Origin of the sequence: Poseidonocella sedimentorum (assembly GCF_900116005.1) — a bacterium.
Taxonomy (GTDB): Bacteria; Pseudomonadota; Alphaproteobacteria; order Rhodobacterales; family Rhodobacteraceae; genus Poseidonocella; species Poseidonocella sedimentorum.
This window is the reverse complement of record NZ_FOYI01000017.1, coordinates 1-48,784: the sequence shown is the minus strand read 5'-3', so window position 1 is coordinate 48,784 and position 48,784 is coordinate 1. Positions and strand designations below refer to the sequence as shown.

51 protein-coding genes, 1 tRNA gene and 1 riboswitch are annotated in these 48,784 nt (G+C 66.6%); of the genes, 34 read left to right on the top strand and 18 right to left on the bottom strand.

What is annotated here, in order from left to right:
• Window positions 1–119: 119 nt before the first annotated feature.
• Window positions 120–425, bottom strand: a complete 306-nt coding sequence (locus BM353_RS15830) for a transposase (RefSeq protein ID WP_092082611.1) — start codon at window positions 423–425, stop codon at window positions 120–122.
• Between the two features lie 325 nt (window positions 426–750).
• Between BM353_RS15830 and BM353_RS15825 the strand changes: the two genes are divergently transcribed.
• From BM353_RS15825 to BM353_RS15765, 13 genes are all read left to right on the top strand, one after another.
• Window positions 751–1,608 carry a bile acid:sodium symporter family protein gene (locus BM353_RS15825; protein WP_092082609.1) on the top strand — a complete coding sequence of 286 codons (858 nt, stop codon included), beginning with the start codon at window positions 751–753 and terminating at the stop codon, window positions 1,606–1,608.
• A 1-nt stretch (window position 1,609) separates the two neighbouring features.
• Window positions 1,610–3,265, top strand: coding sequence for an FAD-binding dehydrogenase (locus BM353_RS15820; RefSeq protein WP_092082607.1), 1,656 nt, complete (start codon window positions 1,610–1,612; stop codon window positions 3,263–3,265).
• Window positions 3,266–3,439: 174 nt separating this feature from the next.
• A riboswitch (TPP riboswitch) is annotated at window positions 3,440–3,542 on the top strand.
• Window positions 3,543–3,598: 56 nt separating this feature from the next.
• Window positions 3,599–4,378, top strand: a complete 780-nt coding sequence (thiD, locus tag BM353_RS15815; protein WP_092082605.1) for a bifunctional hydroxymethylpyrimidine kinase/phosphomethylpyrimidine kinase — start codon at window positions 3,599–3,601, stop codon at window positions 4,376–4,378.
• Window positions 4,375–5,367: an FAD-dependent oxidoreductase gene (locus BM353_RS15810; protein ID WP_092082603.1), complete on the top strand. Its 993-nt coding sequence runs from the start codon at window positions 4,375–4,377 to the stop codon at window positions 5,365–5,367. Before thiD ends, BM353_RS15810 begins: the two co-directional genes overlap by 4 nt.
• A complete protein-coding gene (gene thiS / locus BM353_RS15805) occupies window positions 5,345–5,542 on the top strand; it encodes a sulfur carrier protein ThiS (RefSeq protein ID WP_092082601.1) in 198 nt (65 codons plus the stop codon). The genes BM353_RS15810 and thiS overlap by 23 nt, the downstream gene beginning before the upstream one ends.
• Before the next feature lies 1 nt (window position 5,543).
• Window positions 5,544–6,314 carry a thiazole synthase gene (locus tag BM353_RS15800; RefSeq protein WP_092082599.1) on the top strand — a complete coding sequence of 257 codons (771 nt, stop codon included), beginning with the start codon at window positions 5,544–5,546 and terminating at the stop codon, window positions 6,312–6,314.
• Window positions 6,311–6,907: a thiamine phosphate synthase gene (locus tag BM353_RS15795; RefSeq protein ID WP_092082597.1), complete on the top strand. Its 597-nt coding sequence runs from the start codon at window positions 6,311–6,313 to the stop codon at window positions 6,905–6,907. The genes BM353_RS15800 and BM353_RS15795 overlap by 4 nt, the downstream gene beginning before the upstream one ends.
• A complete protein-coding gene (locus tag BM353_RS15790) occupies window positions 6,904–7,860 on the top strand; it encodes a HesA/MoeB/ThiF family protein (protein WP_092082595.1) in 957 nt (318 codons plus the stop codon). The genes BM353_RS15795 and BM353_RS15790 overlap by 4 nt, the downstream gene beginning before the upstream one ends.
• Window positions 7,861–7,870: 10 nt before the next feature.
• Window positions 7,871–8,809 (top strand): ABC transporter substrate-binding protein, encoded by a 939-nt coding sequence (locus BM353_RS15785; RefSeq protein ID WP_092082593.1) that lies wholly within the window; start codon window positions 7,871–7,873, stop codon window positions 8,807–8,809.
• Window positions 8,806–9,474, top strand: coding sequence for a TenA family protein (locus BM353_RS15780; protein ID WP_092082591.1), 669 nt, complete (start codon window positions 8,806–8,808; stop codon window positions 9,472–9,474). The genes BM353_RS15785 and BM353_RS15780 overlap by 4 nt, the downstream gene beginning before the upstream one ends.
• The gene (locus BM353_RS15775) at window positions 9,471–10,172 is read left to right on the top strand and encodes an ABC transporter ATP-binding protein (RefSeq protein ID WP_092082589.1); all 702 of its coding nucleotides are present in this window, start codon (window positions 9,471–9,473) and stop codon (window positions 10,170–10,172) included. Before BM353_RS15780 ends, BM353_RS15775 begins: the two co-directional genes overlap by 4 nt.
• A complete protein-coding gene (locus tag BM353_RS15770) occupies window positions 10,169–10,822 on the top strand; it encodes a TenA family protein (protein ID WP_092082587.1) in 654 nt (217 codons plus the stop codon). The genes BM353_RS15775 and BM353_RS15770 overlap by 4 nt, the downstream gene beginning before the upstream one ends.
• Entirely contained in the window at window positions 10,819–11,553 is a 735-nt protein-coding gene (locus BM353_RS15765) for an ABC transporter permease (protein WP_092082585.1), read from the top strand. Before BM353_RS15770 ends, BM353_RS15765 begins: the two co-directional genes overlap by 4 nt.
• 17 nt (window positions 11,554–11,570) lie before the next feature.
• Here BM353_RS15765 and BM353_RS15760 read toward each other — a convergent pair whose 3' ends face one another.
• Window positions 11,571–12,266, bottom strand: a complete 696-nt coding sequence (locus BM353_RS15760; RefSeq protein ID WP_092082583.1) for a GntR family transcriptional regulator — start codon at window positions 12,264–12,266, stop codon at window positions 11,571–11,573.
• A 100-nt stretch (window positions 12,267–12,366) separates the two neighbouring features.
• On the opposite strand from BM353_RS15760, the gene uxaC reads away from it, so the two are divergent.
• Genes uxaC through BM353_RS15735 form a run of 5 tightly spaced genes read left to right on the top strand, consistent with a single transcriptional unit; the run spans window position 12,367 to window position 18,291 of the window.
• Window positions 12,367–13,773, top strand: a complete 1,407-nt coding sequence (gene uxaC, locus BM353_RS15755) for a glucuronate isomerase (RefSeq protein WP_092082581.1) — start codon at window positions 12,367–12,369, stop codon at window positions 13,771–13,773.
• Window positions 13,774–13,786: 13 nt separating this feature from the next.
• Window positions 13,787–14,611: a 5-dehydro-4-deoxy-D-glucuronate isomerase gene (gene kduI, locus BM353_RS15750; protein ID WP_092082579.1), complete on the top strand. Its 825-nt coding sequence runs from the start codon at window positions 13,787–13,789 to the stop codon at window positions 14,609–14,611.
• The gene (gene kduD, locus BM353_RS15745; protein WP_092082577.1) at window positions 14,608–15,345 is read left to right on the top strand and encodes a 2-dehydro-3-deoxy-D-gluconate 5-dehydrogenase KduD; all 738 of its coding nucleotides are present in this window, start codon (window positions 14,608–14,610) and stop codon (window positions 15,343–15,345) included. Before kduI ends, kduD begins: the two co-directional genes overlap by 4 nt.
• On the top strand, window positions 15,323–16,774 hold the full coding sequence (locus BM353_RS15740; RefSeq protein ID WP_092082575.1) for a mannitol dehydrogenase family protein: 1,452 nt from the start codon (window positions 15,323–15,325) through the stop codon (window positions 16,772–16,774). The genes kduD and BM353_RS15740 overlap by 23 nt, the downstream gene beginning before the upstream one ends.
• Complete coding sequence (locus BM353_RS15735) at window positions 16,771–18,291, top strand: UxaA family hydrolase (protein WP_092082573.1); 1,521 nt, start codon at window positions 16,771–16,773, stop codon at window positions 18,289–18,291. The genes BM353_RS15740 and BM353_RS15735 overlap by 4 nt, the downstream gene beginning before the upstream one ends.
• Window positions 18,292–18,300: 9 nt before the next feature.
• On the opposite strand, the gene BM353_RS15730 is transcribed toward BM353_RS15735, so the two are convergent.
• Window positions 18,301–19,161, bottom strand: coding sequence for a helix-turn-helix domain-containing protein (locus BM353_RS15730; RefSeq protein WP_092082571.1), 861 nt, complete (start codon window positions 19,159–19,161; stop codon window positions 18,301–18,303).
• A gap of 156 nt (window positions 19,162–19,317) precedes the next feature.
• Between BM353_RS15730 and BM353_RS15725 the strand changes: the two genes are divergently transcribed.
• The 8 genes from BM353_RS15725 (at window position 19,318) to BM353_RS15690 (ending at window position 28,922) form a co-directional block, all read left to right on the top strand.
• Window positions 19,318–20,712 carry a family 4 glycosyl hydrolase gene (locus tag BM353_RS15725; RefSeq protein ID WP_092082569.1) on the top strand — a complete coding sequence of 465 codons (1,395 nt, stop codon included), beginning with the start codon at window positions 19,318–19,320 and terminating at the stop codon, window positions 20,710–20,712.
• On the top strand, window positions 20,713–21,597 hold the full coding sequence (locus BM353_RS15720) for a carbohydrate ABC transporter permease (protein ID WP_092082568.1): 885 nt from the start codon (window positions 20,713–20,715) through the stop codon (window positions 21,595–21,597).
• Window positions 21,598–21,601: 4 nt separating this feature from the next.
• Window positions 21,602–22,537: a carbohydrate ABC transporter permease gene (locus tag BM353_RS15715; RefSeq protein WP_092082567.1), complete on the top strand. Its 936-nt coding sequence runs from the start codon at window positions 21,602–21,604 to the stop codon at window positions 22,535–22,537.
• The gene (locus BM353_RS15710; protein ID WP_092082565.1) at window positions 22,537–23,652 is read left to right on the top strand and encodes an ABC transporter ATP-binding protein; all 1,116 of its coding nucleotides are present in this window, start codon (window positions 22,537–22,539) and stop codon (window positions 23,650–23,652) included. The genes BM353_RS15715 and BM353_RS15710 overlap by 1 nt, the downstream gene beginning before the upstream one ends.
• A 33-nt stretch (window positions 23,653–23,685) precedes the next feature.
• The gene (locus BM353_RS15705; protein WP_092082563.1) at window positions 23,686–24,948 is read left to right on the top strand and encodes an ABC transporter substrate-binding protein; all 1,263 of its coding nucleotides are present in this window, start codon (window positions 23,686–23,688) and stop codon (window positions 24,946–24,948) included.
• A 73-nt stretch (window positions 24,949–25,021) separates the two neighbouring features.
• Complete coding sequence (pglA, locus tag BM353_RS15700; protein ID WP_092082561.1) at window positions 25,022–26,533, top strand: polygalacturonase PglA; 1,512 nt, start codon at window positions 25,022–25,024, stop codon at window positions 26,531–26,533.
• On the top strand, window positions 26,527–27,624 hold the full coding sequence (locus tag BM353_RS15695; protein WP_092082559.1) for a glycoside hydrolase family 88/105 protein: 1,098 nt from the start codon (window positions 26,527–26,529) through the stop codon (window positions 27,622–27,624). Before pglA ends, BM353_RS15695 begins: the two co-directional genes overlap by 7 nt.
• Complete coding sequence (locus BM353_RS15690) at window positions 27,621–28,922, top strand: pectinesterase family protein (RefSeq protein ID WP_092082557.1); 1,302 nt, start codon at window positions 27,621–27,623, stop codon at window positions 28,920–28,922. The genes BM353_RS15695 and BM353_RS15690 overlap by 4 nt, the downstream gene beginning before the upstream one ends.
• 8 nt (window positions 28,923–28,930) lie before the next feature.
• On the opposite strand, the gene BM353_RS15685 is transcribed toward BM353_RS15690, so the two are convergent.
• Genes BM353_RS15685 through iscR form a run of 9 tightly spaced genes read right to left on the bottom strand, consistent with a single transcriptional unit; the run spans window position 28,931 to window position 36,808 of the window.
• Window positions 28,931–30,148, bottom strand: a complete 1,218-nt coding sequence (locus tag BM353_RS15685) for a cysteine desulfurase (protein WP_092082555.1) — start codon at window positions 30,146–30,148, stop codon at window positions 28,931–28,933.
• A gap of 10 nt (window positions 30,149–30,158) precedes the next feature.
• The gene (locus BM353_RS15680) at window positions 30,159–30,773 is read right to left on the bottom strand and encodes a YIP1 family protein (RefSeq protein WP_092082553.1); all 615 of its coding nucleotides are present in this window, start codon (window positions 30,771–30,773) and stop codon (window positions 30,159–30,161) included.
• A 10-nt stretch (window positions 30,774–30,783) separates the two neighbouring features.
• Window positions 30,784–31,287, bottom strand: coding sequence for a YIP1 family protein (locus BM353_RS15675; RefSeq protein WP_092082551.1), 504 nt, complete (start codon window positions 31,285–31,287; stop codon window positions 30,784–30,786).
• Window positions 31,288–31,297: 10 nt separating this feature from the next.
• Window positions 31,298–32,584, bottom strand: a complete 1,287-nt coding sequence (locus BM353_RS15670) for a SufB/SufD family protein (RefSeq protein WP_092082549.1) — start codon at window positions 32,582–32,584, stop codon at window positions 31,298–31,300.
• Complete coding sequence (sufC, locus tag BM353_RS15665) at window positions 32,584–33,339, bottom strand: Fe-S cluster assembly ATPase SufC (protein ID WP_092082547.1); 756 nt, start codon at window positions 33,337–33,339, stop codon at window positions 32,584–32,586. Before sufC ends, BM353_RS15670 begins: the two co-directional genes overlap by 1 nt.
• Before the next feature lie 36 nt (window positions 33,340–33,375).
• Window positions 33,376–33,687 carry a heavy metal-binding domain-containing protein gene (locus BM353_RS15660; protein WP_092082615.1) on the bottom strand — a complete coding sequence of 104 codons (312 nt, stop codon included), beginning with the start codon at window positions 33,685–33,687 and terminating at the stop codon, window positions 33,376–33,378.
• Between the two features lie 53 nt (window positions 33,688–33,740).
• Window positions 33,741–35,264, bottom strand: coding sequence for a Fe-S cluster assembly protein SufB (gene sufB / locus BM353_RS15655; protein ID WP_092082545.1), 1,524 nt, complete (start codon window positions 35,262–35,264; stop codon window positions 33,741–33,743).
• A gap of 18 nt (window positions 35,265–35,282) precedes the next feature.
• Window positions 35,283–36,347: a cysteine desulfurase family protein gene (locus BM353_RS15650; RefSeq protein WP_092082543.1), complete on the bottom strand. Its 1,065-nt coding sequence runs from the start codon at window positions 36,345–36,347 to the stop codon at window positions 35,283–35,285.
• Between the two features lie 5 nt (window positions 36,348–36,352).
• Window positions 36,353–36,808: a Fe-S cluster assembly transcriptional regulator IscR gene (gene iscR, locus BM353_RS15645; RefSeq protein ID WP_092082541.1), complete on the bottom strand. Its 456-nt coding sequence runs from the start codon at window positions 36,806–36,808 to the stop codon at window positions 36,353–36,355.
• Window positions 36,809–36,977: 169 nt separating this feature from the next.
• Between iscR and BM353_RS15640 the strand changes: the two genes are divergently transcribed.
• Entirely contained in the window at window positions 36,978–37,631 is a 654-nt protein-coding gene (locus BM353_RS15640) for an alpha/beta hydrolase (protein ID WP_092082539.1), read from the top strand.
• Window positions 37,632–37,805: 174 nt separating this feature from the next.
• On the opposite strand, the gene BM353_RS17135 is transcribed toward BM353_RS15640, so the two are convergent.
• Window positions 37,806–38,717, bottom strand: a complete 912-nt coding sequence (locus BM353_RS17135; RefSeq protein WP_092082537.1) for a collagen-binding domain-containing protein — start codon at window positions 38,715–38,717, stop codon at window positions 37,806–37,808.
• A gap of 313 nt (window positions 38,718–39,030) precedes the next feature.
• Here BM353_RS17135 and BM353_RS15630 point away from each other — a divergent pair, with 313 nt between their 5' ends.
• Both BM353_RS15630 and BM353_RS15625 read left to right on the top strand, forming a co-directional pair.
• A complete protein-coding gene (locus tag BM353_RS15630) occupies window positions 39,031–40,245 on the top strand; it encodes an NADP-dependent isocitrate dehydrogenase (RefSeq protein ID WP_092082535.1) in 1,215 nt (404 codons plus the stop codon).
• Window positions 40,246–40,310: 65 nt separating this feature from the next.
• Window positions 40,311–40,931 (top strand): YitT family protein, encoded by a 621-nt coding sequence (locus BM353_RS15625; RefSeq protein ID WP_092082533.1) that lies wholly within the window; start codon window positions 40,311–40,313, stop codon window positions 40,929–40,931.
• A gap of 2 nt (window positions 40,932–40,933) precedes the next feature.
• Here BM353_RS15625 and BM353_RS15620 read toward each other — a convergent pair whose 3' ends face one another.
• The 4 genes from BM353_RS15620 to BM353_RS15605 all read right to left on the bottom strand — a co-directional run bounded on the left by BM353_RS15620 (window position 40,934) and on the right by BM353_RS15605 (window position 43,769).
• Window positions 40,934–41,521, bottom strand: a complete 588-nt coding sequence (locus BM353_RS15620) for an HNH endonuclease (RefSeq protein WP_092082531.1) — start codon at window positions 41,519–41,521, stop codon at window positions 40,934–40,936.
• A gap of 234 nt (window positions 41,522–41,755) precedes the next feature.
• Window positions 41,756–42,421 (bottom strand): alpha/beta hydrolase, encoded by a 666-nt coding sequence (locus BM353_RS15615; protein ID WP_092082529.1) that lies wholly within the window; start codon window positions 42,419–42,421, stop codon window positions 41,756–41,758.
• Window positions 42,418–43,059, bottom strand: a complete 642-nt coding sequence (locus BM353_RS15610; protein ID WP_092082527.1) for a DNA-3-methyladenine glycosylase family protein — start codon at window positions 43,057–43,059, stop codon at window positions 42,418–42,420. Before BM353_RS15610 ends, BM353_RS15615 begins: the two co-directional genes overlap by 4 nt.
• Window positions 43,032–43,769 (bottom strand): precorrin-6A/cobalt-precorrin-6A reductase, encoded by a 738-nt coding sequence (locus BM353_RS15605; RefSeq protein WP_092082525.1) that lies wholly within the window; start codon window positions 43,767–43,769, stop codon window positions 43,032–43,034. Before BM353_RS15605 ends, BM353_RS15610 begins: the two co-directional genes overlap by 28 nt.
• 102 nt (window positions 43,770–43,871) lie before the next feature.
• Between BM353_RS15605 and BM353_RS15600 the strand changes: the two genes are divergently transcribed.
• Complete coding sequence (locus BM353_RS15600) at window positions 43,872–45,086, top strand: MFS transporter (RefSeq protein WP_092082523.1); 1,215 nt, start codon at window positions 43,872–43,874, stop codon at window positions 45,084–45,086.
• Between the two features lie 14 nt (window positions 45,087–45,100).
• Here BM353_RS15600 and BM353_RS15595 read toward each other — a convergent pair whose 3' ends face one another.
• Window positions 45,101–46,384: an ATP-binding protein gene (locus tag BM353_RS15595; RefSeq protein ID WP_342742214.1), complete on the bottom strand. Its 1,284-nt coding sequence runs from the start codon at window positions 46,382–46,384 to the stop codon at window positions 45,101–45,103.
• Window positions 46,385–46,455: 71 nt separating this feature from the next.
• On the opposite strand from BM353_RS15595, the gene BM353_RS15590 reads away from it, so the two are divergent.
• The 4 genes from BM353_RS15590 to BM353_RS15575 form a co-directional block, all read left to right on the top strand.
• Entirely contained in the window at window positions 46,456–47,379 is a 924-nt protein-coding gene (locus BM353_RS15590) for an MBL fold metallo-hydrolase (protein ID WP_092082613.1), read from the top strand.
• A gap of 64 nt (window positions 47,380–47,443) precedes the next feature.
• A tRNA-Asn gene (locus BM353_RS15585) sits at window positions 47,444–47,518 on the top strand.
• A 267-nt stretch (window positions 47,519–47,785) separates the two neighbouring features.
• Window positions 47,786–48,484 (top strand): hypothetical protein, encoded by a 699-nt coding sequence (locus BM353_RS15580; RefSeq protein ID WP_092082519.1) that lies wholly within the window; start codon window positions 47,786–47,788, stop codon window positions 48,482–48,484.
• Between the two features lie 91 nt (window positions 48,485–48,575).
• Window positions 48,576–48,784: transposase (locus BM353_RS15575; RefSeq protein ID WP_177220576.1), on the top strand; the 209-nt coding region annotated here is incomplete at its 3' end.

The following is a 48,784-nucleotide window of genomic DNA, read 5'->3' as shown; positions in this document are numbered from 1 at the left end:
CCGCATCAGGGCGAGGTTCATCTCGGTCTCGCCCTGCGGCGCGTAGTAGAACGACGACCGCGAGATCGACAGCAGGCGGCATTGCACCCCTATCGACAGCGTGGGGTGGTGGCGTTCGATCATCCCGCGCCTCGCTTGCCGGTCCAGGGCTTGAGCTTTCGTGACAAAAAATCGTTGGCGACGGCCAGCTCTCCGATCTTGGCGTGCAGCGATCGCACTGTCTCCTCGTCGAGCTCGGCCTTCTTCTTGCTGCCACGCTCGAAGATGTCCCAAGCCCCCTCAAGCAACGCCTTCTTCCATTGGTGGATCATCGTCGGATGCACGCCAAATTCTGCGGCCAGTTCCGACACAGTGCGCTCGCCCTTCACGGCGTCCAGCGCCACGCGAGCCTTGAAGCCCGCATCATGGTTCCTGCGTTTCGACATGTTCTGATCTCCTCGTGCTTGGAGACCAGCAGACGTCAGATTGTAGCTTCCGTCACTGCCCGATTTTCGGGGGGTGGCTCAATCATCGCTGCAAGCGGCCCCCACAAGCTCGCAGGCGGCGTCAGAGCGCCAAGAGTGAATTTCCCCGAACGCGCGGTTGTCCTCGAAAGGTGATCAGCGATCACTGGTCCGAATTGAAGAGGAATGCCATCCTGAAATGGCAAGACGGCCGCAAGAATTTATCGAGATCTCGGGCAATGTCGCGCCTTGACTTGATGGCTGACCTCCAATGGGATGCGCCACGCGGCAGGGAGGGAGAGCGGCGTTGGATATTCTGGTAAATATAGTGCTGCCCCTGTCACTTGCGGTGATCATGCTGAGCCTTGGCATCGGGCTGACGCCGGCCGATTTTCGGCGGGTTGCCGAGCGGGGATGGGTCTTCGCCATCGGCGCGATCTGCCAGCTGTTCTTGCTGCCGGTTGTGGCCTACGTCATCGTCCTTGCGTTCGGGTTGAGCGGCGCGATCGCCGCGGGGATCATGTTGCTGGCGTTCTGCCCGGGCGGCGTGACATCCAATGTCGTCACCCGGCTGGCGCGCGGCGATGTTGCTCTGTCCGTGTCGCTGACCGCGTTGATCTCTCTTCTTTCGATTGTCACCGTGCCATTTCTGGTCGGCTGGTCGGTCGTTCATTTCATGGGCGAAGATGCGCCCGCTGTCTCGGTCGTGTCGCTGGCCATCGCGATGTTCCTGTTGACGGCATTGCCGGTATCGGTCGGGATGGCGATCCGGCACATCGCGCCGGGGTTTGCCAACAGGATCGAGCCGCGATTGGTCGCGCTCGCGAGCCTTCTGTTCGTTCTCATCATCCTGGCCGCCATCGTCTCGAACTGGGATCTGCTGCTCTCCAACATCGCGTCGCTGGGTCCGGCCTTGGCGCTGCTCAATATCGTGACCATGCTCGCAGGGCTTCTCATCGGCGCCGCGACTGGCATGTCCTGGCCGGAACAGAAGACCATCTCGATCGAGGTCGGCATCCAGAACGGCACGCTGGGCATCACACTGGCGCCGCTGATCGCGGGTGTGGCCGGGGGCATCCCGACGATCGGCCTGCCCTCTGCCCTGTACGGCGTCATCATGTATGTGACCGCCATTCCTTTCGTTCTCTGGCTCCGGAGTCGCTGACATGCAATCTGACGTGATCATCGTGGGGGCGGGTCTTGCCGGCCTCGTGGCGGCGGCGGAACTGGGGGATCGGGGCAAATCGGTTCTGATTGTCGACCAGGAAGGGCCCCAGAGCCTGGGCGGTCAGGCGTTCTGGTCGCTGGGCGGTCTGTTCATGGTCGACACCCCCGAACAGCGCCGGATGGGGATCAAGGACAGCCACGCGCTCGCCCTGAATGACTGGATGGGATCGGCGCAGTTCGATCGCCCCGAAGATGCCTATCCGCGCAAATGGGCCGAAGCCTATCTCGATTTCGCCGCCGGCGAGATGCGGCCCTGGCTTCATGCCATGGGGCTGCGCTGGTTTCCGGTCGTCGGCTGGGCCGAACGCGGCGGGGGCTTTGCCGACGGGCACGGCAATTCGGTGCCGAGGTTTCACATCACCTGGGGGACCGGGCCGGGCGTGCTGGAGCACTTCATCCGCCGTTGCCGCGCCCATGCCGAGGCGGGTCTGCTCACCTTCAAGCACCGCCACCGCGTCGACCGGATCGAGATGCAAAACGGCGCCGCGGTGGGCATTTCGGGTAAGGGTCTTGCCGAGGATTCCGCGCTCCGGGGCGCGCCGACAACCCGAGAGGTCACCGGTGATTTCCGCTACGGCGCGTCGTCTATCATCGTGGCGTCGGGCGGGATCGGTGGCAATTTCGAGCTGATCGAACGCGTCTGGCCGACCGACCGCCTTGGCCCGATGCCGCGCAACATGCTGTCCGGGGTGCCCGCGCATGTTGACGGACGGATGCTCGGCATCGCCGAGACGGCCGGCGGCCATATCATCAACAAGGACCGGCTCTGGTTCTACACCGAAGGGGTCCAGAACTGGGATCCGATCTGGCCGCGCCATGGGATCCGTATCCTGCCCGGCCCGTCCTCGATGTGGTTCGATGCGACGGGGCAGCGTTTTGCGCCGCCCGCCCTGCCCGGCTTCGACACCAACGGCACGTTCAAGGCCATTCTGGACAGCGGCCATGACTACAGTTGGTTCGTGTTGACGCAAAAGACGATCAAGAAGGAATTCGCGCTGTCGGGGTCGGAACAGAACCCGGACTTTACCTCCGGCAAATGGAGCGAGGTCATCAGGCAGCGGATCCTCTCCGGCACGCGCGCCACCGATCCGGTGGAGGCGTTCAAGACCCACGGGGCGGATTTCATCGTGGCCGATACGCTTGACGATCTGGTCCTGCGGATGAATGCCCTGACGGGCGCGCCTCTGATCGACGGCGTGTCCCTGCGCCGCCAGATCGCCGCGCGCGACGCGCAGATCGACAACCCGTTCAGCAAGGATGTTCAGGTGTCGGCGATTCACGCCGCGCGCCAGTATCGCGGTGACAAACTGGTCCGCACGGCGAAACCGCACAAGATCCTCGATCCCGCGAACGGCCCACTGATTGCGGTGCGGCTGCACCTGATCACGCGCAAGACGCTTGGCGGTCTGCAAACCAATCTCGATAGCCAGATGGTGGGCGCTGATGGCGCCTGTGTCCCCGGGCTCTTTGCCGCGGGCGAGGTTGCGGGCTTTGGCGGCGGCGGCTTTCACGGCTACAACGCACTTGAAGGCTCGTTTCTGGGCGGGTGCATCTTCTCGGGCCGCGCGGCAGGGCGCAGCGACGCAATCGGGTAGCTCCGCCCCGGTCTCAACCACGCAGCGCCAAAGCCCTTCGCCACCGCTCGGCGCTCTGGGGCGCAGGGCGGAAACGGCGCTCTTGCGGCGCCCCGCTCCACAGCCGATGCGCACGCGCCGGGGGTGGCCCGCATAACCGTTTGACGTCGCGACTTCGCCGATCTAACGTCTGCTCGATATCTGTTGGGGTGCCCTTTACGGGCTGAGATGCGCAGCGCGCGAACCCATTGAACCTGAACCGGTTAGGACCGGCGGAGGGAACAGGTCGCGGGCCCCGCTCCGCTCTGATCGCCCCCCATCCATGTCCTGACCCCGAACGCCAGGAGCGGTGGCATGGTTGCGAAAGCGCTGACGATTGCGGGCTCGGATTCCGGGGGCGGGGCGGGCATTCAGGCCGATCTGAAGGCGTTTTCGGCGATGGGGGTCTATGGCGCCTCGGTCATCACCGCCGTGACCGCGCAGAACACCCGATCGGTCACCGCGATCCATGCCATCCCGGAGGAGGTCGTGGCGGCGCAGATCGCCGCGGTCCTCGATGACATCGACATCACCGCGATCAAGATCGGGATGCTGGGCACGCCCGCGTTGATCGTGGCGGTGGCGGAGGCGCTGGCGCGGTATGAAGGCCCGGTGGTGCTCGATCCGGTGATGGTGGCGAAATCCGGGGATCGGTTGCTGGCGGATGCGGCGATTGACTCGTTGAAAACCCATCTCATCGGGCGCGCCACGCTGCTGACGCCCAATCTGCCGGAGGCCGAAAAACTCGTCGGGCCGGGCGCTCCACAGGAGCAGGCGCAGAGGCTCCTGGCTCTCGGGGCGGGCGCCGTGCTGATGAAGGGCGGACATGCGGCGGGCACGATCTGTGAGGATCTTCTGGTCACGGCGGCGGGCACGCAGACCTTTGCCGCCGACCGCATTGACACCCAGAACACTCATGGGACCGGCTGCTCCTACGCGTCCGCCATCGCGGCAGGGTTGGCACAGGGGCTGGCGCTGGAGGCAGCGGTCGAGCGCGCGCACCGCTGGCTCAATACCGCGATTTCGCGCGCCGATGAGCTGGGGGTCGGCCGCGGCCACGGGCCGGTCCACCATTTCCACCAGCTTTGGCGATGAGCGCGCGGTTCGACATACTCGGCGGCGGTGTCTGCGGGTTGGCGATGGCGGCCGAGCTTGCGTCGCGGGGCGCCGAAGTCACGGTGACCGACCCGGCCGGCCCGCCGGGCGATCACGCCTGTTCGTGGTGGGCGGGCGGGATGCTGGCCCCCGACTGCGAGGGCGTGAGCGCGGAGCCGGAGGTCGTGCGGCAGGGCCGGCGCGCCGCCGATTGGTGGGAGGCGCAAGGGGCGCGTGTCGCCCGGGAGGGGACGATTGTCGTCGCCCTGCGCCGCGATCAGGGCGAGCTTGCGACCTTCGCGCGGCGCGCGCCCGGCGCCGTTTCGCTGGACCGCGACGGGCTCGCCGCGCTGGAGCCGCAGATCGCGGACCAGTTTTCCGCCGCCCTCTTCCTGCCCGATGAGGCCCATCTCGCCCCCCGCGAGACCCTCACCGCGCTGCGCGCCCGGCTGGCCCGCGCCGGCGTCACGTTTCAAGGCGCGCTTGGTGGCGCGCGCGAGGGGCAGGTCATCGATTGCCGCGGTCTCGCCGCCCGTGATCGGCTCCCGGACCTGCGCGGCGTGAAGGGCGAGATGCTCGTGGTGCGCAGCCCCGACGTCACGCTCTCGCGCCCGGTCCGGCTGCTGCACCCGCGCTTTCCGCTCTACATCGTGCCACGGGGAGACGGGATCTTCATGCTCGGCGCGACCCAGCTGGAGAGCGGCGAGCGCCACCGCGCCACCCTGCGCTCGGTCATGGAGCTGATGAACGCGGCCTACGCCCTGCACCCGGCGTTTGGCGAGGCCGAGTTGCTGGAGATCGGCGTCGATGCGCGCCCCGCCTTTCCCGACAACCAGCCGCGTCTCCGCCGGATCGGCGATCGGATTTATGCAAATGGCCTGTTTCGGCACGGATTTCTGCTCGCCCCCGCGCTGGCGCGGATGAGTGCGGATCTGCTGCTGGAGGGCAAAACACCGGAGGTTTGGTATGAAGATCATCGTGAACGGTGAGGCGGTGGAGAGCGCGGCGCCGGATCTCGCCGCGCTCCTGACCGAGCTCGGCAAGGGCGAGGCGAAGGTGGCCACCTCCATCAACGAGGCCTTCGTGCCCCGGGGCGCGCGCGGGCAACAGGCCCTGCGGGATGGCGACCGCGTCGAGATCGTCGCCCCCAGGCAGGGAGGCTGAGATGCCCGTCTTCTACGGCAAGGACATCCCCTCGCGCCTGATGCTCGGCACCGCGCAATACCCCTCGCCCGCGATCCTCGCGGAGGCCTTCCGCCAGTCTGGCGCCGGCATCGCCACGGTCTCGCTGCGCCGCGAGGCGGGCGGCGAGCGGGCGGGACAGGCGTTCTGGTCCCTGATCGAGGAGCTCGGTGTCGCGGTCCTGCCCAACACCGCCGGCTGCCATTCGGCCCGCGAGGCGGTCACCACCGCCCGGATGGCGCGCGAGCTCTTCGAGACCAACTGGATCAAGCTGGAGGTCATCGGCCACGCCGACACGCTCCAGCCCGACCCATTCGGCCTGCTGGAGGCTGCGGCGCAGCTTTGCGCGGAGGGGTTCGAGGTCTTTCCCTATTGCACCGAGGATCTGGTGCTTTGCGAGCGGCTGGTGGAGGCGGGCTGCAAGGTCCTGATGCCCTGGGGCGCGCCGATCGGCACCGGGCTGGGGCTCAACAACATCTACGGGCTGCGCAGCCTGCGCGCGCATTTTCCCGATATCCCCCTCGTGGTGGATGCCGGGCTCGGCCTGCCCTCGCAGGCGGCGCGGGCGATGGAGCTCGGCTATGACGCGGTGCTGCTCAACACGGCCGTGGCCAGGGCGGGCGATCCGGTGGCGATGGCGCGCGGATTTGCCCGCGCGGTCGAGGCCGGCGCGCTCGCGGCTAAGGCCGATCCGATGGACCCGCGCGACATGGCCGCCCCCTCCACCCCGGTTCTGGGAAAGGCCTTCCTGTGACCCTGCCCCGCTTCTACCCGATCTTCGACGATGTCTCCTGGTTGCGGCGGATGCTGCCGCTCGGGGTCAGGCTGGTGCAATTGCGGATCAAGGACGCGCCGCCGGACGCGCTGCGTGCGCAGATCACCGAGGCGCGCGATCTCTGCCGCGCTCACGGCGCGGTTTTGGTGGTCAACGACCACTGGCAGCTGGCGGTCGAGCTGGGGTGCGACTGGGTGCATCTGGGTCAGGAGGATCTTGACGATGCGGACCTCGCCGCCCTCCGCCGCGCCGGCCTCAAGCTCGGCGTCTCGACCCATGACGGTGCGGAGCTGGAGCGCGCGCTGGCGCTGGCGCCCGACTATGTCGCGCTCGGGCCGATCTACCCCACGATCCTCAAGAAGATGAAGTGGCACCAGCAGGGCGTCGGGAAACTGACCGAGTGGAAATCCCGGGTGGGAGAGATCCCCCTCGTGGCGATTGGCGGGATGAGCGTGGCGCGCGCGGGCGGCGCCTTTGCCGCGGGGGCGGACATCGTCTCGGCCGTGACGGACATCACGCTTCACAGCGATCCCGAAGCGCGCACGCGCGCCTGGCTGGCGGCCTGCGGATGAGCCGCTATGCCCGCCAGTTGCCGCTCCTCGGGGCCGCCAGCCAGGCGCGGCTCGCCGCGTCCTCGGTGCTGGTGATCGGCGCGGGCGGGCTTGCCGCGCCGCTGCTGCAATATCTCGTCGGGGCGGGCGTGGGCCGGATCCGGCTGGTCGATGCGGATGTGGTGAGCCTGTCGAACCTGCATCGGCAGACGCTCTTTCGCGAGGCCGACATCGGCCGGCCCAAGGTCGAGATCGCCGCCGACACCCTCGCGGCGCTCAACCCCGAGACGACGATCGAGCCAATCCGCCAGCGCTTCGATCCCGCCAGCGCCCGGGCGCTCTGCGACGGGATGAGCCTTGTCATTGACTGCGCCGACAGTTTCGCGGCGAGCTACATCGCCTCCGACCTGTGCCTGACCACTGGCCAGCCGCTGATCAGCGCGAGCGTCGTGGGGACGGAGGGCTACACCGGGGGCTTCTGCGGCGGCGCGCCGGGGCTGCGCGCGGTGTTCCCGGAACTGCCGGACCGGCTCGGCTCCTGCGACAGCGACGGCGTGCTCGGCCCCAGCGTCGGCGTCATCGGCAGCCTGCAGGCGCAGATGGCGCTGGAGATCTTGACCGGCGACCGGGCGCCCCTCGGCAGGCTCATCACTTATGACGCGCGCGCGCTGCGCTTCGGGGGCTTCCGCTTCGACGCGGCCCCCGACCCCGCCCCGGAGCCCGGCTTCATCGCCGCCGCCGACATCGCCCCGGGTGACTTCCTCGTCGATCTGCGCGCCGCCGGGGAAGACGGCCCCGCCCTGCCGCAGGCGGCGCGCCACGCGGTCAGCGATTTCGGCCCCGAGGGGCCGATGCCACAGCCCAACCAACGCGCCGTTCTGGCCTGCCGCTCCGGGCTTCGGGCGTGGCAGGCCGCCGAGCGGCTTTCACACCACTGGGTTGGGGAGATCAAGCTCCTCGCCCTCGGAGACTAAGGAGACCGACATGCTACGGCTGCTGACATTCACGCTGGCCCTCATCGGGGCGAGCCCGAGCTTCGCCCAGGACAGGATGACCCTGCTGCTCGACTGGTTCATCAACCCCGATCACGGGCCGATCATCGTGGCCCAGGAGTTGGGCTATTTCGCCGATCAGGGCCTTGAGATTGAGATCATCCCGCCCGCCGATCCCTCCGCCCCGCCCAAGCTTGTGGCAGCCGGTCAAGGCGATATCGCCGTGAGCTATCAGCCCAGCCAGCATCTGCACGTGGCCGAGGGGCTGCCGCTGATCCGCGTCGGCACATTGGTGGCGACGCCGCTCAACTGCCTGCTGGTGCTGAAGGACGGCCCCATCGCGGAGATCGCCCAATTGAGGGGCGGCAAGATCGGCTTTTCCGTCGCCGGCGTGGAGGAGGCCGTGCTCTCGGCGATGCTGGGCAAACACGGCGTCGGGCTCGATGAGGTCGATCTGGTCAACGTCAACTTCTCGCTCAGCCCCTCGCTCATGTCCGGTCAGGTCGATGCGGTGATCGGCGCCTACCGGAATTTCGAGCTCAACCAGATGGAGATCGAAGGCATCGACGGGCGTTGTTTCTACGTCGAGGAAGAGGGCGTGCCGACCTATGACGAGCTGATCTACGTCGCCAATCCCGAGCGGATGGATGCCGATCGGATCCGCCGGTTCCTGCGGGCGACGGAGCTGGCGACGCAATATATCGTCAACAACCCCGAGGCCGCCTGGGCGCTCTTCAAGGGCTACGCGCCGGAGCTGGACGATGCGCTCAACGCAAAGGCCTGGGAGGACACCCTGCCCCGCTTTGCCCTGCGCCCCGAGGCGCTGGACGAGGGCCGCTACGCGCGGTTCGAGGCCTTCCTTGCGCGCAGTGGTCTGGTCGAAGGCACGCGCCCGGTCTCGGCGCTGGCCGTGGACCTTGGCGCGCAATGAGCTATGGGCGCATCTTTCCGGCCTGGCGCGACGCGGCGCCGGACTGGCCCGCCTACACCCGGCACGATTTCGTGCAGGGGCTCGGCAACGGTCGCCTGCCGCGCGCGGCGTTCCTGCACTATCTCAAACAGGATTACGTCTTCCTGATCCACTTCTCCCGCGCCTGGGCGCTTGCGGTGACCAAGGCCGAAACGGTCGCGGAAATGCGGCTCGCGGCGGGGACGGTGAACGGGCTGATCAATGACGAGATCGCGCTGCACATCCAGACCTGCGCCGAGGCGGGGATCGATGAGGCGACGCTGTTCGCGACCCGGGAGCGGCGCGAAAACCTCGCCTATACGCGCTACGTGCTCGATGCCGGCCATTCGGGCGATCTGCTCGATCTTCTGGCGGCGCTCGCGCCTTGTGTGATGGGCTACGGGGAGATCGGCGCGGATCTGGCCGCGCGCCGGAGCTCTGATCTCTATGCCGGCTGGATCGACACCTACGCGGGCGCGGACTATCAGGCCCTCTGCCACGATGTCGGCGCGCTGATCGACGGCGCGGTGGCGCGGCGGCTGGGCGATGATCCCATGTCCAGCCCGCGCTGGGGCGCGCTGCAGGCCCGGTTCGACATGGCCACGGCGCTTGAGGTCGGCTTCTGGGACATGGGGCTCGCTCCGTGACAGTGCCGCTGCGCCTCAGTGGTTCGGCGCGGATCGGGGACACGCCGATTTTCTCGGGCCTTGAGCTGACCGCGCCGCCGGGGCGCTGGACCTGCCTTCTGGGCGCGAGCGGGGTTGGCAAATCCACCGTGCTGCGCCTCTTTGCGGGGCTGGCGGAGGGGGTCGCCTTCGACGGCGAGCTCAGCGATCCCGGCGGCGTTGCGCTCATGGCGCAGCAGGATCTGTTGCTGCCCTGGCTCAGCGTTCTGGACAACGTGCTCCTCGGCGCGCGGCTGCGCGGTGCGCGCGCGGACCGGGCGCGGGCGCGTGACAGGCTGGCGCAGGTCGGGCTCGCCGATCACGCCGCCAAGCGGCCCGCGGCGCTTTCGGGCGGGCAGCGCCAGCGTGTGGCGCTTGCCCGCACGCTGATGGAGGACCGCGCCGTCGTGCTCCTCGACGAGCCCTTCTCGGCGCTCGACGCGCTGACCCGCGCGCGGATGCAGGAGCTCACGGCCGAGCTTTTGCGCGGGCGCACTGTCCTGCTCGTGACCCACGATCCGGCGGAGGCCGCGCGGCTCGGCGAGCGCATCGTGATCATGACCACCGCAGGCGCGCGCGACGTCGCCGTGCCGCGCGGCGAGATCCCCCGCCCCCCGGATGCGGCGGATGTGCTGGCCGCGCAGGCCGCCCTTCTCAATGAGCTACGGAGACCCCAATGACCGCCACGCAAACCCTCAAGGCGCGCGCTGCCGATGACTGGCACGCGGCCACGACCCACGATTTCACCACCGCCCTCGCATCCGGCGCGCTTGAGCCGGAGAAGATGGCCGGCTACCTGCAACAGGATTACCTCTTCGTCGAAGGCTTCGTGCGCCTGCTTGCCGCCGCCGTCGCCGAGGCCCCGACGCTTGGCGATGCGGTGCCAGGGGCGCGGTTTCTGGGGCTGATCTGCGGGCCGGAAAACACCTATTTCCTGCGCGCCCTCGCCGCGCTCGATGTTCCGCAAGCGGGCTCTGCCGCGCCCGAAACCCGCGCCTTTCAGGAGTTGATGGACGCGTCTCGCCGCTCCGGGCGGTATGAGCTGATGCTCGCCGTTCTGGTCGTTGCCGAATGGACCTATCTCGATTGGGCGACGCCGTTTGCTCCCCGCGCCGAGGCGCTGCCGTTCTGGTTTGGCGAGTGGATCACCCTGCATTCCGGCGAGGGGTTTGCCGGCGTGGTGGCCCATCTGCGCGGGCAGCTCGACGCGGCCTGGGAGACCCTCGACGCGCCCGCGCGGGATGAGGTCGCGGAGGTCTTCACCCGCGCCGTGGCGCTCGAACGCGCGTTCTTCGATGCGGCCTGGGCCGGTTTTCCGGTCACGCGATGACGGGCTGGCGCGCGGGTCTCGCGGCGGCGCTTCTGGCACTCGCGCTCTGGCAGGCGGTGATCTGGGCGACTGGCGCGCCCCGCTTCATCCTGCCCCCGCCGCTCCTCGTGGCCCAGACGATCTGGACCAGCCGCGCGCTTCTGGCCGAACATGCGGCGATCACCATGGCCGAAGTGCTGATCGGCCTCTCGCTTGGCGCGGCGCTCGGGTTTGTCTCGGCCATCGCCCTTGCCGCCTCGCCGCTCGCGCGCGCGCTGGTGCGCCCGATGCTGGTCTTCAGTCAGGCCGTCCCGGTCTTCGCGCTGGCGCCGATCCTGACGCTCTGGCTCGGCTTCGGGCTCTGGTCCAAGGTCGCGATGGCGCTGCTCATCATCTATTTCCCGGTCACATCCTCGTTTTTCGACGCGCTCATGCGCACCGACCGCGACTGGATCGGGATGGCCCGCGTCATGGGCGCGCGCCCCGGGCGGATCATGCTTCACATCCGGATTCCGGCGGCGCTGCCGGGCTTTGCCTCGGGCCTGCGGCTCGCGGCGGTCTATGCGCCGATCGGGGCGATCATCGGCGAATGGGTCGGGGCGTCCAAGGGGCTGGGGTACCTCATGCTTCTGGCCAACGGCCGCGCCAAGACGGACCTGATGTTCGCCGCCCTCATCGTGCTCGCTGTGCTGACGGTCCTGCTGCACGCCGCGGTCAACACGCTCTGCGAAAAGGCGCTGGACCGCAGCTAGCGACGGCCACTCGCGGCTCAGGCGGGCGGCTCGAAATACTCCGGGTTGCCGTCCCGTATCCGGCCGACCACATCGAGCACACCGCCCAGATGGGCGCGCAGCCGCGCATCGGCCAGAGCGGCCTCCCCGGCCGCGATCGCATCGACGATGCCGCGGTGCTCTTCGAGCACGAACTGACGCCGTTCGAGCGAAAGCGTGAGGTAGCGGACCCGATCCATATGGGCCTTTTGATCGCGGATCAGCGCCCAGGCGTGGGGGTGGCCCGCGCGGGTGCAGATCTGGGCGTGGAAGGCCTCGTCGAGCGCGTGAAACGGGCCGGCTTCGGGGTCTGCGGCGGCCCGCTCCTGCGCGGCGATCTCCCGGCGAAACGCCGCGACATCTTCGGCCCGGCCCGCAGCGATCACCGCCCGCAGGCATTCGACCTCCAGCGCGGTCCGCACGAAAACCGCCTCGACCAGCGCGGCCTCTGAAATCCGGGTGACCAGCGTCGCCCGCTGGGGGCGGATCGCGATGAGCCCGAGCTTCGACAGGCGGAAAAACACGTCGCGCACCGGCTGGCGCGAGACGTTCAGCTGCGCGGCGATCTCGCTTTCCGACACTTTCGCCCCGGGCTCCAGCTTGAGCGAGACAATCGCGTCATACAGCGCGTCAAAGACCTGATCGGTGGTGGAGGCGGCGGCGATTTCGAGCGGTGGGATTGCGAGCTGAGCCATGAAGCATCCGGGCAAATGGTTTCGGCCAACCTAGCCCAGCTTGCGCTTTGACACAACTAGACATCTAGCATATTACCAGACTAGAAGCTCAGGATATGCCATGACCCTCACCGACCCGGACCGCCTCTTTCCCCTCGACCCCAAGACCCGAGACCGCGCCCGGGCGCTCTATGAGAGCGTGCGCGATCTGCCCATCATCAGCCCGCACGGCCATTGCGATCCGCAGTGGTTTGCCGAAAACGCGCGCTTTCCCAACCCGGCCGAGCTCTTCGTGATCCCCGATCACTACGTCTTCCGGATGCTGGTGAGCCAGGGCGTCCGGTTGGCCGATCTGGGGGTCCCGCGCGAGGACGGCGGGCCGGTGGAGACTGACCCGCGCGCGATCTGGCGGCGGTTTGCCCAGGGCTATCATCTCTTTCGCGGCACGCCCTCGCGGATGTGGCTTGACCATTCGTTCGAGCACGTCTTCGGCCTCGACACTCCGCTCACGCCGGAGACAGCCGACGCTTATTACGACCACATCGAGAGCGCACTGGCGACCGATGCCTTCCGCCCGCGCGCGCTCTTCGAGCGGTTCAACATCGAGGTGCTGGCCACCACCGAAGGCGCGCTCGATCCGCTCGACGCCCACCGCGCGATCGGTGACAGCGGCTGGTCCGGGCGGGTGATCACCACCTACCGGCCCGATGCGGTCGTGGATCCGGAGTTCGAAGGGTTTCAGGCCAACGTCGCCGAGCTCGGCGCGCTTACCGGCGAAGACACCGAAAGCTGGGCCGGTTATCTCGCGGCCCATCGCAAGCGGCGCGCGTTTTTCAAGGAGATGGGCGCCACGGCGAGCGATCACGGCCACCCGAGCGCGCGGACCGAAGACCTCCCCCCCGCCGAGGCCGAGGCGCTCTTCCTGCGCGTCCTCAAGGGCGGGGCGAGTGCCGAGGACGCGGAGGCCTTCCGCGGCCAGATGCTGACCGAAATGGCGCGCATGAGCCGCGACGACGGGCTCGTCCTTCAGATCCACCCCGGCGCCCGGCGCAACCACAGCGCCAAGGTCTTTGCCCGCCATGGGCGCGACAAGGGGTTCGATATTCCCGGGCGGACCGACTACGTCGGCGCGCTCAAGCCCCTGCTCGATGCGGTCGGGATGGACCCGGACCTGCGCATCATTCTCTTCACACTCGACGAGACCAGCTACGCGCGCGAACTCGCGCCGCTCGCAGGCGCCTATCCTGCGCTGACGCTCGGGCCGCCGTGGTGGTTCTTCGACAGCTACGAAGGCATCCGCCGATTCCGCGAAGCCACGACCGAGACCTGCGGCTTCTACAACACCGCCGGGTTCAACGACGACACGCGCGCCTTCTGTTCGATCCCCGCACGGCACGATGTCGCGCGGCGCAGCGACTGCGCCTATCTCGCCACGCTCATCGGCACCGGCCGGCTGCGCGAGACAGAGGCTTTCGAACTGGCCCGCGACCTGAGCTACACCCTCGCCAAAAACGCCTACAACCTCTGATCGGAGACGTCACATGACCAAGACCGAAACCCGCTACGCCATCGATCCCGCGACGGCCAAGACCTTCGACACCGACACGCTGCGGGAGCATTTCCACGTCGGCGATCTCTTTGGCGAGGGGGCGATTTCGCTCGTCTATTCCCATTATGACCGGCTCATCCTCGGCTCGGCCGTTCCCGCCGGCGGCGCGCTCACGCTCGATGCCGTGCCCGAGACGGGCACCCCGAGCTTCCTCGACCGGCGCGAGGCGGCTTTCCTCAACATTGGCGAAACCGGCGAGATCGAAGTCGGCGGCGAGAGCCACAGCTTGGACAAGGGCGAAGTGCTCTATGTTGGCCTCGGCGCGGGCCCGGTGACCTTCAAGGGCAACGGCCGATTCTACATCCTTTCCGCGCCCGCGCACCGCGCCTGCCCTACCAAGCTCATCCGGCTTGAAGACGCCCGTCGCGTCGAGATGGGCGCGGCCGAGAGTTCCAACGAGCGCGTGATCATCCAGTTCCTCCACCCCGAGGTCTGCGAGAGCTGCCAGCTTCTGATGGGCTACACCCAATTCGCGCCGGGCTCGATCTGGAACACCATGCCCGCCCACCTGCACGACCGGCGGATGGAGGCCTACCTCTACTTCGACCTGCCCGACGACGCCCGCGTCTTCCACTTCATGGGCCAGCCGGAGGAAACGCGCCACATCGTCATGGGCAATGAAGAGGCCGTGATCTCGCCGCCCTGGTCGATCCATTGCGGCGCGGGCACGGCGGCCTACACGTTCTGCTGGGCGATGGCGGGCGACAACGTCGATTTCACCGACATGGACATGGTGCCGATGGAGAGCCTGCGATGAGCGTCTTCGGTCTTGCGGGCAAGCGCGCGCTGGTCACCGGGGCCAATACCGGGATCGGCCAGGCGATCGCGGTGGGGCTCGCGGAGGCGGGCGCCCATGTGGTCTGCGCCGGGCGGCGGTCCTGCGGCGAAACGGTCGGGCTGATCGAGGCCGCGGGCGGGACGGGCGAAGAGCTGGTCATGGACCTCGGCGATCTTCGGGCGGCAGTGTCCGCGCTGCCCTCCGGGCTCGACATCCTCGTCAACAACGCGGGCATCATCCGCCGCGAAGACAGCGTCGATTTCGCAGAGGCCGACTGGGACGAGGTCATGGATGTGAACCTCAAAGCCGTGTTCCAGCTCTGCCAACGCTTCGCCCGCGATGTCTTCGCGAGCAAGGCCGAGGGCCGGATCGTCAACATCGCCTCGCTTCTGAGCTTTCAGGGCGGAATCCGCGTGCCGTCCTATACCGCGTCGAAACACGGGGTCGCGGGGCTGACCAAGATCCTCGCCAATGAATGGGCGACGCGCGGGATCAACGTCAACGCCGTGGCGCCGGGCTATATCGCGACGAACAACACCGAGGCCCTGCGCGCCGATACCGCGCGCAATCAGGCGATCCTGGAGCGCATTCCCGCCGGCCGCTGGGGCGATCCGGCCGATATCGCGGGCGCGGTGACGTTCCTGTGCACGCCCGCGGCGAACTACGTCACCGGCGCGGTGCTCAATGTCGATGGGGGCTGGCTTGCCCGATAGCCCGCGCCTCACACGCCCCACCCCTGCCCCGGCGCCCGGGATCGTCCACCTTGGCCCCGGCGCCTTCTTCCGGGCCTTCAACGCGGTCTACACAGACGAGGCGATTGCGGCCGCGGGCGGCGACTGGGGCATCATCGCGGTCAGCCTGCGCAGCCCCACCGCGCGCGACCAACTCGCGCCGCAAGGGGGCGCCTACACCTCGGTGACCCTCTCGGAAACGGGCATGGAGCCGCAGGTGATCGGCGCGATCCGCGAGGTGCTCGTGGCGCCGGAAGACCCCGGCGCGGTGCTCGCGGCTATGAGCGATCCCGCGATCCGCATCGTCTCGCTCACCATCACCGAAAAGGGCTACTGCCACGCACCAAGCAGCGGCGCGCTCCTGCCCGATCACCCCGACATTCAGCACGATCTCGCGGCCCCCGACGCGCCGCGCTCGGCCATCGGCTTCATCGTCTCGGCCCTGGCGCGGCGGCGCGCGGCTGGCCATGCGCCCTTCACCGTGCTGTCATGCGACAACCTGCCCGGCAACGGCGCCCTCGCGCGGGGCGTCATCAGCGACTTCGCCCGCCGGAGGGACCCCGACCTCGCCAACTGGATCGCCGAGACGGTGCGCTTCCCGGCGACGATGGTCGACCGGATCACCCCGGCCACCACGCCCGAACGCGTCGCCGCCCTCGCCGAGATCACCGGCTATCACGATCCCGCTTGCGTCTTTCACGAAGACTTCCGCCAGTGGGTCATCGAGGACGATTTCACCGCCGGTCGCCCCCGCTGGGACCTCGCCGGCGCGCAATTCGTGGCCAACGTGGACGCGCATGAGACGATGAAACTGCGCTGCCTCAACGGGACCCATTCGGCGCTGGCCTACCTCGGTTATCTCGCGGGGCATGACACCATCTCCGCGGCCGTCGCCGACCCGGTCATGGCGCGCTTTGTCCGGCATCTGTGGGAGGCCGAGATCCTGCCCACCGTGCCCCGCCCCGAGGGCGAAGACCTGCCCGCCTATTGCGCAAGCCTCATGGCGCGGTACCGCGATCCCTCGATCCGCCACCTCACATGGCAGATCGCGATGGACGGGAGCCAGAAACTCCCCCAACGGCTGCTCGGGACGATCCGCGATCGCCGCGCCGTGGGCCAGACGCCCGAGGGGCTCTGCCTCGCGGTCGCAGCCTGGATGCGCTACGTCGGCGGGCGCGACGAGACCGGCGCCGAGATCGACGTGCGTGACCCGCTGGCCGAGGCCCTCCGCGCCGCGAGCGAGGGGGCGACGTCGCCGGAGGAGACCGTCGATGCGCTGCTGGGGTTCGAGGCGATCTTCGGCACGGACCTGCCCGCCGATGCGGGGTTCCGCAGCGCGCTCACCCTGCAATACGAGCGGCTCCTGAGCCTTGGCGCCAGCGGCGCGGTTGCGGTTTTGCTCGGCCAATGACCCTGCTCACGCTGCATCCCGGCGACAGTGTCGCGATCCTGACCGCTCCGGCCAAGGCGGGCGCGCGCCCGCTGGGCAAGGGCCCCGCCTTGAAGCGCGGTCTCGGAGCGGGCCACAAGATCGCGCGGGCCGAAATCGCGGCGGGCGCGCCGATCCTCAAGTTCGGCCAGATCATCGGCTACGCGACCCGAGATATCCCCGCCGGGGCGCATGTCCATGTCGACAACTGCGCCTTTGGCGCACATGACGGCGGGGCCGAGATCGGGGCGGACCTTGCCGCTGCCCGCGCCGCGATCCCCGATGTCGCGCCGCGCCAGTTCATGGGCTACGCCCGCCCCGATGGCCGGGTCGGCACGCGCAACATGATCGCGCTGATCGCCACGGTGAACTGCTCGGCGACGGTGATCCGCAAGGCGGCCGAGGCGCTGCGCAGCTCGGGCGTGCTGGAGGCCTATCCCAACATCGACGGCGTCGTCGCCCTCGCCCACGGAACGGGCTGCGGCATGGCGGCCGAGGGCCCTGGCTGGGACAACCTGCAACGCGTGCTCTGGGGCCACGCGACGCACCCCAACGTCGGCGCGGCGGTCTTCGTCGGGCTCGGCTGCGAGGTGATGCAGATCGCCCGGATGAAGGCGCGCTTCGGCGCGGGCGACGAGGCACGGCTCCACGGGCTCACCATTCAGGACAGCGGCGGGACGGCCGCCACGATCGAGCGCATCGTCGCCCATGTGACCGAACTCCTGCCGCGCATCAACGGCGCACACCGCAGCCCCTGCCCGCTTGCGGGCCTCACCATCGGCTTGCAATGCGGCGGCTCGGATGGGCTCTCCGGCATCACCGCCAACCCCGCGCTTGGCGCCGCAAGTGACCTGCTCGTCGGCCACGGGGCGACGGTCCTTCTGTCGGAAACGCCCGAGATCTACGGCGCGGAATCCCTACTCCTGCGCCGGGCGGCAAGCCCCGAGGTGGGCGCGGCACTCATGGAGCGGATCACGTGGTGGGAGCGTTACACAGAGCTCAACGGCGGCTCGATGGACAACAACCCCTCCCCCGGCAACAAGGCCGGCGGGCTGACCACGATCCTCGAAAAATCGCTCGGCGCGGTGGCCAAGGCGGGGGCGACGCCGCTCAACGAGGTGGTGGCCTATGGCGCGCGGCCCGAGGGCGCGGGGCTCGTCTTCATGGACACGCCGGGCTACGATCCGGTCTCGGCCACGGGCCAGATCGCCGGCGGCGCGCAGATCATCGTCTTTACCACCGGTCGCGGCTCGGCCTTCGGCTCGGTCCCCGCACCGACCCTGAAACTGGCCACCAACGATCGGCTCTTCGCCCAGATGCGGGGCGATATGGATCTCAACTGCGGCGATATCGTGAGTGCGGGGGTGAGCATCCCGGACAAGGGGCGTGAGATCCTCGATCTCATCGTCGAGACCGCCTCGGGCGCGCGCTCGAAAAGCGAGGCGCTCGGGCTCGGCGACAACGAGTTCCTCCCCTGGCAGATCGGCGCGGTGATGTAAGCGCAGGCCTCAGCGGCGGACCTGCCTGTCGCGATAGGTCGAGGGGCTCGCCCCGAGATAGCGCTTGAACATCCGGCTGAAGAAATAGGGATCGGCATAGCCGAGCTCGCCCGCCACCGCCTTGACCGAAAGCCCCATCCCGAGCCGGTTGGCGGCGAATTCCATCCGCTTGAGCTCGCGGAATTTCTGCGGCGTGTGGCCGAGCCGGTCCTTGAAGGCGCGGCGGAAATAATCGGCATTGTAGGGCACGTCGCGCATCACCTCCTCGACCCCGCTGCCGAGCGGATCGGCCGAGAGGCGCGTGGCCGCCAGCATGATCTGGACCGAGAGGTGATCCTGCGCGTCGGGCGTCTCGTCCGCGCTGCGCCAGTCGATGAAGGCGGCCTCAAGGTAGTCGAGCAGGAAGACCATGAACTGGTGATGCTGCGCGAGCGTCGTGCTGCCGTGGGGCGCGGTGTCGCGGTAGTGCCGCAGGAGGGGCGCAAGCGCCGCGAAACTGGGCAGCGGCACGACCCGGCGCAGCGCCATCTGCTCGATCATGTCGCCCTTGCCGAACAGATCGAGCGTGAAATGCTGGGCGATGCCGGTGTAGGCCGCGCCTTGCTCGGTGTCGGCCGCAGCCCCGCGAAACCGGGTATAGGCCGGGATCAGCAGCGCCTCGCCCGGCCCGATCTCGACCTCCTCGGGATCTTCGCCGACCTGGTAGCAGCCGCGCCCCGAGAGGCAAATGATGAGGTCATGCGCCGGGTTGATCTTGTCCACCCGCCAGCGCCGGTCGTGCCGCATCCGGATCGTCGCCCGCGCCAGCCGCAGCGACATCGAACGCGGCGGAATATGCGCCAGAAAGTTATATTCGATTTTGTCCATCATTTTGTATGTTTACCAGCATTCAGTTGGGCGGACTAGCATATTAGTCTGAGATCAAGACAGATCGCCCGCCTCGATGCCCCTCGGCGCCGAGAGCGGGCGGCGCAACCGGGAGGAGACGTGTGTGCGGGCCCTGAGCCAGTGCACCAGTGATCATACGTGACCGAATTCGCCGCAGCCATACCCGTAAAAATCGCCGTCATCGGCGGGGGCTCTTTGAACTGGGCCCACACATTGATGGCGGATTTGGCATATGACACCCGCCTCGCCGCCGACGTCCGGCTTTATGACCTCGACGCGCCGGCGGCCACGCGCAACGCCGAAATCGGCGCGCGCCATGCCGCGACATCGCGCGGCGTGCCCGCGCGCTACAGCGCCGCCGCGAGCCTGCCGGAGGCGCTCGAGGGCGCGGACGTGGTGGTCATCTCGATCCTGCCCGGCGCGTTCGAGGACATGGCCAAGGACATCGACATCCCGGCGGAATACGGGATCGGCCAGTCGGTGGGCGACTCGGTCGGGCCCGGTGGGTTCTTCCGCGCCCTGCGCGCGATCCCGATGCTCGCCGAGATCGGCCGGGCGATCCGCGATCACGCCCCCCGCGCCCTGACCTGCAACCTCACCAACCCGATGAGCGTGCTGACCGGCGCGCTCTATGCGGCCCATCCCGAGATCCGCGCCTGGGGCGAGTGCCACGAGGTCACCAAGATCCGCAAACAGGTCGCCTGGATCGCCAACCGCGAGGCGGGCGACGACCGCTACAGCCACCGCGATGTGGCCGTCAACGTGCTCGGGATCAACCATTTCACCTTCGTCGACCGCATCACGCTCGAAGGGCGGGACATGATGCCCGCCTATCGCGCCTTCGCCGAGGCCCACGCCGAGAGCGGCTGGTCGCAGAGCGAGCCCGGCGCGGACGCCGAGCACGAGCGCTACTTCGGGACGCGCAACCTCGTGGCCTTCGACCTGCTGCGCCGGTTCGGCATTCCCGGGGCGGCGGGGGACCGGCACCTCGCCGAGTTCCTGCCAATGGCCGACTATCTCGCGGACCCGGACCGCTGGGGGTTTTCGCTCACGCCGGTTGACTACCGCATCCGCGACCGCGCCGCGAAACAGGCCCGCGCCGAGGAGATGCGCGTGGGCGATGTCGCGCCCAAGATCCGCCGCTCGGACGAGGCGCTGGTCGACCAGATCGCCGCGCTGATGGGCGGCGCGCCCTTCGTGAGCAACGTCAACCTGCCCAATCGCGGCCAGATCGCGGGGCTGCCCGAGGGCGCCATCGTGGAAAGCAACGCGGTTTTCCACGGCGGCGGGATCGAGCCGGTGCTGGCCGGGCGCCTGCCCGAGCCGCTCTCCGCGCTTGTCAGCGATCACGCGCAGCGGCAATCGGCGCTCCTGCGCGCAGTGATGACCGGCCGGGGCGAGGCGCTCTACGATCTCTTCCGCAGCGATCCCCAAGTCCGCGCGTTGCAACCCGGCCAGGCGCGGGCGATGTTCGACCGGATGCGCGCCGCGACCGAGGGGCTCATCCCCGAGGCGCTCAAGGAGGCGATGTGAATGGGCGGTGACAGCAAATATCTCGGGCTCGCCTATGTCGCGCCCTACGCGCTCGGGCTGCTGCTCTTTACCGCCTTCCCGTTCCTGTCCTCGCTCTATCTGAGCTTTACCGATTACGATCTGCTCTCCAGCCCCGAATGGGTGGGCCTCGACAACTATGAGCGGCTCTTCACCCGCGACCGAACCTTCGACAAATCCTTGCGCGTGACCCTCACCTACGTCGCGATGACCGTCCCGCTGAAGCTCGTCTTCGCGCTCTTCATCGCGGTGGTGCTGAACTACCGGCTCAAGGGGATCAACCTCTTCCGCACGGCCTATTACGTGCCCTCGATCCTCGGCGGCTCGATCGCGATCGCGGTGCTCTGGCGCTACATTTTCGCCGGCGACGGGCTGATGAACATGATCCTGATGGCGGTGGGCATCGAGCCGATCAACTGGTTCGGCGATCCCGAGAACGCGCTCTTCACCATCACGCTGCTGCGCCTGTGGCAGTTCGGCTCGGCCATGGTGATCTTCCTCGCCGCGCTGCAATCGGTGGACAAATCGCTCTACGAGGCCGCCGCGATCGACGGCGCGGGCCCATGGCAGATGTTCCGCAACATCACCCTGCCGCTCATCACCCCGGTGATCTTCTTCAACCTGATCATGCAGACGGTCCACGCCTTCCAGGAGTTCAACGGGCCCTACATCATCACCCAGGGCGGCCCGCTCAAATCGACCTATCTGCTCCCGCTCTACATCTATGACGAGGCGTTCAAGGATTTCGACATGGGCTATGCCTCGGCGATCTCCTGGGTGCTCTTTGCCATCATCATGGTGCTCACGCTGCTCGCCTTCTGGTCGTCGAAGAAGTGGGTCTACTATGCCGGCGACGAGAGGAATTGATGTCATGACAAGCCTCTCGGATCCCACCCCCCAGACCCCCGTGGTCGAGACCATGCCCGCCAAGTCCCCGGCCCGTCTCTCGCCGCAGGAGCTCAAACTCCGCCGCCGGGCGCGGCTCAACGCGTCGATCCGCTACTCGCTTCTGATCGTGGTCGGCTTCATCATGGTCTACCCGCTGCTCTGGCTCATCGGCGCGTCCTTCAAGACCAACGCCGAGATGTTCGCCTCGCCCTGGTTCTGGCCGGAAAACCCGACGATCCAGGGCTATATCGACGGCTGGACCACCTCGACGCCCTACACCTTCGCGACCTTCTTCATCAATTCGATGCAGATCGTGATCCCCAAGGTGATCGGCACCGCGATCTCGGCCACGCTCGTGGCCTATGGCTTCGCCCGGTTCCACTTCCCCGGCAAGCGCATCCTCTTCGCGATCCTCATCGCGACGCTCCTGCTGCCCGACGTGGTGACGCGCATCCCGCAATACCTGCTCTTCCGCGAGCTCGGCTGGCTCGACACCTACCTGCCGATGATCGTGCCGGCCTGGTTTGCCTGGGAGGCCTTCTTCGTCTTCATGCTGATCCAGTTCATGCGCTCGATCCCGCGCGAGATGGAAGAGGCCGCCCGGGTCGACGGGGCCAACACGTTTCAGGTCCTGATCTACATCGTCGTGCCGATGCTGCTGCCGGCGCTCGTCTCGGTCATGCTGTTTCAGTTCATGTGGACGATGAACGACTTCCTCGGGCCGCTGATCTACATCTCGACGGTCGAGAAATACCCCATTTCGCTCGCGCTCAAGCTCTCGATCGACGCCACCGAGGCCTTCAACTGGAACTCCATCCTCGCGATGACAGTGCTGGCGCTGACCCCCTCGCTGGTCGTGTTCTTCCTTGCGCAGAAGTCCTTCATCGAAGGCATATCCACCGGAGGTACGAAGGGCTGATGGCCGAATTGCAACTGAAGTCCGTCGAGAAGACCTACGGCAACGGCTACAAGGCGGTGCACGGCATCGACCTGACCGTGGAAGAAGGCGAGTTCATGGTGCTGGTGGGGCCGTCGGGCTGCGCCAAGTCGACCACGCTGCGGATGATCGCGGGGCTGGAGACGATCACCGGCGGCGAGGTGCGCATCGGCGATACGGTGGTCAATGACCTCGTGCCCGGCAAGCGCGGGATCGCGATGGTGTTCCAGAACTACGCGCTCTATCCGCACATGAAAGTGCGCCGCAATCTCTCCTTCGGGCTGCGCCTCAAGCGCCTGCGCAAGGACCGGATCGAGCGCGCGACCGAGGAGGTTTCCGGCGTGCTGGAGATCGAGGCCCTGCTCGACCGGCTGCCCAAGCAGCTCTCGGGCGGTCAGGCCCAGCGGGTGGCGCTCGGGCGCGCGCTCATCAAGCAGCCGGAGGTCTTTCTCTTCGACGAGCCGCTCTCCAACCTCGACGCCAAGCTCCGCGCCTCCATGCGCGTGCGCATCACCGACCTGCACAAGCGCCTGCGCGACGAAGGCCGCCCGGCCACGGTGGTCTATGTGACCCACGATCAGGTCGAGGCGATGACCATGGGCGACCGGATCTGCGTCATGAAGGACGGCCACATCATGCAGATCGCCGACCCCGCGACCCTCTATCAGCGGCCCGCCAATGCCTTTGTCGCGGGTTTCATCGGGATGCCCGAGATGAATCTCAACCGCGCCGTGCTCACCCGCGGCGATGGCGCGATGCTCACCCTCGGCACCCAGTCGATCGCCCTGCCCGCCGAGTGCGCCGGCCGCATCCACGCGCCCGATGGCCCGGTGACGCTTGGCATCCGGCCCCAGCATCTCGACGTGGTGGCCCCGGGCACAGTCGGCGCCTTTGACGCCACGATCACCAATCTGGAGTTCATGGGCCACGAGGTGAACCTGCACGCCGAGGCCGAAGGCGCCGGTTTCGTGGCGGTGATCGCCTCGGAGAATTTCGACACCGCACTCGCGCGCGGGGACCGGGTCGGCCTCAGCCCCCGGCCCCGCAATATCCATATTTTCGATGTCGAAAGCGGCGAGAACAAGTCGCTCGACTGACCTGCAACCTGAGTTCCAAGGGAGGATACCACAATGAAACTCACGACGCTCAGCCTCGCGTTGGCCACCACCGCACTGGTGACAAGCGCAGGCGCCGAAGATCTCCGCATGAGCTGGTGGGGGGGCGACAGCCGCCACGCCGCGACCCAGGCCGCGCTGGAGGCCTGCGGTGCCAAACACGGCCACACCATCAGCCCCGAATACACCGGCTGGTCGGGCCATTTCGAAAAGCTCACCACCCAGATCGCCGGCCGCACAGAGGCCGATCTCATGCAGGTCAACTGGCCTTGGCTGTCGTTCTACTCCGCCGATGGCGGCGGGCTGGCCGACCTCAACAAGTTCTCCGACACGATCGACCTGAGCAACTGGGAAGCCTCCCAGATCGAAGCCGGGACGATGAACGGCGCGCTCAACGGGCTGCCGGTCTCCACCACCGGGCGGCTCTTTGCCTTCAACAAGACCACATGGGACGCCGCCGGGCTCGATCTGCCCACCACCTGGGACGAGCTTCTGGCCGCCGGCCCGGTCTTCAAGGAAAAGCTCGGCGAGGATTACTACCCCTTCGAAGCCGCCGCGCTCGACGCCGCGCTGATCATGACGCTCTATGGCACGCAGCGCTCGGGCAACCCGCTGATCGATCCCAAGACCAACTCCATCGCCTGGAGCAAGGACGATTTCGTCTCGGCCATCGAATTCTATGGCCAGCTCGTGGACTCCGGCGTGATCCCCGCCTGGCAGGACGTGGCCTCCGCCGGCAACGTGCCGCTGCATGAAAACCCGAAATGGGCCGCGGGCAAGATCGCCGGGACCTATCAGTGGGATTCGACCTACTTCAAGATCTCCGACCCGCTTGGCGAAGATCAGGAACTCGTTTATGTCGACCTGCTCGGGCAGGCGGGGATGAAGACGCCGGGTATCTATCGCAAGGCGTCGATGGTCTTCTCGATCTCGGCCAATTCCGACAAGCAACAGGCCGCGGCGGAAGTGCTGAACTGCCTGCTCAACGAACCCGAAGGCGTCTCGGCGCTCGGCTCGACCCGCGGCGTACCCGCCTCGGCCACCGCGCGTGAGCAGCTTCTTTCCGCCGATGCGATCCAGCCGATTCAGATCGAAGCGCAGGCCAAGGTCATCGAGGCCGAAGGCCCGGGGATCCACCCGATGATGGAGTTCCCCTCCGTGCGCTCAGCCATGCAGGACAACCTCGAGCTCTTTGCTTACGGCGAGCTCGATGCCTCCGAAGCGGCGGACGAGATGATCATGGCGATCGAGGAAGCCCTCGAAGACATCCGCTCCTGATCGTAGCCCTGACCTGTCGCTGCGGCGGGGCCCTTGCCCCGCCCCTCGACCCTTCACCACAAAGAGACATCCCATGGCCCCGCTCCGCGTTCTTGCCACCAGCGCAAGGACACTCTCCCTCCTCGTGACCCCGCCCGGCACGCGCTACCACCTGCCCCGGCCCATCGGCTGGTCGCTGGAAGAGGTGGGCGGCGGACCGGTGGCACAGGGCACGCTCAAGACCGCGGCGCTTTTTCTCGGCGGGTTGGAGCCGGATCGCGCCTACCGGCTGCGCTGCGATCTGGGCACGCTCGATCTGCGGACGGCGCCCTGCGCCGGGATGATCGACGCGGCGGAGTTCGGCGCCGATCCCGCGCGCGCCGACAACGCCCCCGCCCTGCAGGAGGCGATCGCTGCAACGCCCCTCGGCGGGACGCTGCGCCTCGGGCCCGGCCGTTTCGAAAGCCGCCCGATCTTTCTCAAATCCGCGATGACGCTTCTTCTGGACGGGGCCGAACTTGCCGCCGTCGCGGGGCGCGAGGACTGGCCGATCCTGCCCGCGCGCGATGCGGCCGGCCGCCCGCTTGGAAGCTGGGAAGGCCTGCCCGAACCCTGTTTCGCCGCCCTCGTCACCGCGCAAGACGCCCATGACCTCACGATCACCGGCCGCGGCATCATCGACGGCGGCGGCGACCGGGGCGACTGGTGGTCCTGGCCCAAGGAGACGCGGCAGGGCGCCCGCCGCCCGCGCACGCTCCACCTCGCCTATTGCGACCGCGCCTCGATCAGCGGCGTCACCATCCGCAATTCGCCCTCCTGGACCGTCCACCCCTACCGCTGCCGCGACCTCACCGTCGCCGCCCTGCGCATCGAGAACCCGCCCGAGAGCCCCAACACCGACGGGCTCAACCCCGAAAGCTGCGAGGACGTGCGCATCGAGGGCGTGGCGATCTCGGTGGGCGACGACTGCATCGCGATCAAGGCGGGCAAACGCGCGCCGGGCCAGACCGACCACCTCGCCCCGACCCGAGGCCTCACCATCGCCAACTGCCTGATGGAGCGCGGCCACGGCGCGGTGGTGCTCGGCTCGGAAATGTCGGGCGGCATCCATGACGTGACCATCCGCGCCTGCGACTTCGACCGGACGGATCGCGGCATCCGCCTCAAGACGAGGCGCGGCCGGGGCGGCGAGATCTCGAACCTCAAGGTCGAGGACGTGGTGATGCGCGGCGTGCCCACCCCGCTGGCGGTCAACGCCTTCTATTTCTGCGATCCCGACGGCAAGGACGGCTGGGTCCAGTCCCGCGCGCCCGCGCCGGTGGATGACACCACCCCCCGCATCCGCGACATCTCGCTCCGCCGCATCGAGGCGCGCGGCGTCGAGATCGCGGCGGCGGCGCTGCTCGGCCTGCCCGAGGCGCCGGTCACGGGCATCGAGATCTCCGATTTCCGCGTGAGCTTTGCCGAAGGCGCCAAGGCCGCCGCGCCGCTGATGACCCTCGGATGCCCCGAGATGCGCCATGCTGCCGTCTGGGCCGAGTTCGCCGAAATCACCGGCGCGCTCACCCCCGCGCCCCCGCAGGAGGAGGACCTGACCCCATGCTGATGCAGTTTTTCGACGACTACGCCCGCAGCCACACCCCCTACAAGGGCGGCGCGTGGTGCTATGAGGACGGGTTGGTTTATCGCGGGCTTGAATGCCTCCACCGGGCGACCGGCGCGCCCCATTGGCTGGAGCATCTCCAGCGGCTGATTGGCCCGCAGCTGCTCGAGGGGCCCGCGCTCGCCGGCTACGATCGCAACGATTACAACATCGACAACATTTTTTCGGGCAAGGCGCTGCTCTATCTTCATGAGGTCACCGGCCAGCCCGACTACCTCGCCGCCGCCGCCCTGCTTGCCGACCAGCTCGCCACCCATCCGCGCACCCGCTCGGGAGTCTACTGGCACAAGCTGCGCTACCCCTGGCAGATCTGGCTCGACGGGCTCTACATGGGTCCGCCGTTTCAGATCGGCTACGGTCTGGCCACCGGCGACGCGCGCCTCATCGACGATGCGCTGACGCAGGTGTCCACCGCGCTGGATGCGGCTTTCGTGCCGGAAACCGGGCTCTATGCCCATGCGGTTGACGAGGCGAAGCGCCAGCCCTGGGCCGATCCGGCGACCGGCCAGACGCGCGCCCACTGGGCCCGCGCGATCGGCTGGCTCGCCATGGCGCTGGTCGATGTGGCCGAGCTCGTCGGCCCCGAACGCTTCGCCCCGCTCAAGCAGCGGACGCGCAAGCTGCTGGCCCGGATCGCGGAGCTGCGCCAGCCCGGCGGCCTCTGGCTTCAGGTCATCGACGCGCCGGATCTGGAGGGCAACTACACCGAGACCTCAGCCTCGGCGATGTTCACCTATGCGCTCGCGCGCGGGGCGGTGCTGGGGCTCTACGATGGGCCGCTGGACGGGCTGCTCGAGACGCTGGAGCAACAGGCCTTGACCGCCGACGCGAATGGCGTGCTGCGCATGACCGGGATCTGCCACGTGGCCGGGCTCGGCATGTACGAGGGGCGCTTTCGCGACGGCACGGCCGCCTATTACATCTCCGAGCAGCTGCGCGATGATGACGTCAAGGGCGTCGGCCCGTTGATGATGGCCGTGGCGGCCGAGCGCGAACGCAGCGGCCGGACGGCGCAGTCACTCGCCGGGCAATGATCGCCGCGCTCAGCGATGAGATCCGCACCCGCTACAGCCGCGCGGCGAGCCTCGGCGGCAACTGGTGGGCGCCGCAGACCGGCGGGCCGGTGGACGATCTGGTCGACCCGCAGGCCGCACCAGAGGGCGGCTCTCTGGCCACGCTCCAGGACGCGGTGAATGCCGCGATCCGCGCCGGCGGCACCGCGCCCCGCCGCATCCGCCTCGCGCCCGGGTTTCACGAAGGCCCGGTCATCATCCCGCCCGAAGCCCCGCCGCTTGTGATCGAGGGCCCGGGCGCCGCCCGCGCGACCCTTGCCGCCGGGATCGACGCGATGATGCCGGGCGAAGAGTTCCGCCGCCGGTATTGGCCGCGCTTTGCCCGCGCGCCCCTCCCCGTGGCCGAAGAGGCCGCCCGCCGCGCCGCGCGCACACGGATCGGCACCGGCCACAGCGCCGTGCTCACCGTCGCGCGCAGCGATGTCGCGCTCCGGGGCTTCACCATCCGCAACGACTACTCCTGCGACCGTCCCGACGCCGCGCCCGAGGGGGCCGAGCCGGACGCAACGGGCCGCTACGCGCAGGGTCAGCATCAGGCCGTGGCCCTCCAGTCGCGCGGGGCGGACCGGCTTGCGCTGCACGATATGACGCTGGAGAGCTTTCAGGACACGCTCTATCTCGCCGCCGCCCCGGACGGCCGCCCGGCGCGCACTGCCCTCACCGGCTGCATCATCTCAGGGGACGTGGATTTCATCTTCGGCGGCGGCACGGCGCATTTCCGGACGTGCGAGATCCGCACGCGCGGCGCGCGCGGCGCACGAAGCTGGGCCGCCGCGCCAAGCACGGCGATCCGTGAGCCCTTTGGTTTCATATTCGAGAGCTGCCGCTTCACCCATGACGGCGCGCCTTTCGGGCGCGATGGGCAGCCCGGGCCGGACGGCCGGCCCCGCGCCTTCCTCGCACGGCAATGGTTCGAAGGCGTCCGCGCAACGCCCTACGGCGCGCCGAGCCTGCCCGGATACGCAACGCGCCTGTCGGACCGGAACCGGCTCGACGGACAGGCGGGCGAGATCCGCCGCGAGACGCTCGAAGCGGTCGGCAAATGCATCCTGATTGCGCCCCGGCTCGGCGCCCATCTCAGCCCGGATGCCCTCTGGGACGCCTGGTCCGGGCCGGGCTGGTCGCCCCGCTTCCGGCCCGCGCAGCACAGCGCCGCGGAGTTCTTGAGTGCGCTCGGCCCCTGGCTCCGCGCCGAAGGGTTGGACTACGCGGATCTGGACCCGGCCGACCCCTGGCTCGCCGTTTACCTCAGCGTGTGATCCGCAGATCAGACGAAAAGTTCATGCGCCAGTTCAAGCGCCTCGACCAACACATCGACCTCGGCCTCGGTGTTGTACATCGCGAAGGAGGCGCGGCAGGTCGCGGTCACGCCCAGATGCTGCATGAGCGGCGCGGCGCAATGGTGGCCCGCGCGCACCGCGACGCCCTTCTTGTCGAGGATCGTCGAGATATCGTGGGCATGGGCCGCACCGTCGAGCGTAAAGGAGAAGATCGCGCCCTTGGTCTCCGATTGCCCCTGCACATTGAGCCAGTTGAGCCCGTCAAGCCGGCTGCGGGCATAATCCCGCAAGGACCGCTCATGCGCCGCGATGGCCTCCATCCCGATGTCCATCATGAACTCCAAGGCGGCGCCGAGCCCGATCGCCTGAACGATCCCGGGCGTGCCGGCCTCGAACCGCATCGGCCCGTCGGAATAGCTCACGGCGTCTTTCGTGACCTCCCGGATCATCTCGCCGCCCCCCATGAAGGGCCGCATCTCGGCAAGCCGTTCGGGCGCGACGTAAAGCGCGCCGGAGGCCGAGGGGCCGTAGAGCTTGTGGCCGGTGATGACATAGAAATCCGCGCCGAGATCGACCACGTCGACGGGCATGTGCACCGCCGCCTGACTGCCATCGAGCAGCACGGGCACGCCCTTGGCATGGGCGCCCGCGATGATCGCCTTGGCGTCCGTCACCGTGCCGAGCACGTTGGACATATGGGTGATCGCGACGAGCTTGGTCCTGGGGCCAATCGCATCGATGACAGCTTGCGGATCAAGATCGCCGCGCGCGTCCACATCGACCCATTTCAGCACCGCCCCCTGCCGCTCGCGCAGGAAGTGCCAGGGTACGATGTTGGAATGGTGCTCCATGACCGACAGAACGATCTCATCGCCGGGCTCGAAGCGCGGCATGGCCCAACCATAGGCGACCGTGTTGATCCCCTCTGTGGTCCCTGAATTGAGGATGATCGCGCTCTCCGGCGCGCCGAGAAACCGCGCGATGATCCCGCGCGTCGCCTCATAGCGCTCGGTGGCGAGGTTCGACAGGAAATGCAGCCCCCGGTGGACGTTGGCATATTCGTGCGAATAGGCGCGCGAGATCGCGTCGATCACCACCTGCGGTTTTTGCGCCGAGGCCCCGTTGTCGAGATAGACCAGCGGCTTGCCGTTCACCTCGCGGCTCAGGATCGGGAATTGGGCGCGCAAGGCGGTTACGTCATACATGTCAGGGACCTCAGACGGGCGCGCCGAGGAAGGGCGCGAAGAGAGATGAAATCAGGATCGACACAACAATCATGGCAAAGCCCGACACGATCACCTGCAGCAGCGCCTTGAGGACCGAGCCGAACCCTTCGGCGCGATCAAGGAACACCAGGAAGATCCAGACCAGGTACAGCAGCAACCCGAGCGCAGGCCAGCCGCCCAGCAGGGGAATGGCGAGGACGACGAGGAAGCTCAGAAGGATCGAGACCGATGCAAGGCTCTGCCACCAGATGTTGACGAGCACCACATCCTCCAGCGTCGCCCCGCCGCCAAGAAGGCGCGCGCCGATCCAGAATTGCAGAAAGCTGATGAGGCAGAGCGAGAACACCGTCTGCGCCGCAAGCGCGAGCGGGGCGAGACCGGAGAAGATCATCTCGGGCCCGCCCTCGAGATCGCTCGGAATCATGGCGCCGATGATCTGGATCAGGATCGAGGTGCAGAGGGTCGCGATGAGCGCGGCAATGACCAGCATCATCCACAGCGCATTGCGCGGCACGGAGAGCGACAGCAGCGTATCAGCGGCCTCGCGCGGAGCGATCAGCGAGCGCAGCGCGAGCCGGCCGATGGAGGACAGGGTAAGATCCATGGGCCCGTTCCTAAGCCGCGCCCCGGGCGGTCTCAACCCCCGCCGCGCTTTCGCGCAGACCGGACACCCAGAACCACAGGAAGACGACGAGCCAGACCGCGCCCACAAGGCTCAGCGCCGGGCCGGGCCCGACGAGCCCGGCGGTCAGCCCGTGCAGCAGCAAAAGCGGCGTGGCGGCGAGCCAGGCCCAGAACAGCGCGAGCCGCCCGGCATAGGCGCCGATGCGGTGCCCGATGACGCGGGCCGCCAGCGTGGAAAGCCCGGCGAGCGCATAAAACACCAGCGGCGCGATGAAGAGCCAGGCAAGGAGCGCGGCGCCGATCCGGGGCTGGAGCTCATCCTGCGCGATGTAGGCCTCGCGCGCCATCGGCGGCCAGAGCGAGACAAAGGTCAGCAGGCAACCGCCCATGAGATAGGCGAGCGCTCGATCCTCGCGCGGGCCCTGCGCAAGGAGCCGAGAGACCACCGCCCGGGGGCGGCGGTACATCCGGACGATATTCTGCGCGACGGGCATGGCCGGCCCCTCAGCCGCGCCGGCGCAGGAGCCAGTGCTCGAGCCGGTTGACGATCTCGTCGCGGAGCGCCTCGTCCTCGATTTCCTCAACCGCTTCGGCAAGGAAGGCCAGCGTCAGAAGATCGGTCGCCTCGGCCTGTGCCACCCCGCGCGAGCGCAGGTAAAAGAGCGCGGTCTCGTCGATCGCCCCCGAGGTCGAGCCGTGCGAGCAGGCCACGTCATCGGCATAGATCTCAAGCTCGGGCTTGGCGAGGAACTGGCTGTCTTCATCGAGCAGGAGCGACTGGGAAATCTGATACCCATCAGTCTTTTGCGCGCCGTCCTTCACGAGGATCTTGCCCTGGAAAACGCCCGTCGCGCCGTTGCGCAGCACTTTCTTGAAGACCTGACGGCTTTCGCAATTCACCGCGTCATGGGTGATGAAGACCGTGTCGTCATGGTGAAAATCGCCGTCGCCGACACAGACACCCGCCACATGGGCAATCGCGTCGTCGCCGATCAGCTCCAGCACGCATTCGTTGCGCGTGAGCTGTCCGTTCATGGTCGCGGTGAAAGACTTGAAGGTGGCCTCCCGGCCCAGACGCCCGAAAATATGGGTGGCGGCGCGGCGCTCATGGTCGCGCCCCATGGTGCGAACATGGTGAAACGCGCCGGTGTCGGCCACATCCACCTCGGTGACGACATTGAGACGCGCGGCAGCCGGGCCGTTTTCCAACAGCGTGAGCGACGCGCCCTCTTCCACGCGGATCACGTGGTGGAGCATCGCGTCGGAGCTGTCGTCACGGTGCAGGTAGACGATATTGACCGGGCGGATCGGCCTGCCCGTCACGCGGATCACCACGCCGTCGGTCGCGAAACCGGTGTTGAGCGCGGCGAGCGGGCGCTCCACCGGATCCTGACCGGCAGTTTCCAGCGCGCCATAGAGATCCTTGGCCCAATGGATGTCCCGCCCGGCGGCATCGGAAAGCCGCTCGATTTCAATACCTTCCAGCGCGATGTTATCGCTTTCTTCGGCAGAAAACACACCATCGACGAAGACGACCCGCAGCCTGTCGATCGCATCAAAAAGTGGCGTCTCGCCGCTCTCGAACGTGGCCGCTTTCGGCGCGACAGGCGCGGTGAGCGTGTCGGGGCGGGTGTATTTCCAATATTCGTCGCGGCGACCCGGCAGGCCCATGGCGCGCACGCGCGCCTCCGCCGCGGCCCGCGCCGAGGTGAGCCAGCCCGCGCCCTCGGGGCGGGTCAGCCCCGCGAGACGCGCCTCGGTCGTGTCCTGTTTGAGTTGCGGCAGAGCCATCAGGCCACCTCCCCCAGAATTCCCGCGTAGCCGTTCTGCTCGACCTCGAGCGCAAGCTCCGGCCCGCCCGTCTTCACGATACGGCCATCGGCCATGATGTGGACCACGTCGGGTTTGATGTGATCGAGCAGACGCTGGTAGTGGGTGATGACGAGGAAGGCCCGGCCTTCGTCGCGCAGCGCGTTCACGCCTTCAGCCACCAGCTTCATCGCGTCCACATCGAGCCCGCTGTCGGTCTCGTCAAGGATGCACATTTTCGGCTCGAGCACGGCCATCTGCAGGATTTCGTTGCGCTTTTTCTCACCGCCCGAAAAGCCGACATTGACCGGGCGCTTGAGCATCTCGGCGTCGATCTTGAGGCTCTTGGCCTTTTCGCGCACCAGCTTGAGGAAATCCGCCGCGCTGATCTCTTCTTCGCCGCGCGCCTTGCGCTGTGCGTTCACCGCGGTGCGCAAGAAGGTCATGTTGCCGACGCCGGGGATCTCCACCGGGTATTGGAACGCAAGGAAGATCCCTGCCGCCGCGCGCTCTTCAGGCTCCATCTCAAGCACGTCCTCGCCCTCGAGCGTGGCCGCGCCATCGGTCACCTCATAGCCGTCCTTGCCGGAGAGGACGTAAGACAGCGTCGATTTGCCGGACCCGTTCGGCCCCATGATCGCATGCACCTTGCCGGCCTCGACGGTCAGATCGACGCCCTTGAGGATCACTTTATCCTCTTCTTCAAGTTTGACGTGCAGGTTTTTGATTTCCAGCATTTTTTCCGTTTCCCATCTGTCCGCGACCGGCGCGGTTTATCCCAGTATGACGGCGGTGCCCGAGGCGCTCACCATCAGCATGTTGTTGATGACCTCGTAGTCGAGATCGACACCCACGACCGCGGTCGCCCCAAGGGCGGCGGCCCGTTCCTCCAACTCGCGCAGTGCGGTGTCCCGCGCCTCGCCGAGCGATTGCTCATAGGCCCCGGACCGGCCGCCGATGATATCGGTGATGCCCGCGAACAGGTCGCGGAAGACATTCGCGCCGAGGATGGCCTCGCCCACGACGATGCCCTTGTACTCCGCGATCTGGTAGCCCTCGACGGAGGGTGTTGTCGTCACGATCATGTCCGTCTTCCCCCAGGGGTTCATCGTCATCTCAAAGCGCCGGACGGCTGGCCTCAGCCAACCGAGCCTTCCAGCGAAATCGCCACCAGCTGCTGCGCTTCCATGGCGAATTCCATCGGGAGCGCTTGCAGCACCTCCTTGCAGAACCCGTTGACCACGAGCGCCACGGCCTCTTCCTCATCCATCCCGCGTTGGCGGCAATAGAAGAGCTGGTCGTCGTCAACCTTGGACGTGGTCGCCTCGTGCTCCACACGGCTCGAGTTGTTCCTCACCTCGATATAAGGCACAGTGTGCGCCCCGCATTCGCTCCCGATCAGCAGGCTGTCGCACTGGGTATAGTTGCGCGAGTTCTTCGCCTTGGGGTGCATCGAGACCAGCCCGCGATAGGTGTTTTGCGCGTGCCCCGCCGAGATCCCCTTGGAGACGATCCGGCTCTTGGTGTTCTTGCCGAGGTGGATCATCTTGGTGCCGGTGTCGGCCTGCTGATAGTTGTTGGTGATGGCAATCGAGTAGAACTCGCCCTGGCTGTCATCGCCGCGCAGGATGCAGGACGGGTATTTCCATGTCACAGCAGAGCCCGTTTCCACCTGCGTCCACATGACCTTGGCGCGATCGCCGCGGCAATCGGCGCGTTTGGTCACGAAGTTGTAGATCCCGCCCTTGCCGTTTTCATCCCCGGGGAACCAGTTCTGAACGGTGGAGTATTTCACCTCGGCGTCTTCCTCGATGATGATCTCGACAACCGCCGCATGAAGCTGGGCCACGTCGCGCTGCGGCGCGGTGCACCCTTCGAGATAGGACACATAGGAGCCCTTGTCGGCGATGATCAGCGTCCGCTCGAACTGGCCGGTATTTTCGGCGTTGATGCGGAAATAGGTCGAGAGCTCCATCGGGCAGCGCACGCCGGGCGGCACGTAGACAAACGAGCCATCGGAGAACACGGCCGAGTTGAGCGTGGCGTAGAAATTGTCATTCACCGGCACGACCGAGCCGAGATATTTCTTGACCAATTCGGGGTGCTCGCGGATCGCCTCGGAAATCGAGCAGAAGATCACGCCGGCCTTTTTCAACTCCGCCTGGAACGTGGTGCCCACGGAGACGGAATCGAACACCGCATCGACCGCGACCTTGCGGCCTTCGGCGGGCGCGGCCTCGGCGCCCTCGACACCGGCAAGGATCATCTGCTCCTTGAGCGGAATGCCGAGTTTTGCGTAGGTTTCGAGCAGCTTGGGATCAACCTCGTCGAGCGACTTGGGCTTCTGGTCGAAGCTCTTGGGCCGCGCGTAGTAATACTGATCCTGGAAATCGATCTGGGGATAGTCGACCATCGCCCAGTCGGGCTCTTCCTTCTGGAGCCAGCGCTCGTAGGCTTGCAGGCGCCACTCGGTCATCCATTCCGGCTCGTCATTGTTTTTCGAAATGAGGCGCACGATATCGGGCGTCAGGCCCTTGGGCGCGTACTCCATCTCAACATCGGTTTCCCAGCCGTACTTGTAGGCCCCGGCCAGACCGCGGACCGCATCCACGGTCTCCTGATCGACGCCGTCCTTGACCTCTACCTCATCCAGAGCCGTCATGGTCTCTCTCCTTCACTCTCACGCCGCGCGGGCGCGGTGTCGTTCCAGTTTTGCCTGCCACGTTTCGACGAAGCGCAGCACATCCTCTTCGCGGGTCTCGGGCCCGAGCGAGACGCGAATGGCCGAAGCCGCCGCGCCCTCGTCAAAGCCCATGGCGCCGAGCACCCGGCTGGCCTTGACCTTGCCGCTCGAACAGGCGCTGCCCGCCGAAATGGCAAACCCGGCCAGGTCCATTTGCATCACCTGCGTCTCGCCCTTCCAACCGGGCGTGATCATGCAGGTGGTGTTGGGCAACCGTCCGGCCTCTTTGCCTACTAAAATAGTTTCTTGCGAAACCGTCTCAATGGCCTTTTCTAGAATATTTCTAAGTTTTGCAACCCGATCCCACACCCCATCCGCCAGATCGCGCGCCGCCGCCTCGGCCGCCGCGCCAAAGCCGACGATGGCGATGGTGCTCTCGGTGCCCGACCGGCGGCCCATTTCCTGCCCGCCGCCCTTGATCTGGGCGGCGATATCGGTCCCGCGGGGAAAGACCAGCGCGCCGATTCCCTTGGGCCCGCCGAGCTTGTGGGCCGAGATAAGCGCCATTTTCGCGCCGGACCAGTTGAACGCGAGAGGGATCTTGCCGAAGGCCTGAGTCATATCGCTGACCGCGATCCCGTCGGGGAGATCCTGCAGGATGCCGGTCTCCGAATTGGCCAGTTGCAGGGCCGATTGCGACGGCTCCGCCACAGTCACCGCGCCCTGCGCATTCACCGGCAAATCAGCCGACACCCAGGCCGCAACCGCGTCATGCTCGATCGCCGCGCCGCGCAAGCCCCGCCCCGCGCAGGCCAGCGCCGCCGCCTCGGTCGCGCCGGACGTGAACACGATCTCGGCGCCATCCGCGCCGAACGCGGCCGCAACCTGCGCCCGGGCCTTTTCGATCATCGATTTGGCCGCCCGCCCCTCGGCATGCACCGAGGACGGGTTGCCGGCCACATCCATCGCCGCAATCATCGCGGCGCGCGCCTCCGGTCGCAGCGGCGCGGTTGCGTTATAATCGAGATAGACGCGTGACGCGCCCGGCGCGGCCAAACCCATGGGCGTCAGTCCACCACCTCAAAGAGGTTCGGCACCGCCGGACACGGGGCCAGATCGTTCTTCACGATGTCCGACAGCTTGGTCGTATGCAGGAAGACATAGACATTGGCCGACAAGCTCTCCCAAAGTCGGTTGGTCAGACTCTGAGCCCGGCTGCCCGAACTCGCGCCCTTGGCGCCCGCCCCGGTGTGCATGGCCGAGACCGTCTCGTCGACCGCCGTGAGGACATCAACGATGCTGATATCGCTCGCCGGCCGGGCAAGCCGATAGCCGCCGCCAGGGCCGCGCACCGACTCGACCAACTCGGCCCGGCGCAGTTTCACGAAGAGCTGCTCCAGATAGGGCAGCGAAATGTTCTGGCGCTTGGCGACCTCGCCCAGTGAGACCAGCTTGTCCCCCGGTTGCAGGGCCAGATCGGTCAGCGCGACCATCGCGTAGCGGCCTTTCGTCGACAGTTTCATCGGCGTCTCCCTTCCGGCCAGCTTTGGACCGTTGACCTTGTTAACGGGAATGCGTACACCCCACGGACCCTGCACCGCGCGCAGCCGCAGGGGTTTTAGAAATATTCTAATTTAACGGTCGGAACCCGTCAAGAAACGCCGGACCGTTACGAGGAGAAATCGAAGACCAATGCCCGAGGTCATTTTTCCCGGTCCCGAAGGACGTCTTGAAGGCCGATACCACCCCCAGAAAGACAACGATGCGCCGATCGCGATCGTGCTTCACCCGCACCCGCAGTTCGGCGGGACGATGAACAACAAGATCGTCTACAACCTGCATTATGCTTTTTACAACATGGGCTTCACCGTGCTGCGGTTCAATTTCCGCGGCGTGGGGCGCAGTCAGGGCGAGTATGATCAGGGCGTGGGCGAGCTGTCCGATGCCGCCTCCGCGCTCGACTATCTGCAATCGCTCAACGCAAGCTCCAAGCATTGCTGGGTCGCCGGGTTTTCGTTCGGCGCCTGGATCGGCATGCAACTGCTGATGCGCCGCCCCGAGATCACCGGATTCGTCTCCGTCTCGCCACCGGCAAACATGTACGATTTCTCCTTCCTCGCGCCCTGCCCGTCCTCGGGCTTGATGATCAACGGCACCGCCGACCGCGTCGCGCCGCCGGCCGATACGCGCTCGCTCGTCAGCAAGCTGCACGAGCAGAAGGGCATCACGATCACGCATGAGGAAGTCGAAGGCGCGGGCCATTTCTTCGAGGACGATCACATGGACCAGATGATCGACACGGTCACCGGCTACGTCAAACGGCGGCTGACCGAATCCTCGCGCTGAGGCGACCAAGCCCTTTGAGAATACGCCAAGCGCCGCTCCCGAGCGGCGCTTTTCTTTTGTCATTTCCGCACCCGGTGCCACAGACGAAAAAACGGCCCGGCGCAGTGCGCGGACCGTTTTGACTGTGTCTCGATGCGGCGCGGGCGCGGAGGGCGCCCGGCGCAGACGCGGGGGTCAGCTCTTGCGGCGCGCGACGGCTCCAAAGACCCCAAGCCCGGCCAGCAGCAACGGCAGCGCCGCGGGCAGAGGAACCTGCCCGATTTCGGGCAACTCGCCGAGGAAAGTCTGCACGTGGATCTGCGCATTCGCATCCACAAGCGACGCGATCAGCGAGCCTTCGATATCGCTATGGAACGTGACTTTCGCATCGGTGGCCACAACCGTGCCGAAGATCGAGGCGTTGAGCGTGACCGTATTGGTGCTCTCGAAGTTCCAGATCACGTTCTGCGCCAGACCCTTGTCAGTGCCTTCCATGTTGGCGCTCAGCACCGCGGCATCCCCGGTCACGTTGATGATCACGGTCTCGTCCGGGGCGAACCCGTAGGAAATCCCGCCCACGCCCGCAAGCTCGGTTGCGGAGATGGTGTAGACACCTCCGGCATTGATCGCGAGCTTGTTCTCGGCGTTCTTCACCAGCGTGATCGCAGAGGCGCTTGCTGCTGCGGCGGAGAGATCCGCCGACATGGCTTCCATCTGGATCCAGTAGTTTTCCGGAGCGTCAAACGCGACCTGGCTGCCGCCATCATTGAGGTTGAATGTGCCGCTGATCGCCCCCGCGACGGCGAGATCACCGCCTTGGTTGACGTTAAAGCTGCTGGTGGCGTTGCCGGCCACGATCAGCTCGGCAAAAACCGACGCGCCGATTTTCGGCCATTCATCGGCATTGACGTTGAAGAAATCCGACCAGTTGTCGGTGCTCAGGTCGCCGCCGATCAGCGAGCGGCCATGAACGTGAACGCTGTTGCCGGTCAGATCGCCCTCGGTGACAAGAACGAACTGCTCAAGCGTCTCGGAGGCGCTCAGCGTGGCTGCCTGCGCAGCGGCCCCGGAAACGGCGAGCGCCGCGGCGAAAAACAGTGACTTCATAAACTTGCTCCCCAGGAGATAAACCAAATCCGCATGGCCGGATCACAGACATAACGCGCTCGGTATATCGGCCCAAACCGGTTTTAAAAGTAAAAATTCAATTAACCGCTTCGTGACCCAACGTCAAAACGAAACGCTCGGAAATCGCGTGAATTTTATGCGACAAAACGCGACGTGTGTGAACGCGCCTGCCCGCTCACGCGCCGGTTCCACATTGCCCGCCCAAACGCGCCGCAAGCCGCTTCACCCCACCTGCCGCATCCGCTAAGACCAGAGCAACAGCCCCCGGTGACAGGCGACAGGAGCCTCTTCGATGTCCAAGATCAAGGTAGACAACCCCATCGTCGAGATGGATGGCGACGAGATGACCCGCATCATGTGGGATTTCATCAAGCAAAAGCTGATCCTCCCCTATCTCGACATCGATCTGCTCTACTACGATCTGGGGATCGAGGAGCGCGACCGGACCGAGGACCAGATCACCATCGACGCCGCCGAGAAGACCAAGGAGGTCGGCGTCGCGGTGAAATGCGCGACCATCACGCCCGATGAGGCGCGGGTCGAGGAATTCGGGCTCAAGAAGATGTGGCGCTCGCCCAACGGGACGATCCGCAACATCCTCGGCGGCGTGGTCTTTCGCAAGCCGATCATCTGCCGCAACGTGCCGCGCCTCGTGCCCGGCTGGACCCAGCCCATCGTCGTCGGGCGCCATGCCTATGGCGATCAGTACCGCGCGACGGACATGAAATTCCCCGGGCCGGGCAAGCTGTCGATGAAATTCGTCGGCGAGGACGGCACGGTGATGGAGGAAGAAGTCTTCGACGCCCCCTCCTCCGGTGTCTTCATGTCGATGTACAACCTCGACCAGTCGATCCTCGATTTCGCGCGGGCGTCGCTGAACTACGGGCTCACCATCGGCTGGCCGGTCTATCTGTCGACCAAGAACACCATCCTCAAGCAATATGACGGGCGCTTCCTGGAGCTGTTCCAGAAGGTCTACGAGGAGGAGTTCGCGGACAAGTTCAAGGCGGCGGGCATCTGGTACGAGCATCGGCTGATCGATGACATGGTCGCCTGCGCGCTGAAGTGGAATGGCGGGTTTGTCTGGGCCTGCAAGAACTACGATGGCGACGTGCAGTCCGATACGGTCGCGCAAGGGTTCGGCTCGCTCGGGCTCATGACCTCGCAGCTCCTGACGCCCGATGGCAAGACGATGGAGGCCGAAGCGGCCCACGGCACCGTGACCCGCCACTACCGCCAGCACCAGAAGGGCGAAGCCACCTCGACCAACTCGATCGCCTCGATCTTCGCCTGGACCGGCGCGCTCAAGCACCGCGCCAAGCTCGACGACAACGCCCCGCTGACCAGCTTCGCCGAAACGCTGGAGCGGGTGATCATCGAGACCGTCGAGAGCGGCTCGATGACCAAGGATCTCGCCCTGCTCGTCGGGCCGGATCAGGGCTGGCTGACCACGATGGGCTTCCTCGAAAAGATCGACGAAAACCTCAACAAGGCGCTGGCGGGCTAGGCCCCGCTTCGGGCCGCGCGCCGAAACGGTCGCGCGGCCGCCCCTCTTTCAGGCCGAGATCACCGATGCAATTCCTGCCCCAGGCGCCCACCGATCGCCACACCACGCTCGAAGACCTGCAGGGCATTGTGACCGGCGTGACCATGGTCGCGCTTTCGGTCCAGTTCCTGCAAGCCGCCGAGCTCATCACCGGCCAGATCGCGGGCCTCTCGCTCGTGGCGAGCTACCCCACGGGGCTGAGCTTCGGCCTCGTCTTCTTCCTGCTGAACCTACCGTTCTATGTCTTCGCCATCCTGCAGATCGGCTGGCGCTTCACGCTGCGCACCTTCCTCGCCGTGGCGCTCCTCTCGGCGCTGGTCGAGCTGATGCCGAGGGCCTTCAGCCTGTCAGGCGTGCATCCCGGCGCGGCGGCGGTGCTTGCGGGGATCTCCGCCGGGGTCGGGCTGCTTGTGCTCTTCCGCCATGGCGCGACGCTGGGCGGCGTGGGCATCCTCGCGCTCTGGCTACAGGATCGCACCACACTGCGCGCGGGACAGGTCCAGCTCGGCTTCGATCTCGTCGTCTTCACCCTGGCGCTGTTTCTGCTCCCGCTGGCCACGGTGCTTTGGTCGCTGCTCGGCGCGGTGATCCTTAACGTGATCATCCTGACCAACCACCGCCGCGACCGCTATATCGCAAGCTCCTGAGCCTAGGCTTCGAGCTCGGCATCCCAGTAGAGAAAGTCGACCCAGCTGTCGTGCAGATGGTTCGGCGGGAATTTTCGCCCCATGTTGCGGAGCTCTTCGGCCGCCGGCGGGCGCGGCGGCTTGCGCAAGGACATGCCCGCCCGGCGCAGGCTCTTCGAGCCCTTCCTGAGGTTGCATGGCGCGCAAGCCGCAACGACGTTTTCCCAGCTTGTGATCCCGCCGGACGCGCGCGGGACCACGTGATCAAAGGTCAGATCGCCTTTCGAGCCGCAGTACTGGCAGCGAAATTCGTCCCTCAGAAAAAGATTAAAGCGCGTGAAGGCCACGCGCTTTCTCGGTTTCACATAGTCTTTGAGCACAACGACCGACGGTATTCGGATCTCGGTGCTCGGGCTCCGGACGATCTGGTCGTATTCGGCCACGATATCCACCCTGTCGAGCCAGGCCGCCTTGACCGCCTCCTGCCAGGGCCAAAGCGACAGGGGATAGTAGGAAAGCGGCCGGTAATCCGCATTGAGAACGAGCGCGGGGTGGTGTTTGAGCCCGGCAGGCTCCCGCACAAAGTCCGTCCTGAACTCGCCGTCTTTCACGTCCCCATCCTCCGGTCGTCACAGCGCTCGCGCGGCCCATTGACAGGCCGAGGCGCCGGGCGCTTGGTGTCACTATATATCGGCTTCTCCATCTGACAAGCCCTGCATCTAGTAGCTCTCGGGCAAAGGCTTACATCGGTTTTGTAACAGTGAATTGACCGCCCAAATTCGCGCCGTTTTCAGCGCCGCGGCACGCCCCCTATGCGACATTGGCGGCGGCGGCGGCGGCGGCGATCAGAGGCTGCACTTGTCGCGCATGAAGGCCAGCGCGACCGAGAGCCCGTCTTGAGAAATCGAATGCGCGGTCCCCTTCATCACATGGGCATAGACCTCTTCCCATTTCGCTTGCTGCAGCGCGTCGGCCGCATCGGGCAGCGATTGCGGCGGCACCACGTCATCCTGATCCCCATGCACCAGCAAAACCGGCGGGCGCGAGACGACCTCGTCTTCCAGCAGATCGGGGCGCAAAAGCCGGCCCGAAAACGCGACGATGCCCGCCACCGGATCCTCGCGGCGGGGCGCAACATGCAGGCTCATCATCGTCCCTTGGGAAAAGCCGAAAAGCACGACCTGTTCGGGCAGCAGATCCTCGTCGACCATCAGCGCATCGAGGAAGGCATCGAGATCATCCGCCGCCGCGAGGAGGCCCCGCTCGGCCTCTTCCTCGCTCGACCCGTCGATCCAGGGGATCGGAAACCATTGCCGCCCGGCGGGCATGCCGGGGATCTCCTCGGGCGCGTCGGGCGCCACGAAGAGCGTGTCCGGCAAATGCGGCGCCAGCGGCTCGGCGAGCCCCAGCAGATCATCCCCATTGGCGCCATACCCGTGCAGAAACACCACCGCCGAACGCATCGCGCCCGATTGCGGCTCGACCCGCCCGGCCTGCAAAACCCGTGTCATCGCAGTCCTTCCCTGTTCTTCTCGACATGGTAGTAGGCCCAGAGCAGGCGCGCTGCAACCGCGCGCCAGGGCGACCAGTCCTCCGCCATCGCGCGCAGGGCCTTTTCCTTGGGGCGTTCGGGGAGATCGAACAAGATCCGCGCCGATTCCTGCAAGGCCAGATCGCCCGCCGCAAAGACATCCGCCCGGCCGAGCGAGAACATCGCATAGATCTCGGCCGTCCAGACGCCGATCCCCTTCACTTCGGTCAATGTCGAAATGACCTCCCCTGTCGGCCTCTGTCGAAGCGTTGCGAAATCGATGCCCGCATGGGCGAGCGCCAGCGCATAGCTCGCCTTTTGCCGAGAGAGCCCGCATTGGCGCAGATCATCCTCGCCCGCGGCCCGCACCGCGGCGAGCCCGGTCAGCCCCGCCGCCTCCAGACGGGCCCAGATCGCGTCGGCCGACGCAACGCTGACCTGCTGGCTGATGATCGCGCCGAGCAGGCGCGAGAAGCCGTCCTCGCGCAGCCGCGTCGGCAGGGGGCCGGTCACGGCGAGGGCTCTGTCGAAGCGCGGATCCCGCGCCCCGAGCCACGCCGCGCCCTCTGCGACGCAGTCCGGCCCGAGGATTATCCGCTCCGATACTGCCGCGCCCATTGCACCGCCTCCTCCACCGTCGAGACCTGCGGCCCCGGCATTTCCGGCCGCCGCAGCATCGCGACCGATATTCCGATTGTCCGGGCCGCTTCGAGTTTGGGCCAAGCCCCGTCCCCGCCCGCGTTGCGCACCACCATCCAGTCGATCCGGAGTTCCCGCAGCAGCGCGCACTCCCGCGCCACTGTAAAGGGGGGAAGTTCCGTCAAGGCGCGCGCGCCGGGGAGGCCCGGCAGGTCTGCCTCCGCGTCCCGCACCCGGACGAACACCGTCCGCCCCCGATCAAGGCCCTCGAGGTCGCTCAGGCTCCCGCGCCCGGTGCCGACGAACACCCGCGCGCCCTGGGGGATAGTCGACAGCGCCTCGGCCGGCGTGTCGATCTCCGTCCAGCGGTCATGACGCCCCGCGCGCCAAGCCGGGCGAAGGAGCCGCAGATAGCCCCGCCCGGTCTGCCGGGCGAAGCGCGCGGCACAGACCGACACCCCCGCGGCGAAAGGATGACCGGCGTCGAGGATGGCCCGGACGTTTCGATCTTGGGCGAACTGTTCGAAATCGGTCAAACTGTCGAAGCGGCCGATATAACAGTCAGCACCCTCTGTCGAGAGACCGGACATCGGCTTGGACAGAGTGAGCACGGCCGCGATCCCGCAGCTGCTCAATCCTTGAGCCAACTGCCGCGTCTCACCGCTTCCTCCAATGACCAGAACCGTCATGACCCCCGCCCCTCCTTCTCGGAGACCGTATTGGGCGACAGCGGAAAACCCAAGAGGTCAGTTGGACTTGCGCAGATGCGGCGCTGGCAGTACGGCTTGCCCATGACCACCTCCTCCTACGACCGCCGCGCACGGCGAAACGTGGCGATCCTCGCCGCAGCCCAGGCTTTTCTCGGCGCGCAGATGCCGCTGATCTTCACCATCGCGGGGCTCGCCGGCGCGCGCCTTGCGGGCAATCCATGTTTCGCCACCTTGCCGATCTCGCTCATTGTCCTCGGCTCGATGCTCTCGGCCTCGCCGATGGCGGCCTTCATGCAAAGGTTCGGGCGCCGACCGGGCTTCTTTCTGGGCGCAGCAGGCGGCGCGATGGGCGGCATCGTCGGCGCCATCGGGCTCTATACCGCGTCCTTTCCGCTCTTCCTCGCGGGCAGCCTCCTGACCGGTATCTACATGTCGGCCCAGGGGTTTTTCCGCTTCGCCGCCGCAGACACGGCCAGCGAGAGCTTCCGGCCCAAGGCGATCTCCTACGTGCTCGCGGGCGGGCTCGTCTCGGCGCTGCTGGGCCCGCAAATCGTCAAGCTCACGGTCGATGCCTTCGTCATCCCCTTCCTCGGCACATACATGGCGGTTGTGGCCATCAACCTGACCGGCGCGCTGCTCTTCTTCGGGCTCGACATCCCCCGCCCCAAGCCCGCGCCCGAGGGCGCCGCCCGGGGCCGGAGCCGGCTCGAGCTGTTGCGCACCCCGCGCATCGCGGTCGCGATCATCTGCGGCATGGTCACCTATGCGCTCATGAACCTCGTCATGACCGCCACTCCGCTGGCCGTGGTCGGCTGCGGCTTCGCGACGGCCGATGCGGCCAACGTCGTCTCGGCGCATGTGCTGGCCATGTTCGCCCCGTCCTTTTTCACCGGTCACCTGATCGCACGTTTCGGTGTCGAGCGAATTGTCGCGCTCGGCCTCGTGATCCTCGCCTCGGCTGGCGGCATCGCTTTGACGGGCGTCGAACTGTGGAATTTCTTCGGTGCGCTGCTGCTTCTGGGGCTGGGGTGGAACTTCGGCTTCATCGGCGCCACCACGATGCTCGCCAGCGCCCATACCGACGCCGAACGCGGCCGGCTGCAGGGTCTGAATGACCTGATCGTCTTCGGCGGCGTCACGGTCGCGTCCCTGTCCTCGGGCGGGCTCATGAACTGCTCGGGCGGCGACGCCGTGGAGGGCTGGACGGCGGTCAACCTCGCCATGGCGCCCCTGCTCGCGCTCGCTGGCGTCGCGTTGCTCTGGCTGCTCGTGCGCGCGCCCCGCCACGCGTCATGACCTAAGTCGCCCGGCTAGCGCCCGAGCCACAGGTCCGCCCGCAAGCCGCCCAGAGCCTCGCTCTCGCCAAGGCGCAGCGACCCGCCATGCGCCCGCGCCACATCCGCCGCGATCGCCAGCCCCAGGCCCACGCCCGCGCCCCTGTTCTGGTTGCGGCCCGGATCCAGCCGCGTGAACGGGCGCAACGCATCCGCGCGATGCTCTTCGGGAATTCCCGGCCCATCATCCTCCACCGAAACGCAGAGCGATCTTTCGGTCGTGGTGATCGAGACAACGGCCCGATTGCCATAGCGCACCGCGTTGCGGATCAGGTTCTCAATCGCCCGGCGGACCGCAGCGCCGCGCAAACGCACAGGGCCCGTCTCTTCCACCACGCCAAGCTCCACGTTCACGCCCATCCGCGCGAAATCCTCGACGATCTGCGCCACGATCTGGCGCGGCTCGACGCGCTCCGCCTCCCCTTCGGCAGCGCCGCGGGAAAACTCCAGAAACGCATCGATCATCTGCTTCATCTCCTCCACGTCGCGCTCAAGAGGCTCGCGCTCGTCGCTGTCGAGCATCGAGAGCCCCAGCTTGAGCCGCGTCAGCGGCGTGCGCAGATCATGGCTCACGCCCGAGAGCATCAGTGTCCGTTGCTCGATGTGCCGCTCAATCCGCGCGCGCATATCGAGGAACGCCGCGCCGGCGGCACGGACCTCGTTGGCGCCCGCAGGCTTGTAAGGCAGATGCCGCCCCTTCCCGAACGCTTCCGCCGCCTGACCCAGCCGGTAAATCGGCCGTAACTGATTGCGCAGGAAGAGAAACGATATGAGAGACAGAAAGGCGCCGAGCACCACGATGATCACCAGAAGCTGATGCGGATTGGGGGCGGACAACCTGTCCCGCCGTAGCCGCGCTTCCACCACGCCCGCGCCCGTTTCGAGCCACAGGACCACGCGCCTGTCGTCCGGCAGGGCCACCGCCGCGAGCCCGTCCAGCCCGGCATGAAGCTCGGACATGACGCGCCGCGCCGTCAGATCGAACCAGCTGTAGGCGTCCGCCTCGGGGACGGTATCGGCGGGCACGAATCGCACGCCCACATCAAAGGCGCGACCGAGCGCGCGCAGCGTTGTCTGAGGGGCCTCGGCCTGCGACACAGCCTCATCGAGATAGGCAAGTTCGAGCACGACCGCAGAGGTCAGTTGCTCCGTCACGGTGGCGAAATGGCGCTGGATGAAGGCCACCGACACGATGAGTTGCAGGCTGACCACCGGCAACAGAAGGATGAGCGCGGCGCGCCCGTAAAGGCTGCGCGGCATATACTGTTTGAGCCAGGCGAAGAACATGCGCTAACGCTATGCTCAAGCGCGGCGAGAGAAAAGGCGGTCGGATGAAGAAAGGCGAGCAGACGGCGCCCGCAACGGGGCTTGTCGTAGAGATCGCGCCGGGCCTGCGCCGCATCCTCGCGCCCAACCCGTCGCCCATGACGTACTGGGGAACGAACACCTACCTGCTCGGCGATGAAGACGTGGCTGTGATCGACCCCGGCCCGCGAGACCGGAGCCATCTTGAGGCCATTCTTGCGGCGCTCACCCTCGGCCAGCGCATCACCCATATCTTCGTGACCCACGCTCATATCGATCATTCCGGGCTCGCCCGGGATCTCGCAGAAGAAACAGGCGCGCGGATCCTGGCCTTCGGCTCTGCGACCACAGGGCGGTCAGCAGACATGTCGGCCATTGCCGAACAGTTTGACGATCATCGAAACGACGGGGTGGACCACGATTTCGCGCCGGATGACTGTTTGATGGATGGCGAAACGATCACGGCCGGCGGCTGGACGCTCGAAGCCATCTGGACGCCGGGACACCTGTCAAACCACTTGTGCTTCGCCAGCGATGATGCGCTCTTCTGCGGCGATCACGTGATGGGCTGGTCCAGCTCGATCGTCTCACCACCGGGCGGCGACCTCACGGCCTTCATGGCCTCCTGCCGCAAACTGCAAGGCCGCGCTGAGCCGGTGTTCTTTCCCGGACACGGCGCCCCTCTCTTCGATCCGCAGTCGAGACTGGCTTGGCTCATCGCCCACCGAAACGCCCGCGAAGCGGCCATCTTGGCAAGGTTGGAGCAGAGCGAAATGCCCCTCTCGGCCTTGACCCGCTCGGTTTACGACGGAATCGTCCCGGCCCTCCTGCCCGCCGCCGAGCGCAATGTTCTGGCCCACCTCATCGACCTTTCAAGACGCGGTCTTGTCGCCCCCACAGGACCATGGGGACAAGACGTCACTTACCGTCGCGTCGCGCGGGGAAAATAGAGTGAACTTTCTGTGAAATCGCTCTGGACGCTGCCCTGAGGCATTGCTATATCCGCCGCCAAGTTCCGGCGTAGCTCAGCGGTAGAGCAGTTGACTGTTAATCAATTGGTCGTAGGTTCGATCCCTACCGCCGGAGCCAATATCAAAAAAGCCCAGCAAAGTCAGTGACTTAGCTGGGCTTTTTTCTTGGCGATGTCATTATCATCCCTCTGTGCCCCAAAGCGCAATTTTTACTGCGCACAAAGAGTCGGAGCCAAAGATGGGACGCATTGCTTACCTTACGAAACGCGGAGCCGTACGGTGGTATCGCCGCCGTTATCCAGTTATTGTCATCCAATCATCACAAAAAAACCAAATATCAGTGTCTTGTTGCGACAATGGGACCAGCCTGCAAGCGCGGGGCCATATGGCTGTGAGCTTGCGCACCCGCTCCAAGAGAGAGGCCCGCATTCTCGGTGCCTTCATCTCTGCAGATTTTGAGCGTGCGTGGGCGATGATCGAGGCAGTGATGAACGAACACGAATTTGATACCGACATGATGGACGCCATAGCGATGACTATGGCCAAACATTTTCGTTCTCTGATCGAAAAAATCGCCCACGGGCCAGCGTCCAGCTTTCCCGATGGGGTCAAGCAGCGCGCCTATCGCATCTTGGAACAGGACTTGCGCAAGGCGCTCGGTGTTGAAGGTAAGGTGATCGTTGCGGACGCGCAGCCAACCCCACAGGTCGAAGAAGACCCGCCGGAGGAAGCAATGTGCCAAGCGGAGCGCGATGCACTTGCCTATGTGGGAGATCACGACGAGGACTACTGGGAAAAATGTGGTGAGCTTTTCCACCCTGACTACGAGCCGGAATACCCGCGTCTTGCCCATATCGGTGAAAGCGCACGAACCGACGACGACTACTATGCTGACTATGTCGTGTCTGATTTCGGCCTGCACACGCACGTATTCCGCGCGACATTGTCGGAGTATTTGGCCGCTTGCGAACGGTTGAACCTTGATCCTTCCGATGCCAACGCCGATTTTCCGCTTGCGTTGAAAGAAGCAATGGACGCGGCGCACAAAATAGGAATGGTGCCAACGCCGGAAGCCAAGCGGTGACGTCCACGGACGTGGTGTAGCTGGCGGTGGCCATCGGGTTTCCCGGTAGGGTTGGGTTGCGACAACCAACCTGAACCAAGGACGACACCCGATGACCAAACCTATGATGGACCTGCGTGCGCTTGTCGAAAAGAGTGCCGATTCCGACCTGCTGCGTGAGATGATCGGCTTCGCAGCCGAGCGGCTGATGGAACTTGAGGTCGGCGCCAAGACCGGTGCCGATTACGGCGAGAAAAGCAGCGATCGGCTGGCGCAACGGAACGGATACCGCGACCGAGACTGGCAGACCCGTGCGGGCAG

Excerpts from the sequence above, each read along its gene's own strand:
- BM353_RS15830 (WP_092082611.1), bottom strand. The coding sequence starts at position 425 with ATGTCGAAACGCAGGAACCATGATGCGGGCTTCAAGGCTCGCGTGGCG.
- BM353_RS15820 (WP_092082607.1), top strand. The coding sequence starts at position 1,610 with ATGCAATCTGACGTGATCATCGTGGGGGCGGGTCTTGCCGGCCTCGTG.
- thiD (WP_092082605.1), top strand. The coding sequence starts at position 3,599 with ATGGTTGCGAAAGCGCTGACGATTGCGGGCTCGGATTCCGGGGGCGGG.
- BM353_RS15810 (WP_092082603.1), top strand. The coding sequence starts at position 4,375 with ATGAGCGCGCGGTTCGACATACTCGGCGGCGGTGTCTGCGGGTTGGCG.
- thiS (WP_092082601.1), top strand. The coding sequence starts at position 5,345 with ATGAAGATCATCGTGAACGGTGAGGCGGTGGAGAGCGCGGCGCCGGAT.
- BM353_RS15800 (WP_092082599.1), top strand. The coding sequence starts at position 5,544 with ATGCCCGTCTTCTACGGCAAGGACATCCCCTCGCGCCTGATGCTCGGC.
- BM353_RS15790 (WP_092082595.1), top strand. The coding sequence starts at position 6,904 with ATGAGCCGCTATGCCCGCCAGTTGCCGCTCCTCGGGGCCGCCAGCCAG.
- BM353_RS15785 (WP_092082593.1), top strand. The coding sequence starts at position 7,871 with ATGCTACGGCTGCTGACATTCACGCTGGCCCTCATCGGGGCGAGCCCG.
- BM353_RS15780 (WP_092082591.1), top strand. The coding sequence starts at position 8,806 with ATGAGCTATGGGCGCATCTTTCCGGCCTGGCGCGACGCGGCGCCGGAC.
- BM353_RS15770 (WP_092082587.1), top strand. The coding sequence starts at position 10,169 with ATGACCGCCACGCAAACCCTCAAGGCGCGCGCTGCCGATGACTGGCAC.
- BM353_RS15765 (WP_092082585.1), top strand. The coding sequence starts at position 10,819 with ATGACGGGCTGGCGCGCGGGTCTCGCGGCGGCGCTTCTGGCACTCGCG.
- BM353_RS15760 (WP_092082583.1), bottom strand. The coding sequence starts at position 12,266 with ATGGCTCAGCTCGCAATCCCACCGCTCGAAATCGCCGCCGCCTCCACC.
- uxaC (WP_092082581.1), top strand. The coding sequence starts at position 12,367 with ATGACCCTCACCGACCCGGACCGCCTCTTTCCCCTCGACCCCAAGACC.
- kduI (WP_092082579.1), top strand. The coding sequence starts at position 13,787 with ATGACCAAGACCGAAACCCGCTACGCCATCGATCCCGCGACGGCCAAG.
- kduD (WP_092082577.1), top strand. The coding sequence starts at position 14,608 with ATGAGCGTCTTCGGTCTTGCGGGCAAGCGCGCGCTGGTCACCGGGGCC.
- BM353_RS15740 (WP_092082575.1), top strand. The coding sequence starts at position 15,323 with ATGGGGGCTGGCTTGCCCGATAGCCCGCGCCTCACACGCCCCACCCCT.
- BM353_RS15735 (WP_092082573.1), top strand. The coding sequence starts at position 16,771 with ATGACCCTGCTCACGCTGCATCCCGGCGACAGTGTCGCGATCCTGACC.
- BM353_RS15730 (WP_092082571.1), bottom strand. The coding sequence starts at position 19,161 with ATGATGGACAAAATCGAATATAACTTTCTGGCGCATATTCCGCCGCGT.
- BM353_RS15720 (WP_092082568.1), top strand. The coding sequence starts at position 20,713 with ATGGGCGGTGACAGCAAATATCTCGGGCTCGCCTATGTCGCGCCCTAC.
- BM353_RS15715 (WP_092082567.1), top strand. The coding sequence starts at position 21,602 with ATGACAAGCCTCTCGGATCCCACCCCCCAGACCCCCGTGGTCGAGACC.
- BM353_RS15710 (WP_092082565.1), top strand. The coding sequence starts at position 22,537 with ATGGCCGAATTGCAACTGAAGTCCGTCGAGAAGACCTACGGCAACGGC.
- BM353_RS15705 (WP_092082563.1), top strand. The coding sequence starts at position 23,686 with ATGAAACTCACGACGCTCAGCCTCGCGTTGGCCACCACCGCACTGGTG.
- pglA (WP_092082561.1), top strand. The coding sequence starts at position 25,022 with ATGGCCCCGCTCCGCGTTCTTGCCACCAGCGCAAGGACACTCTCCCTC.
- BM353_RS15695 (WP_092082559.1), top strand. The coding sequence starts at position 26,527 with ATGCTGATGCAGTTTTTCGACGACTACGCCCGCAGCCACACCCCCTAC.
- BM353_RS15690 (WP_092082557.1), top strand. The coding sequence starts at position 27,621 with ATGATCGCCGCGCTCAGCGATGAGATCCGCACCCGCTACAGCCGCGCG.
- BM353_RS15685 (WP_092082555.1), bottom strand. The coding sequence starts at position 30,148 with ATGTATGACGTAACCGCCTTGCGCGCCCAATTCCCGATCCTGAGCCGC.
- BM353_RS15680 (WP_092082553.1), bottom strand. The coding sequence starts at position 30,773 with ATGGATCTTACCCTGTCCTCCATCGGCCGGCTCGCGCTGCGCTCGCTG.
- BM353_RS15675 (WP_092082551.1), bottom strand. The coding sequence starts at position 31,287 with ATGCCCGTCGCGCAGAATATCGTCCGGATGTACCGCCGCCCCCGGGCG.
- BM353_RS15670 (WP_092082549.1), bottom strand. The coding sequence starts at position 32,584 with ATGGCTCTGCCGCAACTCAAACAGGACACGACCGAGGCGCGTCTCGCG.
- sufC (WP_092082547.1), bottom strand. The coding sequence starts at position 33,339 with ATGCTGGAAATCAAAAACCTGCACGTCAAACTTGAAGAAGAGGATAAA.
- BM353_RS15660 (WP_092082615.1), bottom strand. The coding sequence starts at position 33,687 with ATGATCGTGACGACAACACCCTCCGTCGAGGGCTACCAGATCGCGGAG.
- sufB (WP_092082545.1), bottom strand. The coding sequence starts at position 35,264 with ATGACGGCTCTGGATGAGGTAGAGGTCAAGGACGGCGTCGATCAGGAG.
- BM353_RS15650 (WP_092082543.1), bottom strand. The coding sequence starts at position 36,347 with ATGGGTTTGGCCGCGCCGGGCGCGTCACGCGTCTATCTCGATTATAAC.
- iscR (WP_092082541.1), bottom strand. The coding sequence starts at position 36,808 with ATGAAACTGTCGACGAAAGGCCGCTACGCGATGGTCGCGCTGACCGAT.
- BM353_RS15640 (WP_092082539.1), top strand. The coding sequence starts at position 36,978 with ATGCCCGAGGTCATTTTTCCCGGTCCCGAAGGACGTCTTGAAGGCCGA.
- BM353_RS17135 (WP_092082537.1), bottom strand. The coding sequence starts at position 38,717 with ATGAAGTCACTGTTTTTCGCCGCGGCGCTCGCCGTTTCCGGGGCCGCT.
- BM353_RS15630 (WP_092082535.1), top strand. The coding sequence starts at position 39,031 with ATGTCCAAGATCAAGGTAGACAACCCCATCGTCGAGATGGATGGCGAC.
- BM353_RS15625 (WP_092082533.1), top strand. The coding sequence starts at position 40,311 with ATGCAATTCCTGCCCCAGGCGCCCACCGATCGCCACACCACGCTCGAA.
- BM353_RS15615 (WP_092082529.1), bottom strand. The coding sequence starts at position 42,421 with ATGACACGGGTTTTGCAGGCCGGGCGGGTCGAGCCGCAATCGGGCGCG.
- BM353_RS15610 (WP_092082527.1), bottom strand. The coding sequence starts at position 43,059 with ATGGGCGCGGCAGTATCGGAGCGGATAATCCTCGGGCCGGACTGCGTC.
- BM353_RS15605 (WP_092082525.1), bottom strand. The coding sequence starts at position 43,769 with ATGACGGTTCTGGTCATTGGAGGAAGCGGTGAGACGCGGCAGTTGGCT.
- BM353_RS15600 (WP_092082523.1), top strand. The coding sequence starts at position 43,872 with ATGACCACCTCCTCCTACGACCGCCGCGCACGGCGAAACGTGGCGATC.
- BM353_RS15595 (WP_342742214.1), bottom strand. The coding sequence starts at position 46,384 with ATGCCGCGCAGCCTTTACGGGCGCGCCGCGCTCATCCTTCTGTTGCCG.
- BM353_RS15590 (WP_092082613.1), top strand. The coding sequence starts at position 46,456 with ATGAAGAAAGGCGAGCAGACGGCGCCCGCAACGGGGCTTGTCGTAGAG.
- BM353_RS15580 (WP_092082519.1), top strand. The coding sequence starts at position 47,786 with ATGGCTGTGAGCTTGCGCACCCGCTCCAAGAGAGAGGCCCGCATTCTC.